The 57,671-nt window shown below is 57.2% G+C and carries 30 protein-coding genes (1 of these 30 running past the window's edge); 14 read left to right on the forward strand and 16 right to left on the reverse strand.

Going from position 1 to position 57,671, the window contains the following annotated elements:
• A partial coding sequence (locus VK574_RS10965) for an ATP-binding protein (RefSeq protein ID WP_472799891.1) occupies positions 1-1,626 on the forward strand: 1,626 nt, incomplete at its 5' end.
• A gap of 386 nt (positions 1,627-2,012) precedes the next feature.
• Here the strand turns inward: VK574_RS10965 and VK574_RS10970 are convergent.
• Both VK574_RS10970 and VK574_RS10975 read right to left on the reverse strand, forming a co-directional pair.
• Positions 2,013-2,249: a hypothetical protein gene (locus VK574_RS10970; protein ID WP_472799892.1), complete on the reverse strand. Its 237-nt coding sequence runs from the start codon at positions 2,247-2,249 to the stop codon at positions 2,013-2,015.
• Between the two features lie 387 nt (positions 2,250-2,636).
• Positions 2,637-3,053, reverse strand: a complete 417-nt coding sequence (locus VK574_RS10975) for a DUF805 domain-containing protein (protein WP_472799893.1) — start codon at positions 3,051-3,053, stop codon at positions 2,637-2,639.
• Between the two features lie 900 nt (positions 3,054-3,953).
• On the opposite strand from VK574_RS10975, the gene VK574_RS10980 reads away from it, so the two are divergent.
• The 3 genes from VK574_RS10980 (at position 3,954) to VK574_RS10990 (ending at position 9,876) form a co-directional block, all read left to right on the forward strand.
• Entirely contained in the window at positions 3,954-5,030 is a 1,077-nt protein-coding gene (locus VK574_RS10980; RefSeq protein WP_472799894.1) for a hypothetical protein, read from the forward strand.
• Positions 5,031-5,236: 206 nt separating this feature from the next.
• Positions 5,237-6,316, forward strand: a complete 1,080-nt coding sequence (locus VK574_RS10985; protein ID WP_472799895.1) for a LamG domain-containing protein — start codon at positions 5,237-5,239, stop codon at positions 6,314-6,316.
• Positions 6,317-6,474: 158 nt separating this feature from the next.
• Positions 6,475-9,876, forward strand: coding sequence for a two-component regulator propeller domain-containing protein (locus VK574_RS10990; protein WP_472799896.1), 3,402 nt, complete (start codon positions 6,475-6,477; stop codon positions 9,874-9,876).
• Between the two features lie 16 nt (positions 9,877-9,892).
• Here VK574_RS10990 and VK574_RS10995 read toward each other — a convergent pair whose 3' ends face one another.
• From VK574_RS10995 to VK574_RS11050, 12 genes are all read right to left on the reverse strand, one after another.
• Positions 9,893-10,330: a hypothetical protein gene (locus VK574_RS10995; protein WP_472799897.1), complete on the reverse strand. Its 438-nt coding sequence runs from the start codon at positions 10,328-10,330 to the stop codon at positions 9,893-9,895.
• Positions 10,331-10,434: 104 nt separating this feature from the next.
• Complete coding sequence (locus VK574_RS11000; RefSeq protein ID WP_472799898.1) at positions 10,435-11,484, reverse strand: HEAT repeat domain-containing protein; 1,050 nt, start codon at positions 11,482-11,484, stop codon at positions 10,435-10,437.
• A 12-nt stretch (positions 11,485-11,496) separates the two neighbouring features.
• Positions 11,497-12,738 carry a HEAT repeat domain-containing protein gene (locus tag VK574_RS11005; RefSeq protein WP_472799899.1) on the reverse strand — a complete coding sequence of 414 codons (1,242 nt, stop codon included), beginning with the start codon at positions 12,736-12,738 and terminating at the stop codon, positions 11,497-11,499.
• Positions 12,738-13,475: a hypothetical protein gene (locus tag VK574_RS11010; RefSeq protein WP_472799900.1), complete on the reverse strand. Its 738-nt coding sequence runs from the start codon at positions 13,473-13,475 to the stop codon at positions 12,738-12,740. The genes VK574_RS11005 and VK574_RS11010 overlap by 1 nt, the downstream gene beginning before the upstream one ends.
• A complete protein-coding gene (locus tag VK574_RS11015) occupies positions 13,472-14,044 on the reverse strand; it encodes an RNA polymerase sigma factor (protein WP_472799901.1) in 573 nt (190 codons plus the stop codon). The genes VK574_RS11010 and VK574_RS11015 overlap by 4 nt, the downstream gene beginning before the upstream one ends.
• Before the next feature lie 257 nt (positions 14,045-14,301).
• Positions 14,302-15,096: a GntR family transcriptional regulator gene (locus VK574_RS11020; RefSeq protein WP_472799902.1), complete on the reverse strand. Its 795-nt coding sequence runs from the start codon at positions 15,094-15,096 to the stop codon at positions 14,302-14,304.
• Between the two features lie 211 nt (positions 15,097-15,307).
• Positions 15,308-17,017: a glycoside hydrolase family 3 protein gene (locus tag VK574_RS11025; protein WP_472799903.1), complete on the reverse strand. Its 1,710-nt coding sequence runs from the start codon at positions 17,015-17,017 to the stop codon at positions 15,308-15,310.
• Between the two features lie 186 nt (positions 17,018-17,203).
• Positions 17,204-19,570, reverse strand: coding sequence for an exo-beta-N-acetylmuramidase NamZ domain-containing protein (locus VK574_RS11030; RefSeq protein ID WP_472799904.1), 2,367 nt, complete (start codon positions 19,568-19,570; stop codon positions 17,204-17,206).
• Between the two features lie 40 nt (positions 19,571-19,610).
• Positions 19,611-20,486, reverse strand: coding sequence for an N-acetylmuramic acid 6-phosphate etherase (murQ, locus tag VK574_RS11035; protein ID WP_472799905.1), 876 nt, complete (start codon positions 20,484-20,486; stop codon positions 19,611-19,613).
• Positions 20,487-20,493: 7 nt separating this feature from the next.
• Positions 20,494-21,984 (reverse strand): sodium:solute symporter, encoded by a 1,491-nt coding sequence (locus VK574_RS11040; protein WP_472799906.1) that lies wholly within the window; start codon positions 21,982-21,984, stop codon positions 20,494-20,496.
• Between the two features lie 175 nt (positions 21,985-22,159).
• Positions 22,160-25,846: a TonB-dependent receptor gene (locus tag VK574_RS11045; RefSeq protein ID WP_472799907.1), complete on the reverse strand. Its 3,687-nt coding sequence runs from the start codon at positions 25,844-25,846 to the stop codon at positions 22,160-22,162.
• A 1,240-nt stretch (positions 25,847-27,086) separates the two neighbouring features.
• Positions 27,087-27,275 carry a hypothetical protein gene (locus VK574_RS11050; protein ID WP_472799908.1) on the reverse strand — a complete coding sequence of 63 codons (189 nt, stop codon included), beginning with the start codon at positions 27,273-27,275 and terminating at the stop codon, positions 27,087-27,089.
• A gap of 15 nt (positions 27,276-27,290) precedes the next feature.
• Between VK574_RS11050 and VK574_RS11055 the strand changes: the two genes are divergently transcribed.
• Genes VK574_RS11055 through VK574_RS11070 form a run of 4 tightly spaced genes read left to right on the forward strand, consistent with a single transcriptional unit; the run spans position 27,291 to position 34,630 of the window.
• On the forward strand, positions 27,291-30,554 hold the full coding sequence (locus VK574_RS11055) for a DUF1553 domain-containing protein (RefSeq protein WP_472799909.1): 3,264 nt from the start codon (positions 27,291-27,293) through the stop codon (positions 30,552-30,554).
• 13 nt (positions 30,555-30,567) lie between these two features.
• Complete coding sequence (locus VK574_RS11060) at positions 30,568-32,112, forward strand: DUF1501 domain-containing protein (protein WP_472799910.1); 1,545 nt, start codon at positions 30,568-30,570, stop codon at positions 32,110-32,112.
• Positions 32,109-33,551 (forward strand): c-type cytochrome domain-containing protein, encoded by a 1,443-nt coding sequence (locus VK574_RS11065; protein WP_472799911.1) that lies wholly within the window; start codon positions 32,109-32,111, stop codon positions 33,549-33,551. Before VK574_RS11060 ends, VK574_RS11065 begins: the two co-directional genes overlap by 4 nt.
• Positions 33,548-34,630, forward strand: a complete 1,083-nt coding sequence (locus tag VK574_RS11070; protein ID WP_472799912.1) for an NHL repeat-containing protein — start codon at positions 33,548-33,550, stop codon at positions 34,628-34,630. The genes VK574_RS11065 and VK574_RS11070 overlap by 4 nt, the downstream gene beginning before the upstream one ends.
• Before the next feature lie 166 nt (positions 34,631-34,796).
• Here the strand turns inward: VK574_RS11070 and VK574_RS11075 are convergent, their stop codons facing one another.
• Positions 34,797-42,155, reverse strand: a complete 7,359-nt coding sequence (locus tag VK574_RS11075; RefSeq protein ID WP_472799913.1) for an FG-GAP-like repeat-containing protein — start codon at positions 42,153-42,155, stop codon at positions 34,797-34,799.
• Positions 42,156-42,962: 807 nt separating this feature from the next.
• Between VK574_RS11075 and VK574_RS11080 the strand changes: the two genes are divergently transcribed.
• Complete coding sequence (locus tag VK574_RS11080; RefSeq protein WP_472799914.1) at positions 42,963-46,595, forward strand: glycosyl hydrolase 2 galactose-binding domain-containing protein; 3,633 nt, start codon at positions 42,963-42,965, stop codon at positions 46,593-46,595.
• An 81-nt stretch (positions 46,596-46,676) separates the two neighbouring features.
• Here the strand turns inward: VK574_RS11080 and VK574_RS11085 are convergent, their stop codons facing one another.
• A complete protein-coding gene (locus VK574_RS11085) occupies positions 46,677-50,342 on the reverse strand; it encodes an outer membrane beta-barrel protein (protein ID WP_472799915.1) in 3,666 nt (1,221 codons plus the stop codon).
• Between the two features lie 208 nt (positions 50,343-50,550).
• Here VK574_RS11085 and VK574_RS11090 point away from each other — a divergent pair, with 208 nt between their 5' ends.
• From VK574_RS11090 to VK574_RS11110, 5 genes are all read left to right on the forward strand, one after another.
• Entirely contained in the window at positions 50,551-51,663 is a 1,113-nt protein-coding gene (locus tag VK574_RS11090) for a LacI family DNA-binding transcriptional regulator (protein ID WP_472799916.1), read from the forward strand.
• A gap of 103 nt (positions 51,664-51,766) precedes the next feature.
• On the forward strand, positions 51,767-54,421 hold the full coding sequence (locus VK574_RS11095; protein ID WP_472799917.1) for a glycoside hydrolase family 2 protein: 2,655 nt from the start codon (positions 51,767-51,769) through the stop codon (positions 54,419-54,421).
• 8 nt (positions 54,422-54,429) lie between these two features.
• Positions 54,430-55,767 carry an APC family permease gene (locus VK574_RS11100; protein WP_472799918.1) on the forward strand — a complete coding sequence of 446 codons (1,338 nt, stop codon included), beginning with the start codon at positions 54,430-54,432 and terminating at the stop codon, positions 55,765-55,767.
• Positions 55,764-56,738, forward strand: a complete 975-nt coding sequence (locus VK574_RS11105) for a carbohydrate kinase family protein (RefSeq protein WP_472799919.1) — start codon at positions 55,764-55,766, stop codon at positions 56,736-56,738. Before VK574_RS11100 ends, VK574_RS11105 begins: the two co-directional genes overlap by 4 nt.
• A 213-nt stretch (positions 56,739-56,951) precedes the next feature.
• On the forward strand, positions 56,952-57,671 hold the 5' portion of the coding sequence (locus tag VK574_RS11110; RefSeq protein WP_472799920.1) for a serine hydrolase domain-containing protein. The gene runs 420 nt beyond the window's last position; the window shows 720 of its 1,140 coding nt (coding positions 1-720); the start codon lies at positions 56,952-56,954; its stop codon lies beyond the right edge, outside the window.

Raw genomic sequence — 57,671 nt, forward strand, 5'->3', positions numbered from 1 at the left:
GGACTTGACAAGCCGACGGAATGGGTGGAGAAGCACTGCGAAGAATTGGCTCGAAGGCATCAGTTTCTATCGCCGGCATGGTTGGTCGAACTGCCGGACGGAACCGTCACTCCGCGGCAACGTTTCATCCACGTTCTTTATCGCGACGTGCCTTACCGGCTCATGCCAGCGATACGTCGCTCGCAAATTCATCAACGTATCGGCGAACGCGGAGCAACGACTTATGCCGGCCGCAGCAGCGAGATCGCTGCAGAACTGGCCATGCATTTTGAGCAGAGCCGCGACTGGCTGCGCGCATCGAAATATCTGATTGAGGCGGCCCAAAATGCAACTCGCAAGTCCGCGCATCATGAGGCTGCCGGGCTTGCCAGGCGAGGATTGGAAGCGCTCAAACCTCTGCCCAGATCCGCCGAACTGACTCGGCAAGTGATTGCTCTCCGCATGATCCTGATCGTTTCACTTATGGCCACCAGGGGTTTTGCGTTGCCTGAAGTGGACGATTTCGCGGCTGACGGAAAGGATCTCTTTCAGCAGACCGATGAGTCTCCACAATCATTCAACTTGCTATATTTGCTCGGGTTCTCGTACATAATGAGAGGGAAAATCAGCCCCGCGATGGAAATCGCGGAACAGTTGATCGTCCTTGCGGGAAAGCTCAATGATCCAACGCTAGCTATGGAAGCGCACCGCGCCATGGGGGCGACGTTGATAGAGATGGGGAAGTGCACCGAGTCACTTGAACATCTCGACCTGTCTTCCCGGCTTTACACGGCGAACCGGCACCGTCCATTCACATTGATGAACATCGGTCATGACTGCAAAGTACTCAGCGAATGTTTCGCAGGAAGAGCGTTGTGGACGCTCGGCTTTCCGGATGCTGCCCTAAGACGGGTGCAGGGGGCGTTGGCCTTTGCCCGGGAGCTCGCCCATCCGCAAAGTTCGGTTGGGGCCGCTCACTTTGCCTGCGAGGTTCATCAATTACGTGGTGAACCCCTGCTTGCGCGAGATCTCGCGTGCCAGGTTCTGAGGCTTGCGGATGAATATGGCCTGGAATATTGGGTTGCCCTCGGCAAAGTCGATTTGGGATGGGCGGATGCCGAACTCGGAAATGCTCCTCTGGGAATCGAGGAAATTCAGGAAGGACTGGCTGCGTACGAAGCGACTGGCGGTAAGCTCTGGAGTCCGCGCTTCCTGGGTCTATACGCTGTTGCGCTTGGGAGAGCGGGGCGCTTCGAAGAAAGCCTTGCGGTGATCGCGAAGGCCTTAACGTGCGCGGAGCACAGCGGGGAGGCATACGCCATTGCGGATCTACATCGTATCAAGGGAGAGTTATTCATAGAGAGCTCCGAATTGAACCAGGCTGACAACCCTCCGAATGACTCATCTCGATCAACGGCCCTTTCTCGGGCTCGAGCGTGTTTCGTTCGCGCCCTTACACTCGCACAGCAGCAGGGAGCGAAATCGTGGAAGTTGAGAGCCGCATTGAGCATGCACCAGCTTGACCTGATGCTTGGGAATCCAAACCCCGCGCAGCTTTCGGAGATCTATTCCTCCTTCACCGAAGGCCACGAGACTGCCGATCTGCGCAAAGCCAGAGGCCTTCTTGAAATTGCTTCTCCGCAATAGATCTGCGGTGACGGGCTCAGCCGCCACCGACCAAAGACCACAGCGCTCAAGCGGGCTAGAATCTCCTCGAGTCTCTACGGAGACAATCAACAATCTAGTTATATTTGCAAGCGTCGGTTCCGATTGGCATCATCGAATACGCGCTGAGATCGATCGGTACTAATAAATCCGCCAGTGTTTACAAATCAAATCCACATGGACGTAAGATCGGCTTCTCGGACAAGAGATCGCTGCCGATTGACTCGTTACGGCCTTCTCGATGAGCGCATTATCGCCGAGTCACTCAGGTCTGGTGGCGTATGCGGTGTTTTTCTAGCTATAATTTTTGACACGGTCCGATCCGTGAGATCCGGCCGTTTGTTTTGTGGGGTTTGGCGGGTCGGTTTTCAAACCCCTTTTGTCACTGCGCTGATTCGCTTGTGAGTGTCGAAGAGGACGCGTCGCTGGTCGCGGAGCGATTGGTCGATCTTCTCTGTGTTGGCAAGTATTTGCTGCAGAGTGAGGCGGGCTTCACATGCGTCCTTGAGTGCAGAGATCTGGCCGCAGGTAGAGACGTAGACAAGCATGGCCACCATCACGATGACGGCCAGGCAGACAAGTAGAACTAGAAGGTGTTCGTTCATGCGGCGCGCCCCTCGGTGGTTGTAGCGTGCTTGCGGAGCACGCGTTGGATAGTGATTTGGGTCGCGGTTTTCTTTCTGACTTCGTCAGCTTCTCTATATATAAATGGAAGGTTATTTGTGGTCTCTTCTTCCCTGATGATTACTGCAGGACCCTTGATCCATCGTCAGGATTCTTCTCGGATCTGGTCTCTATATATAGATCAAGTCCCTTTCTCTCCCGCCGCCGGCTCGGAAATCGTCGCCCGCCGACCCTCGAAAGGGAGTGTCCTTCTGGTAATAGTACAGCCAACAATCGTTGGAACAAATTCATCGACACCCTTGCAGGTAACGAGGTGTCATTCCAAACGTGGCTTTCACAAGCCATCATGTTCTCGCACTAACTCCGAATTAATATTCGGTGGTCAATGCCTTCGGGCTGGATCCGTAGCGATTGGGTCCCGGGAAGCTGTCGAACATCGCAAAGACGTAAACAACGAATCCGAGAACCGGAATCGCGAGAAGAAGCGTCCACGTGGCACTCTTGCCAGTGTCATGCAGTCTTCGGACAAGGCAGGCATACGAGGGAAAGATGGAAACGCATATATAGACTGCGAACAGAATTTGGTTAGCAAGCAATGCCGCTTCGGTGAGTGGCGTATCTGTTCCGTGAGAAGCTAAGGCGGCGATAATGGCGATCACAAACGCGAAGAAGAGCAGCGCCAACATAAGGAAGATATTTGCGAGTTGGAACATCCAGTATTCTTTGCGGCTGGATCGGCCGTCAAAATCCATGGCGCGATTCCACGCGAGAAAATATGAACTCAATGGAATTTCTCCGGCATCGGATCTAAACGGCGGAGACTAGCTAAGCTAAGGCCAACCAACCGTCACAGCAAAGTTCCCACAGTGGACAATGTTTCTGCAAAGCATTTAATGAGATATTGCTAATCCGAGGAGTGTGTCGGGATGCTCTGAAGTAACCACGAAAACGTAAAACAAGGTTATTTCTGATTGCGGGACTTGTGCGGTGAGACTCGAAGCACTCACGTAAGTGGTGGCGAGGCTGGTCGAGGAACTGGTTCCGGGGCTGGTCTGCCCCCATTGCACCTGAGAGCCGGATACAAAACTCGAACCCGTCACAGTGAGAGCGAAGGCCGCCGCCGACTTTGGCGCGCTCGTCGTTGAGATTGAGACGATGGACGGCGTCGGATTGCTCCCTCCCCCCTCCGTTTCCTCCCGTTCTCGACGATGCTCCCCCGCAACCGGCGAGGAATGCAGTGACACCCATCCACAGAAAGTAAACAGGCAATTGGAATGGCTTCATGATTGACGGGGTCTATCAGGCACGCCGCATTCGTCGGTGAGGCTGATCAATAGATTGCACCATTTTTGGTAATGTCCGGTTGGTCCACAATTCGGGCGGCAGGCTGAGCTACGAAACTCGACGCTCCAGACCGACGACTGTCAAAAGGGCGAAGCTGATTAAAAGGAGATCGACGACATCATTCTTTTTGCTTCCGGGTTACCAGTGACTCGCCCAAGATGCACAGATGCCCAGTCACGATTAGACACACTTAGCTCAGAATTGACGGTAATGGTCATTGGCGCGCGGATGCGAAACATGCGCCAGGGATCTGCACCAATAATCTTACGTTCGGCCGTCGGCCGGGTATAAGATTTCTGTACCTGCACCTGCTCCACCTCCGCAAAACAAGGAGCTACACCATGCGAGTGCTCGTCCTCTGTTTCATCGCTTCCCTTGTCGCGCTTGGCGATGCACAAACCAGAAGGCCTGCTCCCAGACCCACGAGCCCTCTCGCAACGGCATCCGCACCTGCCAAACCATCCTCCACTCCCCCCATGCACTTCACTGCCGCCGGCCTCAACAACGAGGATGACCTCGTCCGCATATACACCGGCGACTTCCAGTCCATCCAACTCGACCGCGGCAGCACCGTATTCATGTTGATCATCTCTGGTTACATGACCGACTTCGGCAACGACTGCAAGCAGTTCCTTCCGCCCAACAAGGTCGAGATCACGCAACAGGTCTGCGCCGACGGACCCTCCTCGCAGCCGTACAGTCCCGACGGCGTACACGATGTTTATGGCAATCGCATCCAGAATACCGGCTGCACTTCCTACCGCACCGAAGGCACCGGCGTGTACGCCGACCCGCAACTCTACGACGCCGTCAAGGACGTCGCCGCGCAATCGCAGGCGCATCTGGTCCAAAACATGCTGGGCATCCCGACCGGTAAAAGTGGCCGGGCGGCCAATCCGTTCACCATCAGCCAGGAGATCACCGACCAGCTCGTCGCCGTAAAGGGCGAGACGAAATCTCTCATCCGCGCGAACGGCTGCGGCAGCCCCGGCCTCAAAAACTTCCAGTCCAACCTCATTCGCTTCGCGAACGGCGAGAATGCGGTCAAGTACGCCGGTGCAATTGCCTCAGCCCCAATTGCATCGCCGTCCGGCGGTCCGGCGAAGGATGCCGACTACACCCGCCTTCTGGATGACCTCGTCACAGATAACGCTCGCGGATGGATGATGAATCGCTACCAGCCCGGCAGCATATCCGACCCCATCGTCTCCCATGATCCAAGGGGCTTCCCAGTCCGCATCATCGCTCGCTATAGCTATTCCAGCTCGCAAGGCAGACAAAGCGGACGCGTCACTGTCTCCTTCAAAGATGGAACACCGGAATGCCTCTACTTCTCCGACGCGCCCGATACCTGTCGTGCACCGAGTCAGCGGGTTATCTCCGCCTACCAGAGGAATGCTTACGCGAACACAAAGTAGAGCCGTGAATCACGCTGGACGAGTCTGCGCAAACCGCGAAGAAAGAGATGATCTAAGATTGGTTCGCCGTTGCCGATGGAGCAGTCTTGAAGAGGGAGTTCCAGGGCAAGGGAGCCCGCATAACTGTCTTTCGATGCGGCTAACAGGAATATGTAATATTCTGAACGGAGCTTCGGTACTAGCATCGCCCTGTGCTGAGACTGCATTTGAATATTGCCGCGGGCCGAAACGGCGCTTGGCTGCTCGCTGTCTGTCTCCTGACGAGCGCTTGCCACTCTTCATCAAATTCGCCTCCGATCATCTCGTTCAGCAGGGTCCCTGGCGCCGACGACGGTGGTCCGGGCAAAACCGACACCATTGTGGGCCGGATAACGAATGCTCGACCAGGCCAACAGATCGTGCTCTACGCCAGGAGCCAGGGAAAGTGGTGGGTCCAGCCTTTTTCTGAGCATCCATTTACGAAGATTCAGAACGATTCGACTTGGAAGAGTGAAACTCATCTGGGTTCTGAATACGCGGCGGTCCTTGTTGAGCCGGGATATACCCCGTCGGACACTGCGGATTCGCTTCCTCCAACAGGGGCCGGAGTAGTTGCCGAAGCGGTAGTGAAAGGTGTAGGCCCCGCACCTCCGCCCACTCCCATTAAGACAATTCACTTCAGTGGTTACGATTGGACAGTCACTAACGCTGCGAGTTTCCGCGGTGGAACAGGATTCGAATTCATTCCTGCAAATGCCTGGACGGATGAAAAGGGCGCCTTGCATCTCCGCATCGCCAAGGGTCAGGCGCCGGGTAGCTGGACTTGCGCAGAAGTCCGGCTTACGCGGAACCTCGGATATGGAACGTACGTATTCGTCGTGCGCGACGCCGCTCATATTGAGCCTTCTGCTGTTCTTACGCTTTTCGCCTGGGACGATCTGGGGACCGAACAGAAGCGCCGCGAACTTGATGTTGAAATCAGCCGTTGGGGCGTCGAGAAGAACCCAAACGCACAATATGTGGTCCAGCCGTACTACATTCCCGCGAATGTCGATCGATTTGTTGCGCCAGCGGGCCTACTCACCCACTCGTTTCGGTGGGAACCCGGGGAAGTTACATTTTCTAGTGCCGCGGGAACTTCCGGTGCAACTGTAACCCATCTCGTGAACACGCACGTCTTCACTTCGGGAGTCCCCACCTCTGATGGAGAACTGGTGCACATAAACTTTTATGTCTTCCGGGGGGGCAAAATTCCCCTGAAAGACGGCGACGAAATCGTCATTGAAAAGTTCGAGTATCTGCCGTGAGGTGCGTGCTACCGCATTTTTGGAAATGGTGCAGGCCGGAAACGACACCACCCATAGCCGCGACCAGCAGCGAGCGGCGACTTCCCTTGAGGCAAGGATTTCACAATATTTCCAAAAATGCCGTAAGTCGATCCGGACGGCTCCTTGTGGTGGCGTTGATGGGGTGTTCCCTCAACAGCGCCCGTGCGCTCGACCCGAACCGAATGATGTCGCAGTATGCCCGGGAGCAGTGGGACATCGAGGGAGGGTCTGCCGGGGGAATCGTTCGGGCGATCGCACAGACCACGGACGGATACTTGTGGATAGGCACGGACAGCGGCCTGGTGCGATTCGACGGATTCAACTTCCACGCCGCTCCATTCTCCTCAACGGGATTATTTTCCAATGCCCGTGTGCTAGACCTGACCAAGGATAGCGACGGCAACCTGCTGGTGCGGCTGCAAGGCTCCGGCATTCTGCGCCAAAGCAACGGGCTCTTTGAAAGTGTTACCTCCGACCCCGAGCCGCGTGCCTCCTATGTCACGGCCATGTCGAGCGAGACAAATGGAAGCGTACTGCTCTCCGACTTGAAGGACGGATTGCTTCGCTATCGAGGTGGGAAACTTGAAGTTCTGGCCCAGCGCACGAGTCTTCCCGGGTTTTCGCTGGTCGTCTCCCTGGCTGAGACATCAGACGGCAATATCTGGATGGGCACACTGGGAACGGGCCTCTTCTATTTGGCGCAGGGAAGGGTCAAGAACATTTCCGCAGGAATGCCTAACGAGAAAATCAACTGCCTCCTGCCGGTGGGCGCCAACGAGTTGTGGGTCGGCACCGACCACGGGTTGTTTCGTTGGACCGGGACCACCATGCAAATGGTTGGATTGTCGCCTTTGACGGACCAGGTCCGCGTTCTGACTCTGCTCCGGGATCGAGATGCGAACGTATGGGTGGGGACAGCGCAGGGACTGTTGCGCATTAACGCTCTAGGTGTTTCCTTCTCGGATGAGAAAGAACTTCGTGGAGATGGTGGCATCAATGCACTATTCGAAGACCGCGAAGGCAACCTTTGGGTCGGCGGTACAAGGGGCGTCGAACGAATCCGGGATAGTGCCTTCGTAACCTACTCTTCTGCGAGTGGACTTCCCTCGGAGCAATATGGGGCCATTTATGCGGGCGCGCAGAATCGGATCTTGTTCGCCCCCGCCAATGGGGGATTGTATCGATTCAGGAGCGGCCGGGCGGAGCCTGCAAAAGAAGCACAGATCGGAAATGATGTGGTTTATTCCATCAGCGGCCAAAACGATGAGATTTGGCTTGGCAGAAGAAATGGCGGGCTGACACACCTCCGATTCGAAAGTGGCCATCTCACATCCCGGACTTATACGGAGGCAAACGGACTCGCACAAAATAGCGTTTTCGCCGCCTACGAGAGTCGCGATGGAACGGTTTGGGCTGGAACGCTGAATCGAGGCTTAAGCCGGTTCAAAGATGGAAAATTCGTCACCTACACGACCGCGAACGGCCTCTCATCCAACACCGTCAACGCGATCCTGGAGACCCGCGACGGAACCATATGGATTGCGACGCCCAATGGTTTAAACGCATTCTTGGCAGGCCATTGGAAGACTTATTCATCGAAAGAAGGTTTGCCTTCAGACAATGTGAACTGCCTCTTCGAAGATTCGTCTGGTGTGCTCTGGATCGGAACCGGCAATGGTCTCGCGTCGCTACGTTCGGAACACGTTGAAGCCTTCAGTACCCGCCCTGACCTGCTGACAAAACAGATCCTGGGGCTTGCCGAGGCCAAGAACGGGTGGCTTTGGATAGCAACGGCAAATCATATATTGCGCGCGCGGCGCGACAAGCTCTTGGGGGACGAACTGGAAGAGGGCGATGTTCGGGAATATGGGCTTGCAGACGGTCTCGAGAGCACGGAGGGTGTGAAGCGGTGCCGTTCGGTAGTCTCAGACTCGGCGGGCAACATCTGGTTTTCACTCAGGAGAGGCTTGTCGGTTGTTAATCCATCCCAGATCTCTGAGAATTCAGTTTCCGCGCTGCCACACATCGAGTCGATCACCGCCGATAACAACACCGCAAACCTCGACGCCTCCGTTCGAATTCCTCCATCTCCCAGGCGAATCACATTTGAGTACACAGGGCTGAGCCTCGCGGCTCCCGGGCGGATTCGCTTTCGATATTTTCTCGAAAATTTCGACAATAGCTGGAGCCAGCCGGTTGCAGCGCGAGAAGCCGTTTACACGAACCTTGGGCCCGGCCATTATCGATTCCGGCTCGTCGCCAGCAACAGCGAGGGGCTGTGGAACGGGCCGGAAACTGCGATCGCTTTTAGCGTCGCCCCGGCCTACTATCAAACTTACTGGTTCAGATTTTCGTGCATCGCCGTCTCTATTGCACTGCTCTGGGCCGTTTATCAAATGCGTGTTCACCAGTTGCAGGAGCAAGAAAAGAAATTCCGCGACGCGGTAGAAACCATGCCGGCCCTGGCCTTCGTTGCCGACCCCAAGGGTAATCGCACTTTTATGAACAGGGGTTGGCTGGAATACACAGGATTGAGCCGGGAAGAAGCATCAGGGTGGGAGAAAGCGATTCACCCTAATGATCTCAACCGCATCACCGAACGGTTGCGCGTGTCCGAGAGGACGGGCCAACCGCTGGATTATGAAGCCCGGCTGCGCCGCGGATCGGACGGAGTCTATCGCTGGTTCCTGATACGCGCCGTGCCTGTGCGGGACAAGCGCGGGAAGATTGCGAAATGGTGTGGAGCGGCAACGGACATTGAAGACCGCAAACGTGCCGAACAGCTCCAGGCCGATCTTACCCATGCGAGCCGGGTCAACGCGATGGGAGAACTGGTTGCCTCCATCTCGCATGAACTCGCACAGCCGTTACAGATCACAACCGCTCATGCCAAGGCATCTTTACGATGGCTTCAGCGCGATCCGCCCGAAGTGACGGAAGCTCGCAAAGGAACGGAAAGGATCATCGAAGCCGGCGCCCTTGCGTCGGAAATCATCAAGCGTCTGCGATCGTTATACAAAAAATCCCCTCCCAAACAGGAGTTAGTCGCGATCAATGAGGTCACCGGCGAAATGGCCGGGATGATGAGAGGTGAGGCCAGAGAACATGGGGTATCGATCCGCACTGATCTGAAAGACGATCTTCCCATGACCGTGGCAGATCGTGTGCAACTTCAGCAGGTGCTCATGAACCTGATGCTAAATGGCATCGAGGCGATGAAGGACACGGGTGGCGTGCTGACAGTGAAGTCGCAATTGGGTGAGGACGGCCAGATCGAGATCGCTGTGAAAGACACAGGACCTGGCCTGCCCGTGGACAAGATCGACCAGATCTTCGACGGATTTTTTACCACTAAGCCGCAAGGCAGCGGCATGGGCCTGGCAATCTGCAAGTCGATTGTCGAATCGCACGGCGGACGGATTTGGGCCAACGGCGATGGCGGGCGTGGCGCAACGTTCCACTTCACCTTGCCTGCGCCTCCCGCGCAAGCAAGCCCTCCCGTGGACGCCGAGTGGTTTCGGGGCGAAGATTCGGCATAGCCACACGCTCACGTGCTCAAATGCCGTTGGTTCCCGACTCTGCCTGCCCCTGGGCGGGTTCAGAGCCCGAGGGTCCGGTGTCGTGGGAAGCAGGCGCCGAGCCGGGTGCGGGAAATGAGCACTTTTCTGTTTGCGGCGAATCAGGTGCTCGAATGGGCGCTGTGACGCGCGTTGGTAGAAGGCCGGAACCACTCCTGGCTTGGAGCATTGCCTGCAATTCTTGAAGGAGCGTCATCGAGTTTGCAGAGCTCACAATGCTTGAGCTTGCGGGCTGAAAATGCAAGCGCTGCGTGATTGGTGCGAGCAATGGCATCGCCAATGCTCCTGTCAGCACGAGTCCCAGGCCCGCCTCTTGCGTGAACATATTGCGGATGTCGAAAGCGCGTAGGCAAACAGCGGCTGCCAGGCCGACGAGTACCGAACGCAAAACTGTTTTGGTCAGGACGGGAATCATCGATCCTCCTTATTCGAGCAGTTTCGGAATACACGTAGACCTTTGAGAGTAGTGAAGGGTGCTTCGGTTACCCCAATTCCGAAACTGCTCAAGTTGCCTGCTTCTTATTTTTCGAGAATCTGCTCGAAATATGCCAACGCGCGGGGATCGTGTGTCTGTCCGAGCCAGAAGATCGCGTCCTTGCGAACCGCAGCGTCTGGATTAGTTTGCGCCACGTGCAGGAGTTCCGGTACCGCCTCGTCCTTCGGCAACTGGCTCAGCGCAAACACCGCCTTCTTCTTTACTCCCACTTCAGGATCATTCTCCACCGTGTCTTTCAGCATCGCTACGGCCTTCTTGCCCGCCTTTTGCCCCACCCAGAAGATCGCCTGTTCGCGAACACCGACGTCCTTATCTGACTTTGCCATGCCGATCAAATCGTCGACCGCTGATGGATCATGACTGACCGACAAATCAAAACTCAGCTTCTTGCGAAATTCCGGATCGGAGTCGTCCTCGAGCTTCTTCAGCGCCAGGAAACCATCGTGCCCGCGCCCCGCCCCCAGCCAGAATGCCGTCTTCTCCCGCAGCCAAAGGGGGTTCGTCGATGCAGAGAAGCTCACCAATGCGCTCGTGGCCTTCGCGGTCTCGTGCATCGCGATTGCGGCCAGTGCCTGGTCCGTGTGCCGCTTGTTGTCCGCCGTCACCAGGCTCGACAACCACGCCACGCTGTCGTCTGCCTTGACATCTGTCAACCAGGTGAACGGCAATCCTCCCGCATCCAGCCGGCATCCGCTCCTAATGAAGCGAACCTTGTCCACCGCTTCGTGATCGATCCGCACCAGTACAGCAATGCTCGCCGGGGTTGTCTGATCGTGGTCTGACGAATGAAACGTATTGTTCGAATCCTCCAATCGATACACACCGCAACATCCATTGTCCGCCGATGAGTCGCTGTCGTCTGAGCACATCGAGAAATGCGATCCAGGAACTGCCGCGACCTCATAGCCCAGCCAGAGGGGTCCATTTGAATGCTGCAATGTGTTCACCGTCGCAGAGAGTCCTGCGCCGGCCGACTCAGTGTGAAACTGCGCGTTGATCACCTTCGGCTGCTGTTGCGCCACCGCGAGCATCGACACGCTGAGTGTCGCTGCAATAAACCAAGCCTGTCTCATGGGGATTCCTCGCTACTTGTTCAAGATTTCGAGCATGTATTTCGTGGCCTCCTGGTTATGCATCAAGCTAAGCTGCTGCACCAGGTATTTCTTCATCTCCAGATCCTTTTCGCCGCGTGCTAGCGTCACCAGATCCGGCGCATCATTCGCCAGGAACAGTGCCTGCGCCGCGGCGCGCTTCGTGTCCACATCCGTATTCTTCTGGTAGGTCGAGACCAGTGCAGGCGCGACCGACATTCCGCCCGCAATGCCAAGATTGCGAATCGCCTTACGTCGCAACTCCGCATCCTGTTCCGACTGCGCAATCTCCGTTAAAGGAGCCACGCCGTTGTGGCCGCTTGCAATCAGCGAATTAATGATGTCGGCCTTTGTCTGCGCGTTGTTCGATGCGCGATACATCGTCAGCAGATCCTGTCCTGCGCTCATTGCTCCCAGCGTATGGACAGCCGTCTTCACCAGTTCCGGATTGCTCTCCTGGCGTGCTGCTTCGAGGAGCTTTGAGGAGTCCCCAGTTATCAGATATGACTGCAGGATCACCCGCTTCACCTGGGTGTCGCTCGTGTGCTGATAGATCGAAGCCAGGCTGTCGTCAGCGCGCTTGCCCTGCGCCACAGCCAGCATCCGGATCGCCTTGATCTGCAGCGCCGGCCCTGACTGTCCCTGCGCGATCTGGCTGACCAGCGCTTCAGCCTGCGGCGAGTGACTCTGCGCCAGCACAAACAGCGCCCGGCTTTTCAGCTCTTCCGACTGGTTGCCGGTCAGTATCTTCTGGAGGATCGGTACCGCCTGCGCCTGGTCCTGCTGCATCAGCGCGTTTATCGCCAGCAACTTCAGGTTTTCGTCGGGCTCCGTCTGGGGAGCAACCGGGTCGCCGCTCTTGCCGCGGATTTCGATCTCCAGTGCGCCACACTCGTCCACCCACCGGCTCTTCGGATGTGCCTTTCGCAGTTCGCCGCACGTGCCCAAAGCACTGGCTGACTGCCCTTCCTTGTTCTCCGCATAGGCTTTCCAGTAAAGCGCTCCCTCCGCGTGTTCGCCGTGCATCTGCGCTACGCGATCGAACAGCCCTGCCGCGTCGGACCAGCGGCTCTCGTTGATTGCGCGCGTCCCGTCGGCATACAGACTTGCATCGTCGGCGCCCATGCCGAAGGCGTTCGCGACCAGCAAAGGCTGCGACATTTCAGCATGCAGGCCTCGCGGCGCAAACGTCAGCGTAGTGGCAAGAAGAATTGCAGATATAACTTTGATTTTCATTAGATCGTCGCTCCTTTTGTCCCCTGATCCTGACTTCGTGCCTGCAAGACCCGAATCTCAAACAGAATTCCCTTGGTGTTCATGTCTTTGCGTACGCGCTTGAGATCCGCCGCAGTCAGATTCGGATCGTTTGCGATCTCTGCCAGCACGCCCTCCAACCGGTCCAGGGCCCCGGCCAGTTCCGCATCGCCTGTATTGCTCGCAGTCACGCGATAGAGCCGGTTCGATGCCAGAAGTTCCCGCGCCTCCGACTGCATCTGGTCGTTCTCCGCACTGTCCGGTGATTGCGAGTGCTCCAACTGCACCAATAGCCGCTCTGTGCGATCCAGGTGATCGGTCAGCACCACCAGCACCACGCGTTGCGTTGCCTGCGGACTATCCGTAATATTGGCCTTCTTCGTCGTGCTCCGCTCCCAGTAGCGTCCCCCAAGGAAGACCGCCGCCAGCAGCATCGCGAACGCTACGGTCATCCCTGCGGCTCTCCACCCTGCCCACCCGCGCCAGCCTGCCATCCTTTTCTCATACGGGATCAGCTGCGACCGCAGGGTCTGCCACACGTGCTCGCCATAATCCGCGCTCCGCTGAGGAACCGCTGCCGACCGGATCTCCTCAAGGCTTCGCGAGAACTCAGCATACTTTCGCGAGCATTCACGACATGCTCCGAGATGCGCGTTTGCTGCGCTCGTACCCTCGCCGTAATACAGCTCGATCATTTCGTCTTCGGTCAAGTGCTTCATGCGTTCCCTCGCAGCGGCGCCAGTTCGCGCCGCAACTTCTGCACCGCGCGAAATACCGCCTGCTTCGCCGCATTGGGAGCAATTTCTAGTACTTCTGCTATCTCGCTCATGGTCCGATCCTCGAGGTGCCGCAGGACAAACGCGCATTTCTCCGTCGGTGTCAGCCGCTGCATCGCCGTCTGTTGAGCCGCGCTGATTTCCCGGCTCAGCAACACCCGCTCAGGGTCGGCATCCCTCGCCGCTACCTGCACCGTCTTCTCCTCTGGATTGGTGTCCTCGCCGTGATGGTACTCTGCCTCAATCCCCGGCCGGCTCACCCGGTTCAGCGCACAGTTCACAGCGATCCGGTAGATCCAGGTCCCGAAGGCGGACCGCCGCTCGTAGCTCTCCAGTCGCTGATACCCGCGCAGAAACGCCTCTTGCACAATCTCCTCCGCATCGGCTTCGTTGCCGGTGATCCGAAACGCCACTCGGAAGACAGTCGCACTGTGAGCGCGAACAAGCGCACCATACGCTTCCTTGTCGCCGGCCAATACGGCCCGGACAACGGAGTGATCGTTTCCCTGCATTCAGCACCTTAGACAGAGGTCCAGCTGTGCGGTTAGGAGAATATTTTTGGGCCCCGGTTATGCCGCTCCCACCGCTTCAACCATGGTTGCCATGGTTCCACAAATCTGACGTCGTTGGAGCCGACGCCGCCTGACGGGAAGGAAAATGAGCTTCTCGGCGTTATCGTGAACTTGTCTGGCCGTTCACCGCTGTTCAAGGCTTCCGGCTGCTCTCGGTTGTATTGGAAGTGGAAAGGCAACTCTCCAGCGCATGTGGCCTACATCAGTTTCCGGTTCGAGCGCATCAAGCGGTTGACAACCTTATATCGGATCCCTGGATAGACCGACGTCACGTGCTCGGCCGGCATACCGTTCTCGAGGTACGAAGTTCTGGTAAAGAGAAAAACCGGGCTCTTGGGCGCGATTTCGAGCAGTCGCGCGTCTTCTGCGTTAGCCTTTCCCACTTCGATCACTTCGTCGGTCACCATAAGCTGAATGCCATATTGCTCGGCCAGTTCTTCATAGAGCGAAGCAGTGGGATCGAAGGTCTCCAGCAAATTTGGACATAGGCGCACGGGCAGGCAACTGCATTCAATTCCCATGGGAACGGAATCGCCATAGCGCACGCGGCGCAGACTGAAGACCTTGTCGCGCTCGGTTAACCGCAAGGCGGCCATTACGGTCCGGTTGGGAGTACAGATACCGAACGAGAGCACCTTGGAGCTTGGCTTTGCGCCGCGCGCCTTGGATTCTTCAGTGAAAGAGAGAACTTGTCTGAAATCTCGCTCCAACTTGATTCCAGAGATGAATGTTCCCCTGCCCTGTCGGCTGTAAACAACGCCCAGCTCAGAGAGGGCGCGAACCGCTTGACGGACGGTCATCTGGCTCACGCCCATGCGGTCAGCGATTCTTTCAATCGAGGGCATCGGCATGCCGGGTTTCAGCTCGCCCGACCGGATCTGGTCCAGCAAGCGCAGCTGAATCTGGTGGTAGAGGGGGATTCCACTCTTGCGATTCAACGGGGATGGACGGGAATTCTCCATCCCGGACCGCGGCGTTTGAGTCTTAGCCATGTTCGAACGATCCTCGAATTCAAGCGCCTTTATTCAGCGTTCTGTAAGCCTGCGTGTCAATTACTGCTCTTGGGCCTATTGATGATAGACCGATATGTTTGCAGTTTCAGTGATCAGGTATTCGCCGCCCAGCCCTGCGACAAAAACAGTTTTCCTTCTGCGTTTCCTCGATTCCCTTTACTACCTACCAATCTCGCCAGTTCTCTGCAGTTCAGTTTGTGCCGGAATCCGCATGTACCGAAAGCTCGCGGTCCTGACCCGCACCACGAACGGCGAATCCCGGAATGGTTACCGGCAGCCGCCCGTGAATCGGGATTTCTCCAAAAAGAGCTTCGACAAGGCTCGATGCGGAGCCTGGAGTGTCAGAAAATGTGCAGATATAGGTTTGCACGCCGGGAATGGAGCCGCCCGTATAAGGATTGCCGAATGCGGCAACGATGGTTTTTTGTCCAGCGGCAGCCACGATGTCAGACAGCAATTGCATCGGTTTTGAATCGAGACCAGCCGATCCACCGGCGTGTCCTTCTGTTGTACGTTTTGGGTTAGGAACCGCCTCCGCTAATGCAATCACATAGCCGGCGTTCTTCACTGCTGCCATCACATCGTTGGCCACAAACCCGGCGTTGGCTGCGTCGACGAAGAAGACCGGCGTGCCCGGCGCACGCTTGTGCAGTTCGGCGATGAACTCGCGGCCACCCTCGCTCTGCACTCGATCAGTAAAAACTACGGCGACGATTTCAGCCCGTTGCGCAGGGCCGGGAAGCGGAACAATCTTTCCGGCATCGGACACAAGCGTGACCGCCTCGTCCGATGCCTTCTGTGCAATTGCACGGCTTTGCGGCTGCGCAACATCCTTCTCAACATCTGACAGATCTACGACACGATTTCGACTCAGACCGAGCGAGGCTTTCAAGCAGAGAATCTTCAAAACGCTCTCGTCCACGCGTGCTTCAGAGATTTCGCCCTGCCTGACCGCATCGAGCAAACCGATGGCTGCTCCATCGAGATCGCCGGGAATGATCACCATATCGTTGCCGGCGCGTATGGCGGCTACGGCTTCAGCCGCCGCAATGTCGTGCTCCGATCCCGTGAAGACTTTAGTCAGCCCAGCCATATCCAGTGCGTCCGTCACCACGAGGCCATGAAAGCCAAGCTTTTCCTTCAGCAATCCCGTGACCACCTTTGGAGAGATGCTGGCGGGAAGATTGGGATCAGGTTCGACAGCTGGCACCAGCAAGTGACCGACCATCACCGAATCCACTCCAACAGCGATGGCATTACGAAACGGGACCAGTTCGACAGCATTTAATCGATCTGTATTTCCATTCACGCGGGCAAGCGACAGATGCGAATCAGTGTCTGTGTCCCCGTGTCCCGGAAAGTGCTTGACCGTAGTCAGCATGCCTCCACGATGTGCGCCCTCGATGTAGGCGTCCACCATTTTGCTTACCAGCGCGGGATCTTCGCCGAATGATCGCGTATCGATGATCGGATTAGCCGGGTTGGAGTTCACGTCAGCCACTGGAAACCAGTTCCACTGGATGCCAATGGCGCGTGACTCGCGGGCGCTGATTTCTCCAAACTCCTTCGCTATCTCTACATCGCCTGCAGCCCCGAACGCCATGGCTGCCGGGAATGCAGTAGCGCCATTCAGTCGCATGGAGAGACCGCGCTCGAAATCTGCTGCAAAGATAAGCGGGTACTTTGAATCACGTTGAAGGCGGTTGGTCAGTGCCGCGACTTCCAGCGGTTCGCTCTTGAGTAGAAGCGCCCCATCCGTCGGAACTGACACACCAAAGCCGCCTACATGGTATTTCGTCATCTCGCCGCGCAACTGCAGGTACTCAGGGCTGTCGACATTTAAGAATTGAACCCTCGCCCACACCATGATCATTTGCCCGACTTTCTCTTCGAGCGACATTCTATGGAGAGTTTTCCTTGCCCATTGCTCTCCCTTGCGGTCCAGATGAATCGCAGGCGCAGTTGCGCCCCAGGCATGAATGCCACTGAGCAGCAATGCAACACACAAAGATCGGACTCCTAGGTGTTTTAGCGCTAATTCGAACCTGCGTACTTTCATCATCTGATCCCATCCCTGCTATCTCGCTCAATAGAGCAGATACTTCGTGCGTTCCGTCACGAAGGTACTCGCCGCGTCCTGCCAGTCTTCGGCGATGCGTCTTGGGTCTTCGCCTGCAACTAGTCCGCCAAGCGATTCTTTGTTGCGCATGAGCCCATCCAGCGCAGGCGCCTTGAATTGATTTGGATAAAGATGGAGTAACGCCGCCGCGATCTCCAGTCCCAGTTCCGGCGCATCGAGGCTATCGCGTGCGGTCACCACGATGTTTACACCGCCGCACGGTTGCTTGGCATAAGTCGATGCGGTGGGAGTGAAGCGCACAGGGAGGAAACGTGCCCCGTCGATTTGCCGCGCATTGAGATAGGCAGACAGGGCGGGAGCGTCGATCCACGGCGCGCCAACAAGTTCAAACGGGGCATCTGTGCCGCGTCCCACAGAGATGTTCGTGCCTTCAATCATTCCGATGCCGGTGTAGAGTGTGGCTTCGGTCAGGCTTCGCATATTCGGCGAAGGATTGATCCACATCAGGCCTGTCGAGTCGAACCAATCGCCGCGCATCCAACCCTCCATGGGAACGACGGTCAAGTTTGCGCCAATTGAACGCTGGCCATTGAAGAGCTGCGCCAGTTCGCCGACGGTCATTCCATGACGGACCGGAATCTGCCAATAACTCACGAAAGACTCGCTTCCTGGATCGGCGATTGGTCCTTGCACATAGACACCGCCGACGGGATTGGGCCGATCGAGCACGAAGATTTGCTTCTGGGCCTTCGCTGCTGCTTCGAGAAAATACCCCAACGTGCTCTCGTAGGTATAGAAGCGCGCGCCGATGTCCTGTATGTCGTAAACAATGGCGTCCAGATCAGCAAGCTCTTCGGGAGTGGGCCGCCGCCTGGCGTCCGTATCGCCGTAGACGCTGTAAACCGGAACGCCCGTTGCGGAATCCTGCGAGTTGCCAATCTCAGTGGTATCGAGCGCCCCTGCTACACCGTGCTCGGGACTGAAGATTGCCTTGAGAGCAATACCCGGTGTATGTGCGAGTAGATCAGCGGTGCGCTGACCGCGTGCATCAATCCCGGTTTGATTGGTTACCAGCCCGATGCGCACCGGATGCCCGGTATCGGGATGCAATTCGCGAAAAGCGTGCTCTTCCAGAACATCAATTCCGGCCTTGACTTCCCCATTGCGTGTGGTGAGTCTCCGCTCAGCCATCAGCGATTCGTTGTAGCCGGTGATGCGCACGAGCCGCAGTTTTGCCTGTTCGCTTACGGTCAGGTCAAGTGAGTGAGCTACAGCCGTCGCCACGCGCGAACGCAACGAAACCATCGACCCTTTTCCATTCGGGTGCACTGCATTCGCAAGAAGGATAATGTAGCTATTCGTTGTCGGATCGATCCAGAGGGATGTACCTGTGAACCCCGTATGCCCGAAGGAGCCAACAGGCAGAAGTTCTCCGCGATTGCTGGAAAAGGGCGAATCGATATCCCAGCCCAGCCCGCGCAGACTGGACGCAGTCGCAGGCTGTTGCGGGGTGGACATCTTCTCGATGGCGGAACGGGTCAAGACGGTGTGTCCGCTAAGCAATTCCTGGGCGAATTTAGCAAGATCGTCGGCGGTTGAGAAGAGGCCTGCATGACCGGCAACGCCTCCCATCCTTCGTGCAGTAGGATCATGGACTGTGCCCCGCAACATCCTCCCGTTGTCGTCATATTGCGTGGGAGCAATGCGCGGCAGCCATCCGGCAGGAGGAAGAAAGCGGGTCTCCGTCATGCCGAGAGGTGCAAAGATCTTCTTCGCCGCGTACTCATTCAAAGGCATTCCGGAGACCTTCTCAACAAGGAACCCAAGCGTCTCGAAGTTGATATCGCTGTATACAAATCGCGTGCCCGGAGGGTTAACCAGCTTCGCTTCCATCGCCATCTTGAAAGCGGTGTCGCGCCCTGCCCATGACTCCTTGAGATCGAGGTCGGGTGCGAGTCCCGAGTAATGCGTCAGCAGTTCACGAACGGTAATTTGGCCTTTGCCATTCTGCGAAAACTCCGGCAGGTATGCGCTCACGGGATCGTTTAGCCTGATGCGCCCCGTTTCTATGAGCTGCATTACCGCTGTGGTCGTGGCAATGCACTTGGTCAGGGATGCAAGGTCGAAGATCGTTCCCACGGTCATCCGCTCGCGTGTGGGCTCAAGTGAACGCGAACCGAATGCCCTGCGATAGACGACGTGGCCATCGTGCCCGATCAGCACAACGGCGCCAGGCGTGTTGTCGCGATCTACAGCATCCTCGATGATCGCGTCGAGGTCAGCAAAATCATGAGCACGCCGTGGCTCATGTGAATGCTGCGGGAACAGTGATGGACAGACGCTAGTCACGACGAGTGCGATACCGCAAGCCACCCGACGTATGCTTCGAACGTTCCTCGTCCCACTCCGCATATCAACCTTTAATTGCCTCACGAACATTGCCTTTGCTTTTCCCAAGTCTCCGAGCCGCCTCGGCTCTGCTGACATTTGCCTTCAACATCACCAGCGCAACGGGCAGCTTCATTCCAGCTTTTTGCAGAGTCTGGATTGCTGTCACCTGATCAACCTCGGCCAGAGTTTCGAGAATTGCGATTCCGCGTTGCTCAAGTTTTTGGTTCTTGAGAATCAAGTTGACCATGAGGTTGCTGCTGACGTAACCCACCCGTGCCATCGCCGCAGTTGTCAGCATGTTGCAGATGAGCTTTTGCGCGGTTCCAGCCTTCAACCGCGAACTGCCTGTGAGAACCTCGGGGCCAACTTCAACCTCAATCGAGATATCGGCCACCTTCCCCAATTGTGATCCGCGGTTGCAGGCGATTCCGACGGTCGCTGCGCCTTTGCTTTTTGCATATTGCAGAGCGCTGATGGTGTACGGAGTGAAGCCGCTGGCAGCCAGGCCGACAATGACGTCTCGTTTCCCGGGCCGCATCCGCGCCATATCGCGTCGGCCTAGATCCGCCGAGTCTTCGCTCGCTTCCGTAGCATGCGTAAGGGCCTCTTCTCCGCCGGCGATGAGAAACTGAACTTTTTCTGGACTCGTTCCAAATGTCGGCGGGCACTCGGATGCATCGAGCGCGCCTATACGTCCACTCGTCCCGGTTCCCACGTAGATCAGGCGCCCTCCCCTGACGAAGCCTTCGGCGATCAAATCCACCGCCTTTGCGATCTGCGGCAACGCGCGGCGAATGCGACGCGGCACAACCGCGTCTTCACGATTCATGACTGAAACGATCTCCAGAGCGCCCATGGAATCGAGATTCTCGGTGGCCGGATTTCGACGCTCTGTCATCAACTCACTAATCTGCATTTCCATTCCTCACCAAGGCGGGCTCCGGAAGCCGGACCGGCCAGCTTGCGGCATATCCCACAACAAAAGTAACAATGCTGCCCAGGACGACGTACCAAGTGAAGGAGACTTGCGTGAACAACCAGAGATAGAGATTCAGTGCCAGACCACAGATCATGCCAACCATTGCACCACGCTCCGATGCACCGCGCGTGAGGACGCCCAGCAAAAACACCCCAAGAAGCCCACCGTATGCAACAGACGCAATGGTCAAACCCACTTCGATGACGCGCCCACCGTGCCGAGCGATCAGAGCAAGCACAAACAGAATCACTCCCCAGCCCACCATGGCCATTCGTGAAAGCTGCATCCGGCGCCGTTCGCTCGATTGCGGTCGGAAGCGCGCATAGAAATCGACGATAGTCGTGGATGACAACGAATTGAGCGCCGCACTCAGGTTTGACATAGCGGCTGCGAGAATGGCCGCAATCAGCAACCCACTCACTCCGTGCGGCATGTGCGCTACGACGAATTCCGGGAAGACTGTATCAGAACGCGTGAATGCCGAAGCTGGCGGAAAGACGCGATAGTAGACGAACAGCATGGCGCCGATCAGCAGAAATAATGAGAACTGGGCCAGGATTGCCACGCCACTCATGATTAAGGCGGCCTTCGACTGTCGTTCGCTGCGTGCCGAAAGCAGGCGCTGCACGATCAACTGGTCGGTTCCGTGGCTTGCCATGGTCAGAAACGTTCCGCCGATCAGGCCGGACCAAAGTGTGTATTTCGTCGTTGGATTCCACGAGAGATCCAGGATGCGAAATTTGCCTGCATTCCCCGCGACTGTATGCACGGTGCTCCATCCGCCGGGGACAAGATGCAGGATCGTGAAGAGCGCGATGATGGTGCCCGCGACGTAGACTGTCTGCTGCAGGACATCTGTCCAGATCGCTGCACGGAGCCCCCCTTTGAAGGTGTAGACGAGAGTTAGCGCCGTGACCACCGCAATCGCAGAGAGGTCGCGCTGGAAACTGCTCAAACCTCCGAGCATCCCCGCCAGGGCAATCCGCACAACAATCGCGACTGCAAAAATTCGCACTCCTTCTGCCGCAGCACGGGTGACAAGAAATATGCCAGCCGTGAGCGTGCGCAACTTCTGGCCAAAGCGTCGTTCCATCAATTGATAGGCAGTAACAAGACTTCCCCGGAAGTAATGAGGGATGAAAAGGAAGCTGACCAGAACGCGTCCGATCACATAGCCGATGACGAGTTGCAGGAAGCTGAAGTTTCCATCGTAGGCCAGTCCCGGCACGCTGATGACCGTAAGGGTGCTCGTCTCCGCAGCCACGATGGAGAGAGATATTGCCCACCAGGGAATGGCATTGTCAGCAAGGAAGTATCCTTTGATAGTCTGCTGGCCGTTACGAAAGCGCAAACCAAAGAGCGTCACTCCCGCCATGTAGACGGCAATTATGCCCAGATCCAGCGTGTTGAGTCCCATGAATACTTTCCGCTTCTTCCTGGAACAATAGCGCATCGCTTTAACTTGGTGCGAAAGCGTGTGCAGAATTACATGCGATCGATCTGGCACGCAGTTTGAAGACTTCGTGAATCTCCGCGTCCGGCCAGCTCAGTCCTGGAGCGAGCCGGCCGGACGCAATGGAGTGCTGTTGGAGCTAGAACGTGAACTTGCCCGCAAACTGCATAATACGTGCATCACGGTAGCCTGTAACTTCACCGAAAGTTGTCGAGGAACCGATGCTGGTGGTGACTGCGTTGACGTTTGTGTGGTTGGCGGCATTGAATGCTTCCGCGCGGAACTGGAAGTTCAGGCGTTCGTAGATGCGGAAGTTGCGGAAGACGCCAAGATCAAGGCGGTTGAAGCCGGGCCCGTTGATGGTTCCACGCCTGGCGGTTCCGGGAACGGGGCTGGAAGGGTCGGGTGCAGCGAAGGCACCAGTATAGAACCATAGCTGGTTGTAGCCTTTGTTGTGGATCTTGACTCCGTGCCCGCTGTTCGGGTCGCCGATCTGGTTTGGACGAAGCCCTGCATTGGTATTGCCGAGAAGACTGAGGCCGGCGTTGTCCGTTTCGTAACCCGTGTTGGTTCGTCCGTTGTAAACACTTGGCACATTGCCGGGCAAATTGTAGGACGGTGAGAAGGCGCTGCTTGCCGATGGTGTCAGCGGCAGGCCCGAGTTCACTGCATAGATCGCGGATAGTTCCCAACCGCCCAGAAGGCGCCCCTTCAGCGCTCTTTGATCGCGGAAGAATGGTTCTTCGAATACGCCATCAATGTTGAGGACACTGGTGCGGTCAACGGCTGCACGACCGTAGTCGCCGTTGATGTTGTAGATGTTCTGGATGAAGCCCGAGTAATCCGCCTGCGCATTCGTCAGGTCGCGCGACCATGTGTAATTCGCGTCGATATACGTTTTGCCTGAGAAGCGCTTTGTGATCTTTGCCTGGAGCGAATTGTAGTTCGAGCTGAAGATGGTTCGCAGCGCATCAATCGCGAAGTAGCCAAGGTAGGGCTTTATCTGGTTCAGGACTCGGTCGCAGGTTGAATTCAGAAAAGACTGCTGTCCCGTATCCGGATCGATGCAGGCGCTGCCTGAGTTCTTCGGCTGCACCTTCCCAACCCATGCGCCGGGCGCAGGTTGGTTCATTTCCAACGCGCCAAGGAGGTGGGTGCCGTGATCGCCGAAATAGCCAAGGTCGAACATGAACGTGGGAGTAATCTGCTGCTGCAGGTCGAGCGAGAACTGCTGCACATACGGCGTCTTGTAGTTGGTCGGCACGGCCTGGACTCTGCCCGGACTTGTCGAGAGCGCTGTAAGTGCACCGCCAGCCGGACTATCGAAGGATGTCTGACTCACGGAGTAGGTGGCAACCGCCGGCGGATTATTGAAGACCGTCGTTTCGTAGTAACTGACTTCGGCGTCGTCGAAGGCCCAGCCATAGCCGCCGCGCAATGCAGTTCTTCCATTGCCGAAGACATCGAGGGCAAATCCGAAGCGCGGCGCGTAGTTGGTCTTCTGTGCGGATCCGACCTTGTTTCCGAAGGGAGAAGCCTGATTGTTGTTGTTACCGTTCGGGCCATTGAAGATCATGCCGTTGATGTAGTTGATGCCGGAGTAATCCGCGGATGGGTTCGGCGCCGTAGACTGACCCGCGTTGCTGCCGGTCTGGCTGCAGGTTCCGGTGAAACAGATCAGGCCCGTCGTTGCGATTGTCGGCGCCGCTGAGGCGCTGTACTTCGAAGGATCAAAATTGCTCAGCAGGCCGTGCGCATCCCATGGCTGACCGTAGTAGGCGTAGCGAACGCCGAGATTGAGCGTGAGCCGCGGGGTTGTCCTCCAGTTGTCCTGAAGGAATCCCTCATACAAAGCAGCCTTGACATCGGTAACCGGGTCCTTCGAGAGCTGGCTAAATCCGCCGTTGGCGTTGCCGGTAAGAAGATTGGCGAAAGCCTGTGCCTCTCCCGCGCCCGCATTGCTGTTCACCGGAACATTGCCAAATGCTGAATCGTTGGAGAAAGCGAAGGAGCCCTGCGTGCCGGTCGTGTTGTTCTCGAGTTTCTGGTAGTGGTTGTAGGAAAAACCGGCGATTAGTGTGTGCGTGTGCAGGGTCTTGGTAATGTCTCCAAAGATCTGATGGTTGGTGCCGTGGTCTGTGTAAGCGACGCTGCCGTTCAGGGTGGTCATGCCACTCACCGAGAGCGTTGGAACGAGTCCCACTGTATTCGTGTATGGAAGCTGAGACTGGATGTCAGGCGACTGCGAGGAAGCAAGGAACCCCGACGGAGTGCTGACAATATTGCCGTTTGAGTATGCATAACCGACGTTCATCAACAGGGTTGGACTGAAAACATAGGTTCCATGTGCAAGATGCTGAGTTCCGGGATTGACAACGGTGGTCGTGTTCGCCCCGGCGATGAAGACGGTGGTGAACTGGCCCTGAGGGAGAACCTCAGGAAACGTGTCGTGCATGTAACGGTAAAAGACGCTCGCTTTTTGACCGAACTGTTGATCCATGCGCACCACAGAGTCAAGATTGTTGAAGGTGTCCTTGAAATTCGTAAAGATCGTGTGCGGATCGAAGCCGTGAGCGATGTCGAAGCTTTCGTCCGGAACTGGGACTTTGCTGTACACATCCTTCAGGTACGCCTCGGCAGTCGGAGAGAGGTTGCTCACCTGCGTTCCGGTGGCAGTGCAAGTGTTGACCTGCGTTGTTGGGTCGGTCGTGTAAGCAGTACACACGCTTACTGGGCCTGTGGTCCAGGTACCGTTGATCTTCTCACCCGATTGCGAGAAATCTCCCTGGCGTTCCGAAGCCTGGGGTACGATGGCAGACGCTTGCGACAGTGTCTGGATAATGCGTTGCCACTCTTCCGAGACAAAGAAGAACGTCTTGTCCTTGCCGTGGTAGATCTTTGGAAGATAAACTGGGCCGCCTAACGAGAAACCAAAGTCGTTGTAACGATAGGGTGCGATGTGGGCTCCAAGAAAATCATTCGCGTATCCATTGGCATCGAAATAATCGTTGCGAAGGAACTCGTAGGCGCTGCCGTGGATTGAGTTGCTGCCGGATTTCGTGACCACATCGATTTGTCCCGAGGCATTGCGGCCGAACTGCGCGCTGTATTGGCCGCGCAAAGTCTTGAACTCGGCGATTGCATCCGGGCTCGGGTAGTTATACAGTGTCAAGTTTGCACCGCGATCCAGGTTGTCCGCGCCGTCGATTGTCCAGCCATTGGAGGTCGTGCGGCCGCCGTTGACGGAGAAGGCCACAGTGCTGGAAGACCCACTCAGGCCTGCGGGACCACGGGTGAGATCGTCGGTGCTGCCGCCGAAGGTGACGCCGGGCTGCAGGTTCATGAGGACTTCATAGTTCCGCGTCACCAGCGGCATCTCACTGAGTTGCTCGCTATTGATCAGGCCTTCTGAGGATGCATTCTCCAGATTTACCTGTGCCTCGGCCGCAGTCACTGTCACCGTCTCACTCGTCCCACCGGCTGTCAAAGTCCGATTCACGGTCAATGTATCGTTGGCATGGAGAAGCAATCCCGTGACAGCGTCGGTTTTGAATCCCTGCGCAGCGACTTTCACCGTGTAGGTGCCAAGAGGAAGAGACCCTGCAGTGTAGAAACCCGCGGTGTTGGTGCTCAGGGTACGGATGTCCTCACCGCGGTCCGTATTCGTGATTGTGACTGTGGCCTTTTGAATAACCGCACCACTCGGGTCTGATACCGTTCCACTGATACTGCCGGATACGGCGCTTTGCGCAGCGGCGTTGACTCCGGTAAACGCCATGACCGATGCGGCCAGCAGGACAAAACTTTTCGCAAGTCTCTGGAACATTCTGGTCTCTTGCCTCCTTGGATTCAGTGCTTCTTCGCGCGATTGAAATCGCGACAGCTGCCTCAATGTGACCTTCTCAACCAACGCGCCACAGAATCCGCTCGGAAGAGAAAAGTCATGCCGAGGACTGCCGGACTCCGAGCTGCGTCGAAACTTTGAAAAACAGCAGAAGAAAAACGTTAAGTCGATCCGGAGCAGGCAATGCTCGGGGAGCACTTCCCGCCAGTCGACGAAGTCTACCTATGCGCACCGGTGGAGTGCGCAGATGCGAGATGATGGCAAACAATCGTTCTTGCAGAGATGCTTCAGCGCTACGGCCAAATCAGATCAACCGACAAAAGGAAACTCCGCTTGCAGGAGTGGGGAAACATCCCGGAGTGATCCAGTCATATAGATGACTGGATGACAAAATATCTCGTCCCGCGTGAAATGTCAATGAGAGATTAATGGCCCTCTCGCACACGCCGGACGGGCTGAAAGACCACTACAACAGTTCGCAAGCGCACCGCTAATCCGCTCGCAGCGACTCCACGGATTCACTGCTGCTGTCCGTCTCGATGGAATGTAAGCTGGCTACGTGCCAATGCGATGCATGCCAGCAGGTATGCAATCGGATACACGGACTCACGTGAAAGAGCAGCGACGTGTACCGAACCCCGTTTTCGAGTTTTGCCCGCAAGGCCGTTGGCATCGGATACGATTTTTGTTATCGCGAAGACTGATCGCTCGGCAATTCGGGGAGGAGAAGCATGGGTAGAACGTTGATTGGGTGCATATTCGCGAACTTGGCTTGCATCGCAACCTGTGGTGCGTTCCTATTGTTCTATCCGAAGAACTCGGGATTCACGATAACTACCCCGACGAGCACTCACAATCTTCCGGGAGGTGAGTTTCCGAGCGCTGCTCTGTTGTGCCTGCTTGACCTGGGAATTGGCGTTTATCTCGCTTGGTCCCTGTTGCACATGCGTTGAAGCGCGTTAACCCGCCTCGCCAGTACCCTTCGACTGCGCTGCGGCCTGGGTGCGTGGTCGTCAATCAAGGGCCGAGAAGCGACTGATCTTGTCGAGTTTCCACTGATCCCACAAAGGGTGTCGGAAGTGGTAATCACCACCCTCCATTCTTGATGCCAAAGAACATGAGCGGGTGGTACCATCATGGTCCTTGGAGGAGCAGCTTAGCATTTGAACGCGCATCCGAGGAGTGGAACCAATTGGCGACAATCTGCCCAGCCCCTGCCAATTCAAAAGGGATAGTTCGAACAAAACCGGCTCATGCTGCGTTGGCTGTCTCTTTGTGCCTTTTGGGCGCAATCCTTGTGGCCGGCTGTCACAGCCGGCAGGTGACCGGGACCGGTGATCAGGGCGGGCGTCAGATTGATTTCAATCAGGATGTGCAGCCGATACTGGCCAGCAATTGCTTCAGTTGTCATGGGCCCGATCCCGAGATGCGGAAGGCGGGACTGAGGCTGGACCTGGGCGAATCGGCATTCCAAAAGCGGCCAGGGCATCCGGACGCGATTGTGCCCAACCACCCCGAGAAGAGCGAACTGATCAAGCGCATCGAGTCGAAAGATCCGCACTACCTCATGCCGAAATCGCCCCAGGGCGACGCCAAACCAATGAAGGCCGCGGACATTGCCACGCTCAAAGAGTGGATCAAGGAAGGCGCGGTGTATCGACCGCACTGGGCATTCAGCAAGCCGGTCCGGCCGCAGCTACCCGCGCTTGCACCCGGCGATGGATTGGTGAAAACGCCGATTGATGCGTTCGTCCTGGCGCGCCTGAAAAAGGATGGTTTGCATCCCTCGCCTGAGGCGGACAAGGAGACACTGATCCGGCGCGTGACACTGGACCTGACAGGCCTGTTGCCAACGCCTGCCGAGGTGCGCGCGTTCGTCAACGATCAGTCGCCGCAGGCGTATGAGCATCTAGTCGATCGCTTGCTGGCGAAGCCCGCCTTTGGCGAAGAGCGAGCGCGCTATTGGCTGGACTATGCGCGTTACGCCGATACGTACGGATTGCATTTCGACAACAGTCGTGATATCTGGCCGTTTCGCGACTATCTTATCCGCTCCTTCAACAGCAACAAGCCCTTCGATCAATTTGCCATGGAGCAGATTGCCGGCGACCTGATGCCGGCGAAGAACCTTGATCCGTTGATTGCGAGCGGTTATGTGCGGCTGGGCGTGAGTAGCAACGAAGGTGGCACGATTCCCGAGGAACTGCGCGTGAACATCGCGCGTGAACGCACTGAGGCCTACGGCGCAGCATTCATGGGCCTGACGGTGGGTTGTGCCGTGTGCCACGATCATAAGTACGATCCGACCTCGCAGAAGGATTTCTATTCGCTGAGTGCCTTCTTCAACAATCTTGAAGAGAAGCCCTTCAATGACGACAGGCCGGTGTGGGTCCCGGTTACGCGAATCCCCAAAACGCAGAATGAAAGCGAATACAACCGCGTGTGGGCCGAGAGATCCGATCTTGCCCAGAAACTGCGGTCTCTGCACCTGGAAGAGCGAACACTGATCGAGCGTTGGCTGGCTTCGCGCAAGAGCCTGCCGCAGGGCGTTTCCGCTGAGAAGCTGGTGCTGAGACTGCGCCTGGATGAAGGCGGCGGCGATGTGTTGCACAACAGCGCGCCACATGCGCTGGTCGCCAGCTTTCCGATCGGCAAGTCGAAGCCGCAGTGGGGTGAAACGACCTGGTTGTGGCCTGATTTCCGCATGGAGATCAGTTCTCACATCCTGCTGGGGCAAACGGGCGATTACGAAGCGAACCAGGCATTCTCCTCTGGCGGATGGTTCATGGTGCGTTCCGCGCCCAACTACGGCCTCGACAACGCAACGGGCTCGCTGCTGTCGAAGATGGATGCGAAGCAGCACAACCGGGGATGGGACCTCGTAGCCGAGAAGGGGATCATCAGCGTTGAGCTGGTGAATCAGGGCTCCAAAGATTTGAAGGTCCATACAATCGACAAGATCAAGAAGCCCGAGGCAAAGCCGCTTAAGGAAGTCTTCCAGTTTCCAACCCCGGCCGACCTGTCGAAGAAGGATCTTGGGCCCAACAAGCCCAAGGCAAAGAAGGAACCCGAGAAGAAGGAAGAGAAGCCCAAAGAAAAGAAGACCCCAAAGCCACCGGAAGATACAACGCCGTTTGTGGCTATCAAGGTTTCCACGGAAGAGCCTCTGCCTGTGGATGGCCACTGGCGGCACATCTTCTTCACGTATGACGGATCTGGTAAAGCCTCTGGGGTAACGATCTATGTCAACGGAACCCCGGTAAAAACGAAGACCGTGGTTGATGCTCTCGCAGGGGCGACGATTCGGACACAAGCTCCGATGCAACTCGGTTGGCGTTCTCCGGATGCGAATCCCTTGCGCGAGACGCGTTACCAGGACATTCGCCTTTATGGGCGCGCGCTCGCATCTGACGAAGTGCGGCGCGTTCCCTTCGAGGACTATACGGCCGAGATCACGACCAGGTCTGCCGATAAGTGGAACGCAGACGAGCTGCACGCAGTCAGCAATTTCTACTTCACCAACATTGACCAATCCGCAAAGACGTTTGTCGCGCAGATTGCTCAACTGGATGGCAGACTCGACAAGCTTTCTGAAGGCGGCGACCTGACACTTGTCTCGTGGGAGAAGCCCACGATTGCCTACGCAAACGTGCTGACGCGCGGGGTGTATTCGGCGCGCACCGAACGCGTCGAAGCGAATACGCCGCATTATCTGCCGCCTTTGCCAGCGGGCGAACCGCACAACAGGCTGGCGCTGGCGAAGTGGACGGTGAGTGCTGAGAATCCGCTTACGGCGCGTGTAGCCGTCAACAGGATGTGGAATGAACTCTTCGGTTCGGGGCTTGTGGAGTCAACGGAAGACTTCGGAATCGTCGGGCAGCGACCATCGAATCCGGAACTGCTGGACTGGCTCGCCGTCGAGTTCCGCGAAAGCGGGTGGGACATCAAGCACATGTACAAGCTGATGGTGATGTCCGCTGCTTACCGTCAAAGTGCCAAGGCGACACCTGAACAGCTCGCCAAGGATCCAAAGAATCAGTTGCTGGCGCATGGTCCACGCTTCCGCATGGATGCGGAGATGTTGCGCGATGTCGCGCTGCAATCAGGCGGTCTGCTGGTAAGCAAGATTGGTGGCCCGAGTGTGAAGCCTTATCAACCACCAAACGTATGGGAACAGGTGGGCATCCAGGCTAGCGACACATTGGTATACGAGCAACAGAAGGGCGACGCGCTCTATCGCCGCAGTATGTACACCTACTTGAAACGCATGGCCATGCTGCCGGATATGGACGCCTTTGACGCACCGATGCGTGATGTGGTTTGCACGCGCCGCCAGCGAACGGACACTCCATTACAGGCGCTCGTGACCATGAACGATGTGCAATGGGTTGAGGCGGCACGCGCGTTGGCAGAACGTGTGATCAAAGAAGGAGGAGCCAAGCCCGAGAAGCGCATCCAGCTGATGAGCGAGATTCTGCTTGCGCATGATCCTCCTCCGCGCATGGAAGCGGCACTCGAAGGATCGCTGGCCAAAATGCAGAAACACTATGCAGCGGATCCCAAAGCCGCTCATGCGTTGATCGATGTGGGAGAAAAGAAAAGCGACGCGTCGATCCCCGCGCCGGAACTGGCGGCGTGGACCATGGTCGCGAGCGAAATGTTGAACCTGGACGAGACGGTAACAAAGTAGTGAGGAAGATGGAATGAAACAGCATCCGCTTTGTACGGACACCGAACACGACCATGACGTGATGAATCTCCCCGTCTCCTCGGAATTGAAGCGGGAATGGGCCGCGCTTCAGACCCGCCGGCATTTTCTGGGCCGCACGGGAAAAGTGCTGGGATGGGCCGCGATTGCCAGTCTGTTGGGGAATCGCACTTTGCGCGGAGATTCTAATTCGACGACCAACGGCAAGTCTGGATCCCTGGCGGATTTGAGGCTGCCCCATTTCGCTCCGAAGGCAAAACGGGCCATTTACCTTTTCATGTCGGGCGGCCCGTCGCAGGTCGATCTGTTCGATTACAAGCCGCATCTCACTGAACTCTACGACAAGGACATTCCCGACTCGGTGCGAGGCGCGCAGCAGTTGACGGGGATGACAGCGGGGCAGGCGCGATTCCCTGTTGCGCCATCGCGCTGGGGTTTCAAGCGCTATGGTCAAACCGGCACGTGGGTGAGCGACTTGCTGCCTTATACCGGGCGGATCGTCGATGACTTGTTGGTCATCAAATCGACAAACACCGAGGCCATCAATCACGAGCCAGCGATCATGCTGATGAACACCGGCAACATGAACGCGGGCAAGCCATGCCTTGGATCGTGGCTTTCTTACGGGCTGGGTAGCATGAACGACAATCTTCCTACATTCATGGTGCTGCAGAGTAAATTGAATCCGAAAGAAGATAACCAGCCTGTATCGTCGCGCCTTTGGAGCAGCGGTTTTCTTTCCTCGGAGTACTCGGGTGTCGGACTGCGATCTGCGGGCGATCCGGTTCTTTATCTCTCAGATCCCAGCGGGGTAGACCGCGAGGTGCGCCGCAATATGCTCGACGCGGTAAACGAGATCAATCGCCAAACATATGAAGAGTTGGGCGATCCTGAAACCCACGCTCGCATCGCTCAATACGAAATGGCGTATCGGATGCAGACATCCGTGCCTGAGCTTACCGATCTGAGCAAGGAACCTCAGTCGACTTGGGATCTGTATGGACCGGACGCTAAAGAGCCCGGCACCTTCGCATACAACTGCCTTCTGGCTCGCCGCATGGCCGAACGCGGCGTTCGATTCACGCAGGTGTACAAGCGCGGATGGGACATGCACTCCAACGTAGCGGGCCTCTTGCCGATGACCTGCCAGGAGTCGGACCGCGGATGCTTTGCATTGGTCACCGATCTCAAGCAGCGCGGCATGTTGGATGACACGCTGGTGATCTGGGCTGGCGAATTCGGCCGCACGGTTTATAGCCAGGGCGGCCTATCGAAAGAGAACTATGGCCGGGACCATCATCCGCGGTGTTTCACCACCTGGATGACCGGCGGAGGCGTCCGCACCGGTATCAGTTATGGTGAAACGGATGACTACAGCTACAACGTGGTCAAGGATCCGGTTACGGTGCGTGACTTCAACGCGACAATTCTGCACTGTCTCGGCATCGACCACAACAAGCTGACTTACAACTTCCAGGGCTTGGATCAAAAGCTGACTGGACCGGTACCGGCCAGCGTAGTACAGGGCTTGCTTGCGTGAAGATTGATCCCCGGCTCGCGGCAGTTTCCAACAAGCTTTTGCCAAACAGCAGGACAGCAGGTTTGACGTGGGCGGCGTCGTTGGTATTCAGTGTGGGCCTCGCTTTGCTGCCCTGGCTTATCAAGCTTGATGGCAAGCCGCATGCCGACTGGCAGCAGTTCCTGGGCCGCTTTCATCCTCTTGCGGTGCATCTGCCGATTGGCTTCCTGTTGCTGGTTCCAATTCTTGAGATTGCCGGCGCATTTCGTCCCGCGCTCCGCGAGGCGGCCGGTTTCGTTCTTTCACTTGCGTTCGCCGGCTCCGTCCTCGCGCTGACCCTCGGGATGCTGCTTGCCTACGGCAGCGGCGATACGGGCACCTTGGTCACTCGGCACATGGCGGGCGGCATCGCCGTGACAATCGGGTTGCTCCTGTGCACCTTGGCGCGGCCCTTTTGGTTACAGCGGAGTGTCCCGATTTTCTATCCCGCATTGCTCGTATGCATGATGCCGCTACTGTTATGGACAGCCGACCAGGGTGGCTCAATCACGTATGGCAGTAATTATCTGACCACGTACATGCCGGCCAGTTTCAAGCGCGTGACCATGTTGGGCGCAGCCACTTCGCCCACCTCGTTCTACGCCATGCACATCAATCCGATTTTCGATTCCAACTGCGTCGCCTGCCATGGCGCGGCAAAAACCAGCGGCGGTCTACGTCTCGACTCCTTTGACCTCGTGATGAGAGGCGGCAAGGACGGCCCGGTCATCATTGCCGGTGATCCGGAACGGAGTCAATTGCTACGGCGCGTGACGCTTCCTCCCGATCACAAGCAGTTCATGCCGGCAGAGGGCAAGCCACCTCTCCGTCCAGAAGAAATCACTTGGATCAAGGCGTGGATTCAGCAGGGTGCATCACCGACGGCCGCAACACTGGCTGGAATCTCGACCGGCGACCAACGTCCCGAATTGCCGCTGCAGCCTGTCGGAGACTACGGCTCCTTGATGCCTGAGATCCGACAGATGCAACAGACGCAAGGCGCGAAGCTGATTCAGGTGTCGAGCAAACCCGAGGACGGATTGGTTCTCTTTACGGTTGACGCCGCCGGAAGTTTCGGCGACGCACAGCTGGCGCAATTTCAGAAGTTCGCTCCCTACATTGTCGAGGCGGAACTCGGACGCACGGCGGTTACGAATGCGAGCTTCGATACGTTGAAGCAGTTCTCGCATCTGCGCGCGCTGCATCTTGAAGAGACCCATATTACCGGCGATGGCCTGGCAAAGCTGACATCCCTCTCGCAACTGACCTATCTCAATTTGAGTGGGACGCAGGTAACGAACGAATCCGTGCAGCCATTGAGTTCGATGAAGAACCTGCGTCACTTTTACCTTTACAACACGCCAGCCCAGCCCGCCGCGAATTCGCAACCGGCCCCACCCATTGCGAGGAATAATCCATGAATGAGAAACCGATTTGGCCCGCTGTTACCGAATCCATCGACAGGCGCAGTTTTTGTGCCGTCACTGGAGTTGCTGCGCTGGCCACGCTGGTTCTCCCTAGCGCAACAGCCGCGACAGCCTCGGCCGGTGAGAACCCGACCAGCGGAAAGATCCAGACGGGCAACGGGAAATGGTCCTACGAAGTAGCTTCCGGTTGGGGACACCTGCCTGCGGGCCTCACATACGGAGGTACGCACGGCGCCATCGCCACGGACAACGCCGGCCAGGTGTATGTAAGCACACAAAGCGAAACGGGAATTCTCATCTACTCACCCGAGGGTGTGCTCAAAAATAATATCGCCCCCGAATATCCTGAAGTTCATTCAATCTTTCATGCTCAGGAAGGCGCGGACGAGTACCTCTACACAACCGTGCAAAAAGGAACTCCAAAGGAGAATTGGCTCTTCGTCAAAATGAAAACCGACGGCACGGTGGTGCAGAAGATTACGGCTCCGCCGCAGGCAGGTTTCAAGACGCCCAACGAGTGGCGCCTCACCGCCGCGGTGCCGGGGCCGGATGGCAACATCTTCATCGCCAACGGTTACGGCGACTCACGCATCTTCCGTTTCGACAAGAAAGGTGAGTATCGTGGCGAATGGGGCGGCAAAGGCACAGGGAACGGCCTCTTCGACTGTTGTCACGGCCTCGCCGTTGACACACGGTACGATCAACCGCTTCTTCTAGTGTGTGATCGCGAAAATCGGCGCCTATGCCATTTGGATTTCGACGGGAAGTTCGTGGGAACCGTGACCCAACATCTCCGCCGACCTTGTCAGGTGAGCTTTCACGGAGACTTTGCGGTGGTTTCGGAATTGGAAGGCCGCGTCACGATCCTCGACAAAGACAATGCGCCGGTTGCTTTTCTCGGAGACAACCCACACAAGACTCAATGGGCCAACTATCAGCTCCAACCGAATGAGATTGCACCTGCCTTATTCAGCGCCGCCCATGGATGTCACATCGACCGGGACGCCAACGTATATGTTTCCGACTGGAACCAGATTGGCCGAGTCACCAAACTCATTCGGATCAACGCGTGACACTTGCGCAGCGAGCGGCCGAAGTCTTCAGGGCGTGCATCTTTTCCCTAATTCTTGTATGCCGATCGCCCGCGTCGGAGATGCAACAACAATCGAGCCGCGACAGGAATTGTCTCGATGAAAGCATTGGCAAATGGTGTTTGCATAGCGTTGAGTGCTTCCAGTGTTACTTCACGATCAGCGTGACGGCGCCAGAACTCGTTACTTGATGCGTCGATGGTGAAGGGTTAGTTCCTCCGCTGCTGCCGCCTCCGCCACCACAACCGGCAACAACGGCCGCCACTGTGATCGCCCCAGCGATCGCAATCAACCAGGTTCGTGTGGCCTTCCGCCGCTTCGTCGCGAATGGAATCAGCAGGAAGGGCAACAGGATTAGTGCGGCTGCGGCTCCCGGCAGGGTCTCGGTAAATACGGCGGTGATCACGTACGTTCCCGTCGGAGTAGTCGACGTGGTCGTGATGGTCAGTGAGCCGGTGCTCGCCGAATATCTGCATGAAGCACCGGCAGGCAGGTTGAGACAGTTCACGGAGACATTGGTTGCCGAAGAAGGCAGACTGACTGGATAGCTCGCGGTGCCACCGGCCGAAACGGTGGCCGACGTGGTTGAAAACGACGGAGGCGTCCCCGAACCGCCAGTGTCAATCTCGAATTGCAGAGTGTTCGACGTGCCGCCCCCGGGAGAGGGAGTCTGCACTGTGATCGCCACGATCCCAGCCGTTGAAATGTCGCTGGCCGGAACAGTGGCGGTCAACTGCGTAGAGCTGACGAATTGCGTGGTCAGTGCTGTGTTTCTCCAGTACGCGGACGAGGCGCCCGTGAATCCCGATCCATTGATGGTAAGCGTAAACTGCGCACTGCCCGCGCCGGTATACACAGGCGACAAACTCGTCAACGATGGTGCCGGCGTCGTCTGAAGGTCCACGACGTAAGAAGCGCTTGCCACTGCGCTCTGGTTATAGCCAACAGCGATCGCAATTGCGTTGATTGTTTCAGAAGAGTTCACCGTAATGGGGGTCGCGTAAGCATTGGACGAAATGCTCGGTGTGCTACCGTCCGTCGTGTAATAGATTGTTGCATTCTGAGTTGAATCGGTAAGAGCGACGCTTTGCGAAGCCGTGTACGTGCCTGCGGGAACGCTGAATGCCGGTGTTGCCGCCGCCTGTGCGCTAAGAAACACCTTGCGGATTCGATAAGACGAATCGGCAAAGTAGAGGTTGCCCGCTCCATCAAATACAACTTGGCCTGGGGATAGGATTTGAGCCATCGCCGCAGGTCCTCCATCGCCGTTGTACCCCGGATACCCGATGCCCGCTATTCTTGCGATCACCCCTGTGCTGGAATTGATCTCGCGAATTTCGCCGGGCCAGTTTGAGATGTACAGATTGCCCGCGGAGTCGAGAGCTAACGAGCGGGGATACACCTCGGCGCTGGTTGCCTGTCCGCCATCGCCGGTGTCGCCGGCCAGATCCTCAAAACCGGCGATGGTATTGATTTGTCCGGAAGCTGCCGTCACCTTGCGAACTCTTGCTCCATTCGAGCTCCCAACGTAGATATTGCCAGCCTTGTCGACAGCGAGCGAATCAGGAAGTTGAAGGCCTGCGTTCGTGGCGGGGCCGCCATCCCCGCTGCCTGTTGAGGTACCGCTCCCGGCTACAGTGGTGATGATCCCGGTTGTCGCCGAAACCTCGCGGACTCGATAGTTGTCGGTATCTGCAATGAAGAGATTGCCATTGCCGTCAAAAGCAATGGTCGCAGGCACCTGCAGGATGGCGGAAGTAGCCGGACCACCATCGCCAATGCTTCCGTTGTAAGTGGGGGCCGCTCCGCCTGCGACCGCGGAGATAATGCCGGTTGAGACAGCGATTTCGCGGATCACATTGTTGCTACTGTCCGCGATGTAGAGATTGCCCGTACTATCGAATGCGAGGCCTTTCGGATAGTTCAACATGGCATTGATCGCCGCCCCGCCGTCCCCGGTACGTCCCGCAGTGCCAGTACCGGCGTAGATGGAAGCCGTTCCCGTCGTCGCCGAAATTTTCCAGATCACATTGTTCGGAGAGTCGGATACATATAGGTTGCCTGCCTTGTCCATTGCTACGCCATTCGGTCCGGCGAAGGTCGCGCTCAGCGCCGGTCCTCCCGCGCCCGAAAAGCCCGAGTTGCCCGTGCCGGCAACCGTCGTAATCAAAGGAGAAAATGCGCTGACGTTGTATGTGGCTGACGCTGGAGCGCTGGTCAGAAAACCGGGAGCACTCGCAATAGCTTTGAGCGTCACCATTCCCGTGACACTGGTGGGCAGGCTGTAACCCGCAGAACCGCCCGTCGCTGGCGTAGTTCCGTCCACCGTGAAGTAGATAGAAGATCCGGGCGTCGTGTCCGAGATCGTGATGCTTTGCGGATTGGAATAATTTCCCGCCGCTACGTTGAAGGTAGGTGTAGCCGCCTGCGTACTTGGAGGTGCAGCGGCAGGCACAACCTCGCGAATTCGATTGAACTCGTCAGCGATGAGAAGATCTCCAACACTATCAACTGCAATCCCGAACGGATTACAAAGAGAAGAGCCGGTAGCAACACCCCCGTCACCGCCAATCGTGCCGCAGAGTACCCCGTTTCCGGCAACTGTCGAAATAATCCCTCCGATCGCGGTAACCTCGCGAACCACACTGTTGAAGTGATCGGAGATAAACAGGTTCCCAGATTTGTCCAGAGCAACCGCTATTGGATCATTGAGGTTCGCACTGATCGCCAGCCCTCCATCGCCTGAGTAGCCGCCGGCTGGATACCCGTACTGAGACGAAGGAATAGTACCGGCGACTGTACTGATGATGCTCGCGGGAACAATCACGCCATTTGTGGCAGTGATCTTACGAATCAGTTGGTTCCCGGAGTCGGCGATGTACAAACTACCGCTGGCATCGAAGGCCAATCCGCAAACCGAGCGAAATTGGGCGCTGCTGGCCGCACCGCCATCGCCCGAGAAGCCATATATTCCTGTTCCCGCAATGGTTGTAATGATCCCCGTGCCGTAATTCACTTCCCGGATCGTACCTAAGGAATTCTCCGCGATGTACAGATTGTGCGAGGCATCAAACGCCAATCCGCCGACGAAATAGAGATCTGCGGCGGTTGCCGGTCCTCCATCCCCCACCGTTGTCGCAGCGGGGCTCCCCGCGTAGGTTGAGATGGTTCCGGAACTCAGGTTCACTTCGCGAACCGTCGCGTTGCCGTTGTCAGCGATGAACAGGTTTCCATTGTCTAGCGCCAGGCTCATGGGATAGCCGAGTTCAGCCATCGTGGCCGGTCCTTCATCCCCGCTGTACCCGTTGTATCCGTTTCCGGCAACAACCGAAATGATTCCTGTTCCCGCCGCAACCTTGCGGACCATGTGGTTGGACTCGTCACTGAAATAAAGATTGCCCGCTGAATCCTTCACGACTCCGTACGGATAATCCGTCTGCGCCAGGGTCGCTGGACCGCCATCGCCCGTATACCCATACATTCCGCTTCCAGCCACGGTATAGATCAACGGCACTGAAGAGGATCCGATAAAGTACTGCGCTGAAACAGGCAGGCTGTATGCGTGTGCGTACGAAACTGCACGAGCCACCAGCGTCTCCGATGCAGACACCGTAATTGGCCCGCTGTATAGATTCGAACTTGTCGTAGGATATGCGCCGTTGGTGGTGTAATAAATCTTCGCCGACGTATCCGAATCGGAGATAGTCACGGTCTGCGGACCAGCATAGTATCCGGTCGCGGGCGAGATCGTGGGAGTCGCTGTTGCCGGTAGTACCAACGTGTAAGTTACTAACACGTAGTTGCTCTGTTGGTATCCAGTCTCCGATGCGTAGGCTTGGATGGTCTCAGTTCCGCCCTGCGTCAGCGGAATCGGACCTGAATATGGAACGAAGCCGTTCGTATTGACTATCCCATAGGCCAAGTAATAGATGGTAGCCCCGGGAACCGATTCAGTGAGGGTGATTGTCTGCACAGAAGAGTACGTACCTGCAGCGGGCGAAATCACCAGTGGCGCGAGCCCGGCAGTTAGTGCGGCGGCGCTCGAAACACTGGCGCCGTAGTTACTGTCACCCGGATAACTTGCTTCGACGTTATGCGTCCCAGAACCTACCGGCGCAATTCCGTTTACCGTCGCGCTCACTGTCTCAGTTGGTTCCGTCATCAGGATCGATATGGTGTTGACATTCTTTGTCAACATCGCCAGATCGGGGACGCCGTCGCCATTGAAATCGGCCGCGACGATGGCAAATGGACCAAGCCAAATCTGGCTTACGTTAGGCGTCGATACCGTCTCTGTATATGTACCGTCTCCTGCGCCAAGGAAGAGGTCGACCTGGTCGTTGTAATTATCTATTCCTGCGAGATCCACCTTGCCGTCGTGGTTGAAATCCCCCGCTACAAGACTCATGCCTGCGCCGGTGACTGGGCTGCCGGATGCCTGGTTGAATGTTCCGTCGCCGTTGCCGAGATAAATCTCCACGGCTCCAGTAAAACCAAAAGCCAGATCCAGCTTGCCGTCTCCGTTGAAATCCCCCACAACAATGGAACCTGCAAAGGTGTCGATCGGCAGTTGCGATAGTGTCGCACTAAACGTTCCATCGCCCTTGCCGAGAAGAACCGTTGCGCCGCCGGGACTGAAGTAGTTGGTCGCAACCAAATCCGGAATGCCGTCGCCGTTGAAATCTCCGGTTGCAACCTGGCCGAAGCCATGGTTTGGATCAAAGGTCGTTCCCGCTTTGAATGTTCCGTCGCCGTTGCCAAAAAGAATGTTGACTCCGCCGACGTTTGCATAATCGCCCACGAGAGCCAGGTCTATCTTGCCATCCCCATTGAAATCGCCGGCAACCATCGCCCCCGGAATCACATCGCCTCCCGCCTGATTAAGGTTAGGGACCGTACTCACTTGCGAAGCGCTGAATGTTCCGTCTCCGTTGCCCAGGTAAGTCGTAACATTGTCGGAGTCGTAGCCAAATGAGGGGCTCAGCACGGCAAGATCCATCTTGCCGTCCCCATTGAAGTCACCGCCGATCATCACCGTGTACGCGACCAGGTTGCTTGTTGTCACCTGGATCGTTGGTCCTGCGCTGAACGTTCCGTCGCCCTTGCCGAAGAAGAGCGCGATGGTGCCTGTCTCGCCGGATGTGTTTCCGGTCGAGAGGATGGCCACGTCCGGGATGCCGTCCCCATTGAAATCTCCTGACACTTCAGCGATTGGGTTGCTTCCCGCGGCTGCCGTCTGCGATATGAGCCATCCTGTGCCTGCGGTACCTGAACTCAATGGGGCTGTTGCAAGTACGGTGTTCGAAAAGCTGGTGTCAAGAAACGAAACGCTTCCAGTGGGCGTGGCACTTCCGCCAAAACCTTCTACCGTCGCAGTCAGCGAGTAATCTCCGGGAACACCGGTGGCTGTAATGGACGTCATATCTGTATACACAGGCGCCTTCGCTGGACCGACCGATAGGCTCGCCACGTTGGATGAACTGCTTGTGCCCAAGCCGTTCTCCACAAACATAGCCTTGTAACTGTGCTGTCCCGATCCTGGAACAAACTTGTACGCGGCAGTCCCATTGCTTTTCAGTTGCGCCGTTCCCAGCAGATGAATATCCGTGCAGTGGCTCGCCGATGCGTCGCAGAAGTTCACCTGGCCTGCGGTTACTGGACTCGCCCCAGCTGTAACAGTCGCAGTAAGCGTAACCACAGTACCGGGAGTCACGGACGAGACCGTCGTCCCGGCGGAGGTAAGCGTCAGCGCCGTGATCGTGGCTGAAGGCGCTCCCCATAACGCGATGGTTCCAGAGATGCTGGGGTTGTAGTTCGAGTCTCCAGCGTAACTGGCGTCTGCAAGATGTGTACCTGCAAGGGCGATAAACACTGTCGCCGAAGCAGTTGCCGTCTCCGTGGGCCGGGTTAGCGAATCGATTACCGTCCGGGAATTTCCATCCTCGGTCAGCACGTCGGGCCAGCCATCCCCATTGAAGTCCGCAACCACGAGATTGCCGCTGAAATCGTAGGCGTACGTGATAGTCGCGGGCGCCTGGACAAACGTCCCGTCACCTTTTCCAAAAAGTATTCCGGCCGAGGCGGTACCGGGGATGGCGTACACAATATCCGGAATTCCATCCTGATTAAAATCCGCGATCGCGGAAGGGCCAATTTGCAGGTTCACTTTCGGGCTTGAGGGTGCCTGGGTGAAGGTGCCGTCGCCATTGCCAAGAAAGACTGTGAGGTAGGAAGCAGGCGCGGACGGAAAGACCAGGTCGGGAATGCCGTCGTTGTTTAGATCCGCCACGGATGCGATTGCCTCGCCTGCCTGTCCTGGGCCCGCAACGACAGTGAAGGTCCCGTCGCCTTTACCCAGTAGGATGGTGATCCCGCTCCCTCCATTGCCACTCAGTACCAGATCAGGTTTGCCGTCTCCATTTATGTCAGCTGGGACTATCGAAGTGGCGGTCGAGCCCACCGAAGGTGGGGATGGCGCCTGGGTAAATGTCCCGTCCCCGTTGCCGAGAAAGACCGCCATTTCCCCTTTGCCTGAGGAATCCGTCTGGCTGACGACCAGGTCAGCGTTCCCGTCCCCATTGATGTCCGCCGTTGTGATCCCACTGGGACTCATGCCAACTGCCGGGCTGGAACCTGCAACGGTAAACGTGCCGTCGCCATTGCCCAGGAAAATCGTTATGGTGTTACTCGGACCGTAGTAGGTCCCATTGATGGCGGCAACGTCGGGGATGCCATCATTGTTGAAATCGCCCACAACGAAAGAGCCTGTTTGGCTGTAGGGGCCAAACGGAGAACCCACAACCGTAAAGGTACCGTCCCCCTTGCCGAGCAGTACGTCGTAGGTCCCGAAGTAGTCCTCAACAAAAAGATCCGGAATGCCATCTCCGTTCAGATCCGCCACGGCATAGGAGACGCCGGCAACGCTTTGGGCGCTGGTGTTCACGTTTGTCCACGCCACGCCGCGCGTCCCAGCGCCGAGCGTTCCCGTGCCAAGGACTGCGTTTCCGTGGTTCGTATCCAGAAACGAGACCAACCCCGTAGGCGGCACGGTATTCCCGGTTTCCGTTACTGTGGCTGAGAGCGCATACGCACCCCAACTCCCTGTCTCATTAATCGAAGTTGCGCTCGAGAGCTGGGGAATCGTTCCGGTTACCGCGAGCGCAGATGCACTGGAAGTACTTCCGGCATACAAACTCGTCCCCGGAAAAACCGCCTTGTAGCTGTGGCTTCCGATCCCTGGACGAAGCTTGAGCGTTGCGGTTCCCGCGCTCGTGATTTGCGCTGTGCCCAATACATGAATGTCCGTGCAGTACTTTGCCAATGCATCGCAGAACGTTACCTGTGCCGCCCTGATTGTTCCGGATGCAGGAGTGACCTTAGCTGTCAGCGTGATAATCGTGCCGGATGGAACCGTCGTCACCGGTCCGGAACTAGACGAAACGGCCAAAGTAGTAGTCGTGAGCACCTTGCTTTGCGCGGGCGCAGCAAGACTGGCAGTCAGAAACAAGGCGACTGCAAGACTTATTAAACGACTGTGCTGGAAGGTATTGGATGAGAACCAGGACCTGACGCGCAAACTCGCCGCGTAAGCGGACGAAGAGTAACCCATGATCGCTCCCCTGACAATCGCACAGCCGCGTTCGCCTGGAATGCAGCGAAAAATCGTGATGTGGAATTATGGCGAAAGTTTAACACCATTCCGCTCACAGACCCTGTGTCTCGAGGCACACACTTTCAAGGGATTGACTTCATCGAAACGAATCGAACCTGGAGTCGAAACGAGCCATGATTGCAGAGCTGGTTAACCGCATCCCAGCCCGTCATAAGAAGAAAAATGTTGGGGGTCAGATCGCCCCGCCCGTGCTGGCTTTGTGCCGATTTCTTCGGTTTATAGGCCCATAGCTCTCTGTAACCTGACGACCGACTCCTCTATGACATGGAAGAGTCATCGGTTCGATCCCGATCAGGTCCACCCGATCCTGCCAAAATTTGGACGCGGCAAAATGTACTGATATCCGACGCCTGAGTCGTTGTCTGCGCAATTCTTCCGATTTTGCCATCGATCTCCAACGCTATGCGACCGGCGGCACTGCGCGCAGGACCCGGCTAAATCGATTCGGCAGCCCTTGGGGTGTGCGACTAACATGGTGTCGAGCCAAAACCTGCCAGTCCAGCGGCCTCAAAGCAATTGCATGGACCGACCCAGGAAAACAGCCAACTGGGCCTGCCGAATCAGAGAGCCAAATCCTCTGTTTTCGCGCAGAAGCGGTTTGCCTTGGCGCGTTCATTTGACGGGACGACTCACGGAGAATAGATGACAACATCAAGAAGAGATTTCCTGAAAACAACGGCGATTGCGAGTGCGACCATCGCCGTGGATGGATTATCAGCTTTTGGCGAACCGGGAGAAACGATAGATGCGGGAACATCCCCTTTGCCGGCGCCTTCCGAGGCAACTCTGAAACTAACGGAATTCACGCGCGGCGTCGGCGTTTATCCCGGAGAGCCCACGGCACACTTCGGCCCCACCCTCATACCCGACACAACTACTTACCGCAATCTTGCTCTGCTGCGTCCCGCCTATCACTCCAGCAGTTACGACTACAACCTTACGGCCCAGCTTGTAACTGACGGCATCAAGGCCAGCAATCTGCCCCAATGGATCGTCGTCTCCGACGGGCTGCAAGGCCCCGTCTCCAAGGAGAATCGCGAAGTCATCGTCGACCATGCACCGATGAACACCATGGAACTCCGCGGATCTCCTGCCCAGGTCGATATCGAACTCGCCGGCGGAGATGCCGCACCGGAGATCGACCGCATCCAGCTCTATGTCGTCTCGCCATTCCAGGCGTCGCCCGCTTCTCTCACCTTCACCGTATCGGTCTCTCAAGATGGTCGCTCCTGGGAAGTCGCAGGCACCACTTCATCACCCAAAGCGGCCTCAACCGCCGGTTATCCGCCAGGGTTTGCTTCTCCCAACCACTTCTTCACGCCCTCCATTCCTCTCAGGACAGTCAGCCGCAGCCGCTTCTATCGAATCGAATGTGCGATGGGCAACGGCAAAAACGCCTCGTCGGCATTTGAAACGACATGGAAGCTCGGCCAGGTGGCCTTCTTCAAAGGCGACCAGCGTGTTGAGGTTGGCGGTCCATATAGCTTCACGAGCGCGTGGATGAGCGCAGGTTCAGGCATGGAATGGGTCTATGTCGACCTCGGCTCGCATTGCACATTCGACCACGTCGAACTGACCTGGATCGCCCGCGCCGCCGAAGGCTCCGTGCAGGTTTCCAACGATGCAGAAACATGGCGCGATCTGGCATCCCTCTCCGGCAGGACGGGCGCGATCGATGTCTTGAAGCTGCCGCAACCGGCTACGGGCCGATACGTTCGTGTATTGATGACACGACCAGCAACGCCATACGGCTACATTCTCAGTGAACTCGAGGTCTTCGGCCGCGGCGGATTTGCGGCCAAACCGAAGCCGATGCCCTCAGTGGATGCGAAGCGCAGGCAGCTTCTCGCTGGCGGTTCGTGGCGCATTCAACGGGCAAACTTCGTAAAGGATGCAGGAGAAGCGCTTTCCAAACCTGGTTTTCACGATGCGGACTGGCTGGTCGCAACGGTGCCCGGAACTGTGTTGACGTCTTACGCAAATGTCGGCGCAATCCCCGACCCGAATTTCGGCCAGAATCAGCTCTATATCTCGGACTCCTTCTTCTATTCCGACTTCTGGTATCGCATGGAGTTCAAGGCTCCGGCGAAAACTCCCGAGCAATTCGCGTGGCTCAACTTCGACGGCATTAACTGGAAAGCCGAAGTCTATCTGAACGGCGAGAAGCTGGGCCGCATTGAAGGCGGCTTCATGCGCGGTCAGTTCGATGTGTCGGAGAAGATTCTGCCTGGCCGTACCAACTCGCTCGCCGTTCGCATTGAAAAAAACGCGACACCCGGCAGCTGCAAGCAAAAAACCTACGAGATCTGCGCCAAAAACGGCGGTGGCCTCGGATCTGACAATCCCACCTATCACGCCACCATTGGATGGGACTGGATCCCGACTATGCGCGGGCGCGACATTGGCATCTGGGGCGATGTCTCTCTTTCGGTGACCGAAGCAGTCACAATCGAAAACTCATTCGTTTCCAGCAAGCTTCCGCTTCCCGATACATCGTCCGCAGACCTCACGGTACAAGCTGACCTCATCAATCACCAGGACCATCCATTCGACGGCACACTGCAATTCCAGTTGGGCGACATCAAGATTGAGCAGCGCGTACAACTCGCCGCCAGCGAGCGAAAGACCGTCACTTTGGATCCGGCGACGAATCCCGCGCTCCACCTGAAAGACCCCAAGCTCTGGTGGCCCGCCGGCTACGGCGATCCGCACCTCTACGACGCGGAGATCTCCATCGAGGCCGGCGGAAAGCTGATCGACAAGGATACATTCAAGGCTGGCATTCGCTATATGACCTACAGCGAAGACGGTGGGGCCTTGCGCATCTGGATCAACGGCCGCCGCTTTATTGCGCGTGGCGGAAACTGGGGATTCGGCGAATCGATGCTTCGCTATCGTGCGCGCGAGTACGATGCCGCTGTCCGCTACCACCGCGAAATGAACTTCACCATGATCCGCAACTGGGTCGGCCAGATCGGCGACGAAGCATTCTACGAAGCCTGCGATCGTCACGGAATCGTCGTGTGGCAGGACTTCTGGCTCGCCAATCCATGGGATGGTCCCGAACCGGACAACAACGAATTGTTCCTCGCGAACGTGAAGGACGTCGTCCTGCGCATCCGCAACCATGCATCTGTGGGCCTTTATTGCGGCCGCAACGAGGGCTTCCCTCCTCCGCCGCTCGAACAGGGAATTCGCAAGATACTAGGCGACCTGCATCCTGGGCTGCACTACATTCCAAGTTCAGCCGACGAGGTAGTCAGCGGTCATGGACCGTACTGGGCAAATCCGGCCGCCTTCTACTTCAATGTCGCCGACAAACAACTGCACAGCGAAATCGGCGCGCCGAATATCCCATCCCTCGACAGCGTGCGCATGATGATGCCCGAGAAAGCGCTCTGGCCGCAGGCACTCGATTGGGGTCTGCACGACTTCTGTCTTCAGGGCGCAATGGGCGGCGCGGGATTTCGCACCCTCGTTGAAAACAGCTACGGCGGCGCAACGAATGCCGAGGAGTGGATCCGTCTCGCTCAGTTCATCAACTACGACACCTACCGCGCCATGTTTGAAGCGCAGAGCCGTTACCGCATGGGCGTTCTGCTGTGGATGAGCCACTCCTGCTGGCCATCCTTCGTGTGGCAAACCTACGATTACTTTTTCGAGCCGACTGCCGCCTACTACGGATGCAAGAAAGGCTCTGAGCCGTTGCACATCCAGTGGAACTGCGCCGCGGAAACCATCGAAGTGGTGAACTACAGCGCCGGCAAAGTCACGGGCCTCACTGCCACTGTTGAAATCCTCAATATGGATGGAAAGCAAATAGACCTGAAGACCGTCCCTCTGGACAGCGCGGAGGACTCGACAACAAACTGCATCGACATGAAATATCCTGCCGGGCTGTCTCCGGTTCACTTCCTCCGCCTGTCCCTCAAGCGGGGGACCGAAACGCTCTCAACCAACTTCTACATGCGCGGATTGCAGCAAAACGACTTTCGCGCCATCCGCCAATTACCGGCGCCCAAGTTGGCCGCCACAACCAGTGTGCACCAGAAGGGAGATCGCTGGGAGTTGTCGACCAACGTCCACAACACTGGACCGTCGCCCGCATTGATGGTGCGCGTGAAAGCCGTACGGCAAAAGACAGGCGATCGCATTCTGCCGGCAATCTACTCCGATAACTACATCGCTCTGATGCCCGGCGAATCCCGCACCATTGTCACCGAAGTCAATGAAGTCGACACGCGTGGAGAAAAACCCACTATCGTGCTGGCCTAGGGTCCCGCCAACAAAGAAGGCCAGTTGCATCGCTGCGACTGGCCTTCGCTTTTTGATTCGGCTAGTTGAAATACGGCGCCTTCAAAACGTGAACCGCGATCCAAACTGGAACTGACGCGGGCTATTCACGGTATTCGTAATCAGGCCGAACTGCGCAGCCTGCGACGGATCAGACTGCACGGCAGTAATGCTCGGTGTTCCCGGCATTCCCAGTTGCGCCCTGTTGGCAATGTTGTACGAAGAAATCTCAAACCGGATATCCTTCTCATTCCCAAAGGTAAAGTGCTTGTAGAGGGAAATGTCGAAGTCCTTCGCTCCCATGGTGCGTACATGGTCGAGGTACGCAGGTGCGTTGCCCGCGACAAATGGGCTCGACGGTATCGCAAAGCAGTTGAAATTGAACCATGTCGTGGCGGTGTGCGGCGCGCCGCTAGCAGGATTGCAGGTGAGATCGGGCCGTTGATTGAAGTAAGCGATCGGCGCTCCCACAACCGGTGTAGCAACGGGAATGCCCGTGCTCAAATAAGCGATCAGGTTTCCAGTCCATCCACCGAGAATCGAGTCGCCAACGCCGTTCAGATTCACAGCGCGGCCTTTGCCCACCGGGAGATCATAGGAAACCGTTCCGGTGAATTGATACTTCACATCCTGCGGACTGATGGAGTGCTCGAGGTTGATGTTCCGCGCATCCTGTGGGCCGCCGAGATGCGTTCCCACAAACCCGAGCGGCGGATTGCCGTCGTCCGTCATCAGCTTCGCCCATGTGAATGTAGCCAGGGCCGTGAAGTGATGCGTTAGCCGCTTCTGCACCTTCGTCTGCAGTGAGCTGTAGTCGGAATCGCCTCCAGGGTAGCCGTGGATGATCACGCCGTTGCCCGAACCGTAATTGCCGTTGCCGAACTGCGGATACGGCTGAACTGAGACCCAGAGCGGAACCGTGGCCGCACCAGAGTTCGCATTCGTCGGCGGCTGAATATTCGCCCAGTTATTGGCCACCATCTCGCAATTAGGATCCGACGTATCCACGCAGAGCGAGGAGTTGTACTTTGCGATCGTAGCCAGGTCCAGCTCATTCAAATCGAGTGTTCCCAGCGGTAGAAACAGGCCGCGGCTCCCCACGTATCCGACGCTCAGTACCACCTGTTGCGGCAACTCGTACTCCACTCCAAAGTTGAAGTTGTACGTGGTTGGCGTGCGCTGCGTGCGCAGCATCGCGTTCACCGAGGTTCCGAGATTGTTCGCCAGCCCTTTTGGATTTGCGATCAGGGGAACAACCCCGCCGGGAAATGGATTGCTCAACGAAAAATCTCCCGTAAAGCCGGGCGCCGGGCTTCCCGCGGCCGCTCCGTTGCAGGCCGATGAGCCGTTCAACACCGTGTTGCCATCGGCATTGAGGCAGGTTGCATTCCACGTCGTCTGCGATGAAAAACCGTCGCTGTCCAAGCCTGTTCCGCCCACCATGTGCGAGCTCGGCCCATAGTAGAAACCGCCGCCCGCGCGAACAACCAGCAACTTGGCCGGTTGCCATGCAATCCCGAGCCGCGGCCCGAAATCCTTCATGTTCGTCGTAAACGGAGAGCGACTGCCGCTCGTCACGTATTCCTCCGCGCCGGTGTAGTTAACCCCACCCGCCGTATTCGTCGCCGTCGGATTAAAGTACTCCAGCCGGTTGTGACGCTCCGTCTTGCCGCCAAAAATGTCCCAGCGCAGGCCGGCAGTGATAGTGAGCACTGTGCTCGGACGAAACGTATCTTCGACGAACGCTGCGTAGTAGGGGCTGGCTTCGGCCGCAAACAGGTCCTTCGTAAAATTGGGGTAGTTATTCGACTCCGTGCCGGGAGGCGTACCCATCCCGGTAAGGAACGAAGCGAAATCGCTTCCACCGTTCGCCGACGCGACCGATTGGTCCGTAGCCGAAATGTCGAAGGCATACGATCCCGAGGCCGCCGGTGGCTGACCCACATTGAGGAAGCGCTTCATGTATTCGAAGCCGGCCGAAACCTCGTGCTTGTTCAGAACCTTGGTCACCGTCACGCTTGGGTCGTTATTCTCGCTGGCGTATTGAAAGGTGTTGTAGTTGGCTGTACCGCCGATTCCGCTGTTGTTATCGGTGAAGATCACAAACGGCAGCAGCTTGAAGACCTCTTCTGCGGCCAGTGACGACGGAAACCCGAGCGACGTGATATCGAAGCCATTCTGCCGGGGATCTCCGCCCTGATTCTCGTAGTGGCGCGTAAAGGAGTAGCGCAACTGCAAAAACATAGTTGGGCTGAGTGTCAGGTCATCGGCCAGCAGAAAATTGCGCCCATTCGTCACGTTCTGCGCGTAATTCAAATCCCACATGTTGTGAAACGCATTGTAGGTCGAGGTAAACAGACGATCGAACGAGAAACGACCGAACACTCGCTGCTTCTCGCTCGCGACCCAATCCATGCGAATATCGAATCTCTGCGCGGTTGTTGGATCAAGCCCGGGAGCGAAGTAGTTCAGCGAAACATCGTCCGAACTCGCGTCGCATGTTGTCGGATTGGGGTAATTGCACTTGGGAAAATTCGAAAGAAACTTTAGGGCGATCGGGTTGGGATTGGTGATCGTGTTGTTCGCGAAGGCCTGGCGCGTTCCGTCCGGATTATCCGGCTTGGTCGGGTCGTAGATCGTGAATCCATCCGCCGAGAAGTCGCCCGTGCGCTCCGCCGTTGTAGGCACAACAAAGAAGTTGGAACCGTCAAATTGCTGCTGCTGTGTCGCTTCGTAGTCGCCAAAGATGAAAAGCTTGTCGTGCAGAATGGGCCCGCCGAATGCGCCGCCTTCCTGGTAGCGGTGAAAGGCAGGAGAGCTGTTGGAGCTGCCGTTCGCAAGCTGGCTCTGCTTGTTGAAATACTCATTCGCCGCCAGCACGTTGGGCCGGAAAACTCCGAACGCATCACCGTGAAACTGATTCGTTCCCGACTTCGTCACAAGGCTGATCACGCCCGCTCCGCCGCTCTGGTAGCTCGCCGGAGTGTTCTGCGTCTCCACTCGCGTCTCTTCCACGCCGTCTTCGGGAATATCCAGCGCCGGGATGATCGCCGCGACGTTGTTCTCTGCAATGCCCAGCGGGCTTCCGTCGACCATGTAGTAGACCGAGCCCACGATCGCGCCATTGATGGTGTAAGAAGATACATCCACACCCGGCCGTCCGCTCGAGATGTTTTCGATCGCAAACGAGCTTGAAGAATTAGGAGCGCCGTTTGCCGGCGTCACGCCCGCGCTCAGTTGGATAAGATCGAAGACGTTGCGCGTCAGCAGCGGAACCCTATCGATGGTATCGGCCGTCAGCAGCTGTCCAACCGTCGAATTGCTCGCCTCCACCAGCGCCGTGGCTCCGTTGACCGTCACGACCTCGCTAACGCTCCCGACCTTCATCGTCAGGTTGATCGTCGACACCTGGTCAACCGAAACCGCAACGTTTTTTTCCACCAGCGTATCGAACCCCTTGGCGCTCGCCGTCACTTGGTAGCTTCCGGGAGCGAGCGACACAAACGAGTACAAGCCTGCCGCGGTGGATACAGTGGAAAGCTTCAGCCCGGTTGCCTGGCTTTGCGCTACGACCTGCGTCCCCGGAATGATCGCGCCCGTGGAATCAGTGACAAGTCCGCTGATGGACCCTCTCCCTGCCTGGGCCCAGGCTGCCGAAGCCATTCCAACCAATAGGCAGATGAGGAAAATAGACCGCGCATATGCGGCTCGCGCACATTGCTTATCCATAGCTACCCCCGGGGTCAAACGCCTTATTCAAACGTTTGAATCTCTTGACAGCAGAATGTAGAATCGTTTCAGCAACCATGTCAAGCAGAAAGTGAATTGCCTGCTTGTCCGCTGCCGCCGGCTTCAATTAACGAAAACCGGTCCGCTGGTTTCTGTGGCAAAATGGCGCTAAACTCCAGGGCGTCAATCCCGCGCGAAAGGAGGCGAAATGGTGCAACGCAAGTCCGGCCACGTAACACTCCTCGATATCGCGCAGGCCTGCGGATACTCCGTCTCTACTGTCTCCATCGTGCTCAGCGAAGCGCCGCTGTCGCAGAACGTCGCCGCCTCCACCCGTGATCGGATCCGCAAAATGGCGCAGCAACTCGGTTATCACCCCGATGCGTATGCCCGGTCATTGCGCAGGCGCCGCAGCCAGACAATCGCTGTGCTTGCCTACGATCTCTCCGATCCGTTTTGCATCCCGATCGTTCATGGAATTCAGGAAGGCCTGCAACCGGCCGACTACCTGCCGCTGCTGGTCGATGCACAGACGCAGCGCAAGCTCTTCGATAACTATTTGAAGATGATCCTCGAGCGCAGAGCTGAGGGCGTCATCGTCATCGCAAGCTGGATCTTCCAGGAAACAAATCTGCTCGAAGACATCGAAAAAAACCGAGTGCCCATTGTGATCGTCGGCCGCGACCTGACCAACAAAAAGGTCAGTTCCCTGCTTGTCGACAACGACGCCGGCGGAGCGCTAGCCTTGCGCCATCTCATCGAACTCGGTCATCGCCGCATCGCCATCATCCGCGGCCCCGAGGAACTCTTCGACACGGAACCGCGCTGGGCCGGAGTGCAGCGCGCCGCGGCCGAGGCCGGCATCCAGATCGATCGCAAGTTGGTCTTTCAATTGCCAAATCTGATGGGTTCCACATCGGGGTTTGAGGGAGGGCTAAGTTTTTCGAAGGAGATGCTGACATCCAGACGCCCGTTCACTGCGGTTCTTGCCTTCGACGACCTTACCGCCCTCGGAGTCGTGCGAGGATTGACAAGCGCCGGTCTGAAAGTCCCAGACGATTGTTCCGTGGTTGGATTCGACGACGTTCTGCCTGCAGCCGTTTCCACCCCGGGCATCACAACCATTCGTCAGCCGTTAAAAGAAATGGGCCTGCTCGCCTCGGAGTGGACGTTGCGCGCGATCAACTCCCGCGACCAAAACGCCGAGCGGCCAGTAAAGCTGTTCAGGGCCCCGCCCGAACTCGTGGTGCGCATGTCCACTTCCCGGCACATTCCGGAATCGCGCCGCGCAAGCCTCGCAAAATCGCGCTTGACAATCTAGCGTTCACGCGCGATATTCCTTGATTCAAACGATTGAATCCATCCGATCGACCGCAGAAACCTCGAACAGGATCGCGCTTCAGCAAAAGAAACACCAGGTGCCCATGAACCCGAAAGCGATTATCCTCCCTCTTGCCTTCCTCGCTGCAGCGGCCACGATGACCGCGGAAAACATAACGCCGCTTCGCGATAACTGGCAATTGCTGTCGGCGTGCAAGGCCACAGACTCCGGGGAAACGATCTCGACCGCGATGTTCAAAGCCGACGGCTGGCTGAAGACGTCGGTTCCGAGCACCGTACTCGCCGCGCAGGTCAAAGCGGGCGTCTTACCCGACCCCTACTTCGGCGACAATCTTCGAAAGATTCCCGGCACCAGCTACCCCATCGGCCACAACTTTGCGAATCTGCCCATGCCGTCCGACAGTCCCTATGCCTGCGGCTGGTGGTACCGCGAAGAGTTCACGGCACCGGCGCTGTCCACAAAAGATCATCGCCTCTGGCTGCACTTCGGGGGCATCAACTACCGCGGCGAAGTCTTTGTGAACGGCCAAAGGATCGCAGATTCCGCCTCCGTGGCTGGAGCCTATCGCACCTACGACTTCGACATCACCGACGTTGCCCTTCCCGGCAAACTAAATGTGGTTGCCGTCAAAACCTCTGCGCCCACAGAAAAAGATCTGGGCATCAACTGGGTCGACTGGAATCCCTGCCCGCCCGATAAGGACATGGGCCTTTGGGGCGCTGTAGATATGGTCGAAACCGGCCCCGTCACAGTGCGTTCGCCTCTGGTCGTCACCCACTTCCCGGATGGTACATTGACCCGCGCCGATCTCACCGTCTACACAGAATTGCACAACGCCACCGGCAGCCCAATTAAAGGAATTGTCTCGGGAACCGCTCTCGGCGTGAAATTCGAGAAGCCCGTCGGACTGGCCGCACACGAAGATCAGACGATCGCCTTCAGCCCCGAACAGTTCCCTGCCTTGCGCATTCAAAACCCAAAGCCGTGGTGGCCGCGCCAGATGGGCGAGCCGCATCTCGAACACCTCACCGTCAGCTTCCTCACTGAAGGGCGCATCTCCGACGAACAAAGCGTGAATTTCGGCATTCGCGAAATCACATCCGAACTGACCTCCAACGGAAGCCGCCTGTTCCGCGTGAACGGCAAACCGATTCTCATCCGCGGTGCAGGTTGGTCGCAGGACATGCTTCTCCGCACCGACGATAACCGCCTGCGCAACCAGTTCGATCTCGTCCAGGACATGAACCTCAACACCATCCGCCTCGAGGGCAAGCTCGAAACCGACGAGTTTTTCCGTCTCGCCGATGAACGCGGCATCCTCGTGATGCTTGGCTGGTGCTGTTGCGATCACTGGGAACACTGGAAGGAATGGACGCCGCAGGATCTTACGATTGCCACGGCTTCCCTGCGTTCACAGATGCTCCGCCTGCGCCACCACGCAAGTCTGCTGGTATGGCTCAACGGCAGCGACAATCCTCCGCCTGCCAATGTGGAGAAAGCGTATCTGCAGGTCGAATCGGAGACGCACTGGCCGAATCCGATCCTCTCCTCCGCAACTCAGGCGCCGACAACTGTCACCGGCGAAAGCGGCGTGAAGATGACCGGACCGTATGACTATGTCGCGCCCAGTTACTGGTACACCGGCCTTAAATTCGGCGGCGCTATCGGATACAACACGGAAACTAGCCCCGGCCCTGCTATTTCCAGTCTCGCAAGCCGCAAGCTCTTTCTACCCGATCCCGAAGCATGGCCGCCATCGGACACTTGGAGTCTGCATTTCGGTGGTGGCGAATTTAAAAACCTGAAAGTCTTCGACTCCGCTATGGAAGCCGTTTACGCCAAGCCCAACTCCGCAGCCGACTACGAGCGCATCGCCCAGACCATGGAGTACGATTCCGAGCGCGCGATGTTCGAGGCCTATAGCAGAAACAAGTACACCTCCACCGGCGTCATCCAGTGGATGCTGAATAATGCATGGCCCTCGATGATCTGGCATCTCTACGACTACTACCTCGACACCGGCGGCGGCTACTTCGGCACCAAGAAAGCCTGCGAACCACTGCACATCCAATACTCGTATGACGACCGCGCCATCGACGTGGTCAACAGCACCTATGCGGATGCGACGAAACTTCGCGCCACCGTGCACCTATATGGTCTTGCCTGGAACGAACTCTACACCGCACAATCAGCCGTTGATTCCAACGCCGACAGTTCGCAGCGCGTGTTCACGATTCCAGAGAAGCTCTACTCCGGCACGGAAAGAATCTTCTTGATCGATCTGTCGCTCGCAGACTCCAGCGGCCGCGTCGTTAGCCATAACTTCTACTGGGTCCCCGGAACGCTCACCACGTTCGATTGGGAAGACACCGATTACACCCACACGCCCGCAGCGCGCCACGAAGACCTCACAGCGCTCACCCACCTCCCTCCGGCCCAGGTCGACGCACACGCTGAAATCGAAAACACCGCGCACGGCCGCGAATTGCACGTCCATCTTTCCAACCGCTCCAACGCCCTTGCATTTCAACTTCGCGCCGCGGTCCGCACGTCTTCCGGTGGACTCATCGCCCCCGTATTCTGGTCAGACAACTGGATCGAACTCACTCCCGGCGAGAGCACAGTTCTTACCACAAAATTGCCTGAAGGCGACAACTCTGTACCCACCGTCAAGATCGATGGCTGGAACGTCGCACCCATTTCGCTCACGCCCACAACCGCTGTCGCAGCACGCTAAGGACCGGAATGGCGGCCTCCTCCGGTGCACAATCCGAAACGATCGGACTCAGGCGCACTCTGCGCTTCCGCGATCTGATTCTCTACGGAGTCATCCTGATCCAGCCGACCGCGCCCATGCCCGTCTTCGGCGTGCTCTATCAGGAGTCGCATGGTCACGTGGTCGCCGTAATTATGCTGGCGATGGTGGCCATGCTGTTCACATCCGTCAGCTATGGCCGCATGGCGCGTGTTTATCCGCATGGCGGCTCTGCGTTCCTCTATGTCGGCAAGGAGATTCACCCTAGCCTCGGATACATCACCGGATGGTGCCTCGTCCTCGATTACGTCATCAACCCGCTCATCTGCGTGATTTGGTGCAGTCGCGCAGCGATGAACTTCGCTCCTGAGATTCCCTACGTCGTCTGGGCAATCTTCTTTGCCCTGTTGTTCACGCTTCTCAACTGCAATGGCGTCGAAACTTCCGCACGCATCAACGCCGGTATGGCTGCGGCGCTCGGTGTCGTCATCGTTCTCGTGCTGGTCGCTTCGGTTCGTTGGATCATCCACCTCTCGCATCCCACCGCCGGCCTCTTTCTCGACCCGCTTTACAATCGCGCCAGCTTCAACTCCGGCGCGATTCTCCACGGCACATCCATCGCGGTGCTCACTTACATCGGCTTCGACGGAATTTCAACCCTCACTGATGAAGCCAAAGACCCTGCGCGCAGCGTTCCCCGCGCCATTGTGCTCACCTGCCTGATCACCGGAATTTTGGCCAGCGTTGAGGTCTACTTCGCACAGCTCGTATGGCCCCGTGGAGCGGCATTTCCCGACATAACCACCGCCTATGTCCACGTCTCTGGCCGTATGGGCGGCCCGATCCTGCTGGCCATCGTGAACGCCGCGCTGCTTTTGGCCAACATGGGCTCCGGCATGGCATCGCAACTCGGCGCAGCCCGGCTGCTCTACGCGATGGGCCAGGACGGTGCAATTCCCCGTCGCTTCTTCGGCGCGGTCAGCTTGAAGAATCGCATCCCAAGGAATAACGTTCTTCTAATTGGACTCGTCTGCCTCATCGGAGCACTCATCCTGAACTTCGACCTCGGCGCGGAATTGTTGAATTACGGCGCGCTCCTTGCTTTCATCGGTGTCAACCTCGCCTCCCTTCTTCGCGGATGGCGCCACGGCCGATGGTCGCAGACAATGCCCATGTTGATTTCGCTCGCCGGCATGGCTACTTGCGCCGTGCTGTGGTGGAACCTCAGTCCGAAAGCCAAGGTCGTCGGCACCTGCTGGGCCATCGCCGGCATTCTGCTCTGGCTCGCTCGCCGCCGCTTCACCGTGCTTCCGGGAGAAGCCGCATGAGCGGGCGCGATACCTCCGAGAACGACAGAAACGAGCGCCGCTTCGACGTCACTCTCGTTGGTGATATGAACCTCGATCTTCTTCTTTACGGACTCCCCGAAGATCTACCCTGCGAGCGTGAATTGCTCGCGAACGAAATGGCGATCCGCGTCGGCGGCTCCGGAGCGATCACTGCGCACAACCTCGCTACGCTGGGCAGCAAGGTCGGATTCATCACCACCGTTCCCGAAGATGAATTTGGGCGCCTCTGCCGGAAAGAACTCGACCATGCCGCAGTCGACATGTCCCGCTGCGTGCCCCTCAAGGATGGACGAACCGGCGTAACCGTGCACCTGCAGCACAAGGAACTGCGCCACATGTTCACCTATGCGGGAGCTACCTTCCAACTCACCTTCGACCTTCTGGACGTCGGCTATCTCTCCAATTCGCGCCACTTCCACATGTCTTCGTATTACCTTCAGCGAGCACTCACACCGTGCATCCCCGAGCTTTTTCGACAGCTCAAGGCTGCGAGCCTCACCATCTCACTCGATCCCAATGACGACCCGGCCCAGAGTTGGGATCGCAGCATCCTCGAATCCCTGCCGTTTGTCGACGTGCTCATGCCCAACGAGCGCGAGGCATGCCTGATTGCCGGCGAGACAATCCTCGATCAGGCAATTGCGGCGCTCCGTCAAAGGGTGCCCTTGCTCATCATCAAGCGGGGAGCCAAAGGTGCTTCCGCCTACACAGTCCACAATGAGTGGCATGCGGCCGCACAATCCGTATCGATCGCAGACGCCGTCGGAGCGGGCGACAGCTTTAACGCAGGTTTTTTGCACGCATGGCTCCGCGGATGGGAGATGGATCGCGCGCTGACCTTTGGAAATCTTGCTGGCGCAATATCGACTTCCATGCGCGGCGGCGCCGCCGCATTTCGCGATCCAGCGTCTCTTCAAGCCCTCAGAAATGCCGGCGGAGTCGACATCTAGCGCTCCATGGCCTGATCCGCTTCAGACTGAAATCTGGATTCGCCCAGTCCACGCAAAAACGCATATTATGATTGCCCCATGCCGGTTCGCCACGCGTTTCTTCCCCCGCTCGTTGCTGTGTGTCTGTTTCCATGTTGCGTCTTACCAAGCCACGCACAGTTAGCCACATCAAATCCCACGCTCGACAGGTTCCGCCCCCAATTCGAATCAGTCTTGAAGCAGCATGGCGTTGTCGGCGGGGGATTCGCGCTGGTGCACGGCCAGGAACAAGCACAAACCATCGCGTTTGGCGAAGCTCGCGCAGATTCCCACCAGCGAATTGACGGCGCAACGGCATACAACTGGGCATCTATCACCAAGACCTTCACCGCCATCGCAATCCTGCAACTCCGCGATCGCGGCAAGCTCTCTCTAGATGATCCGGCAGTTCGTTACGTGCCCGAATTGCGCCAGGTACACGATCCGTTCGGCAGCGTCGACGCCATCACGATCCGCCAATTGCTCACGCACAGTGCAGGCTTTCGCAATCCGACATGGCCATGGGATTGCGACGACTCCTCCAACTGCGACTGGCAGCCCTTCGAGCCAACTCGGTGGTCGCAGGTCGCTGCGATGCTTCCCTACACCCATGTTGCCTTCGCGCCCGGCTCACGCTGGAGCTACTCGAATCTCGGCTACGTCTTCCTGGGCCAGATCATTGAGCGCCTCAGCGGTGACGATTTCGAAGTCTACATCGACAAGAACATCCTCAAGCCTCTCGGCATGACCAACAGCTACTTCGACGTTGCTCCATATTTCCTTGAAGACCGCGTCTCGGCCAGCTATCTGCTCGCCGGTGCGAAGCTCACCCCGCAGCCTTTCAACTTCGATACCGGCATCACTACATCCAACAGCGGGCTGAAGGCGCCCATCACCGACATGGCGAAGTATCTC

This window comes from Occallatibacter sp. (genome assembly GCF_035317045.1).
Taxonomy (GTDB): Bacteria; Acidobacteriota; Terriglobia; order Terriglobales; family Acidobacteriaceae; genus Telmatobacter.

Coding starts and splice junctions, on each gene's coding strand:
- VK574_RS11015 (WP_472799901.1), bottom strand. CDS start 14,044: ATGCAGGGAAACGATCACTCCGTTGTCCGGGCCGTATTGGCCGGCGAC.
- VK574_RS11020 (WP_472799902.1), bottom strand. CDS start 15,096: ATGGCTAAGACTCAAACGCCGCGGTCCGGGATGGAGAATTCCCGTCCA.
- VK574_RS11070 (WP_472799912.1), top strand. CDS start 33,548: ATGAATGAGAAACCGATTTGGCCCGCTGTTACCGAATCCATCGACAGG.
- VK574_RS11045 (WP_472799907.1), bottom strand. CDS start 25,846: ATGTTCCAGAGACTTGCGAAAAGTTTTGTCCTGCTGGCCGCATCGGTC.
- VK574_RS11085 (WP_472799915.1), bottom strand. CDS start 50,342: ATGGATAAGCAATGTGCGCGAGCCGCATATGCGCGGTCTATTTTCCTC.
- VK574_RS11095 (WP_472799917.1), top strand. CDS start 51,767: ATGAACCCGAAAGCGATTATCCTCCCTCTTGCCTTCCTCGCTGCAGCG.
- VK574_RS11060 (WP_472799910.1), top strand. CDS start 30,568: ATGAAACAGCATCCGCTTTGTACGGACACCGAACACGACCATGACGTG.
- VK574_RS11090 (WP_472799916.1), top strand. CDS start 50,551: ATGGTGCAACGCAAGTCCGGCCACGTAACACTCCTCGATATCGCGCAG.
- VK574_RS10970 (WP_472799892.1), bottom strand. CDS start 2,249: ATGAACGAACACCTTCTAGTTCTACTTGTCTGCCTGGCCGTCATCGTG.
- VK574_RS11005 (WP_472799899.1), bottom strand. CDS start 12,738: ATGAAAATCAAAGTTATATCTGCAATTCTTCTTGCCACTACGCTGACG.
- VK574_RS11025 (WP_472799903.1), bottom strand. CDS start 17,017: ATGTCGCTCGAAGAGAAAGTCGGGCAAATGATCATGGTGTGGGCGAGG.
- VK574_RS10980 (WP_472799894.1), top strand. CDS start 3,954: ATGCGAGTGCTCGTCCTCTGTTTCATCGCTTCCCTTGTCGCGCTTGGC.
- VK574_RS11000 (WP_472799898.1), bottom strand. CDS start 11,484: ATGAGACAGGCTTGGTTTATTGCAGCGACACTCAGCGTGTCGATGCTC.
- VK574_RS11100 (WP_472799918.1), top strand. CDS start 54,430: ATGGCGGCCTCCTCCGGTGCACAATCCGAAACGATCGGACTCAGGCGC.
- VK574_RS11080 (WP_472799914.1), top strand. CDS start 42,963: ATGACAACATCAAGAAGAGATTTCCTGAAAACAACGGCGATTGCGAGT.
- VK574_RS11010 (WP_472799900.1), bottom strand. CDS start 13,475: ATGAAGCACTTGACCGAAGACGAAATGATCGAGCTGTATTACGGCGAG.
- murQ (WP_472799905.1), bottom strand. CDS start 20,486: ATGACAGAGCGTCGAAATCCGGCCACCGAGAATCTCGATTCCATGGGC.
- VK574_RS11040 (WP_472799906.1), bottom strand. CDS start 21,984: ATGGGACTCAACACGCTGGATCTGGGCATAATTGCCGTCTACATGGCG.
- VK574_RS11050 (WP_472799908.1), bottom strand. CDS start 27,275: ATGACAACTGAAGCAATTGCTGGCCAGTATCGGCTGCACATCCTGATT.
- VK574_RS11105 (WP_472799919.1), top strand. CDS start 55,764: ATGAGCGGGCGCGATACCTCCGAGAACGACAGAAACGAGCGCCGCTTC.
- VK574_RS10995 (WP_472799897.1), bottom strand. CDS start 10,330: ATGATTCCCGTCCTGACCAAAACAGTTTTGCGTTCGGTACTCGTCGGC.
- VK574_RS11055 (WP_472799909.1), top strand. CDS start 27,291: ATGCGGAAGGCGGGACTGAGGCTGGACCTGGGCGAATCGGCATTCCAA.
- VK574_RS10990 (WP_472799896.1), top strand. CDS start 6,475: ATGGGGTGTTCCCTCAACAGCGCCCGTGCGCTCGACCCGAACCGAATG.